Source organism: Saccharopolyspora galaxeae (assembly GCF_016526145.1).
Classification (GTDB): domain Bacteria; phylum Actinomycetota; class Actinomycetes; order Mycobacteriales; family Pseudonocardiaceae; genus Saccharopolyspora_C; species Saccharopolyspora_C galaxeae.
This window is the reverse complement of record NZ_JADDUE010000009.1, coordinates 286,967-343,426: the sequence shown is the minus strand read 5'-3', so window position 1 is coordinate 343,426 and position 56,460 is coordinate 286,967. Positions and strand designations below refer to the sequence as shown.

The 56,460-nt window shown below is 70.9% G+C and carries 54 protein-coding genes (2 of these 54 only partly in view); 18 read left to right on the top strand and 36 right to left on the bottom strand.

Annotated features, from left to right (window positions below; all coding sequences use genetic code 11):
• From tyrS to INP57_RS21655, 12 genes are all read right to left on the bottom strand, one after another.
• Positions 1-311, bottom strand: partial view of a tyrosine--tRNA ligase gene (gene tyrS / locus INP57_RS21710; protein ID WP_200072120.1) — the beginning only. Its footprint begins 964 nt before the window's first position; only the first 311 of its 1,275 coding nucleotides appear in the window; its start codon is at positions 309-311; its stop codon lies off the left edge, out of view.
• A 33-nt stretch (positions 312-344) separates the two neighbouring features.
• Positions 345-968, bottom strand: a complete 624-nt coding sequence (locus INP57_RS21705; protein ID WP_200072119.1) for a DNA-3-methyladenine glycosylase — start codon at positions 966-968, stop codon at positions 345-347.
• A gap of 10 nt (positions 969-978) precedes the next feature.
• Positions 979-2,424: an argininosuccinate lyase gene (argH, locus tag INP57_RS21700; RefSeq protein ID WP_200072118.1), complete on the bottom strand. Its 1,446-nt coding sequence runs from the start codon at positions 2,422-2,424 to the stop codon at positions 979-981.
• Positions 2,425-2,557: 133 nt separating this feature from the next.
• Complete coding sequence (locus INP57_RS21695) at positions 2,558-3,751, bottom strand: argininosuccinate synthase (RefSeq protein WP_200072117.1); 1,194 nt, start codon at positions 3,749-3,751, stop codon at positions 2,558-2,560.
• Positions 3,744-4,310 (bottom strand): arginine repressor, encoded by a 567-nt coding sequence (locus INP57_RS21690; RefSeq protein ID WP_233627982.1) that lies wholly within the window; start codon positions 4,308-4,310, stop codon positions 3,744-3,746. The genes INP57_RS21695 and INP57_RS21690 overlap by 8 nt, the downstream gene beginning before the upstream one ends.
• The gene (gene argF / locus INP57_RS21685; protein WP_200072116.1) at positions 4,307-5,230 is read right to left on the bottom strand and encodes an ornithine carbamoyltransferase; all 924 of its coding nucleotides are present in this window, start codon (positions 5,228-5,230) and stop codon (positions 4,307-4,309) included. Before argF ends, INP57_RS21690 begins: the two co-directional genes overlap by 4 nt.
• 42 nt (positions 5,231-5,272) lie before the next feature.
• Positions 5,273-6,448, bottom strand: a complete 1,176-nt coding sequence (locus INP57_RS21680; protein ID WP_200072115.1) for an acetylornithine transaminase — start codon at positions 6,446-6,448, stop codon at positions 5,273-5,275.
• Positions 6,445-7,368 carry an acetylglutamate kinase gene (gene argB / locus INP57_RS21675; RefSeq protein WP_200072114.1) on the bottom strand — a complete coding sequence of 308 codons (924 nt, stop codon included), beginning with the start codon at positions 7,366-7,368 and terminating at the stop codon, positions 6,445-6,447. The genes INP57_RS21680 and argB overlap by 4 nt, the downstream gene beginning before the upstream one ends.
• The gene (gene argJ / locus INP57_RS21670; protein WP_200072113.1) at positions 7,365-8,522 is read right to left on the bottom strand and encodes a bifunctional glutamate N-acetyltransferase/amino-acid acetyltransferase ArgJ; all 1,158 of its coding nucleotides are present in this window, start codon (positions 8,520-8,522) and stop codon (positions 7,365-7,367) included. The genes argB and argJ overlap by 4 nt, the downstream gene beginning before the upstream one ends.
• Entirely contained in the window at positions 8,519-8,896 is a 378-nt protein-coding gene (locus INP57_RS21665) for an ACT domain-containing protein (RefSeq protein WP_200072112.1), read from the bottom strand. The genes argJ and INP57_RS21665 overlap by 4 nt, the downstream gene beginning before the upstream one ends.
• Positions 8,893-9,921 (bottom strand): N-acetyl-gamma-glutamyl-phosphate reductase, encoded by a 1,029-nt coding sequence (gene argC, locus INP57_RS21660; RefSeq protein WP_200072111.1) that lies wholly within the window; start codon positions 9,919-9,921, stop codon positions 8,893-8,895. Before argC ends, INP57_RS21665 begins: the two co-directional genes overlap by 4 nt.
• A gap of 52 nt (positions 9,922-9,973) precedes the next feature.
• Complete coding sequence (locus INP57_RS21655) at positions 9,974-10,249, bottom strand: hypothetical protein (protein WP_200072110.1); 276 nt, start codon at positions 10,247-10,249, stop codon at positions 9,974-9,976.
• A gap of 116 nt (positions 10,250-10,365) precedes the next feature.
• Here INP57_RS21655 and INP57_RS21650 point away from each other — a divergent pair, with 116 nt between their 5' ends.
• The 5 genes from INP57_RS21650 (at position 10,366) to INP57_RS21630 (ending at position 14,217) form a co-directional block, all read left to right on the top strand.
• A complete protein-coding gene (locus tag INP57_RS21650; RefSeq protein ID WP_200072109.1) occupies positions 10,366-11,226 on the top strand; it encodes a helix-turn-helix domain-containing protein in 861 nt (286 codons plus the stop codon).
• 19 nt (positions 11,227-11,245) lie between these two features.
• Complete coding sequence (locus INP57_RS21645; RefSeq protein ID WP_200072108.1) at positions 11,246-11,527, top strand: DUF397 domain-containing protein; 282 nt, start codon at positions 11,246-11,248, stop codon at positions 11,525-11,527.
• Between the two features lie 122 nt (positions 11,528-11,649).
• Complete coding sequence (locus INP57_RS21640; RefSeq protein WP_200072107.1) at positions 11,650-11,949, top strand: type VII secretion target; 300 nt, start codon at positions 11,650-11,652, stop codon at positions 11,947-11,949.
• Between the two features lie 188 nt (positions 11,950-12,137).
• Positions 12,138-13,640 (top strand): alpha/beta hydrolase, encoded by a 1,503-nt coding sequence (locus INP57_RS21635; RefSeq protein ID WP_200072106.1) that lies wholly within the window; start codon positions 12,138-12,140, stop codon positions 13,638-13,640.
• A gap of 28 nt (positions 13,641-13,668) precedes the next feature.
• On the top strand, positions 13,669-14,217 hold the full coding sequence (locus INP57_RS21630; RefSeq protein ID WP_233627981.1) for an LppA family lipoprotein: 549 nt from the start codon (positions 13,669-13,671) through the stop codon (positions 14,215-14,217).
• Between the two features lies 1 nt (position 14,218).
• Here INP57_RS21630 and INP57_RS21625 read toward each other — a convergent pair whose 3' ends face one another.
• Complete coding sequence (locus tag INP57_RS21625) at positions 14,219-14,917, bottom strand: TetR/AcrR family transcriptional regulator (protein ID WP_200072105.1); 699 nt, start codon at positions 14,915-14,917, stop codon at positions 14,219-14,221.
• 97 nt (positions 14,918-15,014) lie between these two features.
• Between INP57_RS21625 and INP57_RS21620 the strand changes: the two genes are divergently transcribed.
• Complete coding sequence (locus INP57_RS21620) at positions 15,015-15,926, top strand: SDR family oxidoreductase (RefSeq protein ID WP_200072104.1); 912 nt, start codon at positions 15,015-15,017, stop codon at positions 15,924-15,926.
• 102 nt (positions 15,927-16,028) lie between these two features.
• On the opposite strand, the gene INP57_RS21615 is transcribed toward INP57_RS21620, so the two are convergent.
• The gene (locus INP57_RS21615; protein WP_200072158.1) at positions 16,029-16,826 is read right to left on the bottom strand and encodes an ArsR/SmtB family transcription factor; all 798 of its coding nucleotides are present in this window, start codon (positions 16,824-16,826) and stop codon (positions 16,029-16,031) included.
• A 177-nt stretch (positions 16,827-17,003) separates the two neighbouring features.
• On the opposite strand from INP57_RS21615, the gene INP57_RS21610 reads away from it, so the two are divergent.
• Positions 17,004-17,948, top strand: coding sequence for a carbon-nitrogen hydrolase family protein (locus INP57_RS21610; protein WP_200072103.1), 945 nt, complete (start codon positions 17,004-17,006; stop codon positions 17,946-17,948).
• 221 nt (positions 17,949-18,169) lie between these two features.
• Here INP57_RS21610 and INP57_RS21605 read toward each other — a convergent pair whose 3' ends face one another.
• From INP57_RS21605 to infC, 11 genes are all read right to left on the bottom strand, one after another.
• Positions 18,170-19,414, bottom strand: coding sequence for an NAD(P)/FAD-dependent oxidoreductase (locus INP57_RS21605; RefSeq protein ID WP_200072102.1), 1,245 nt, complete (start codon positions 19,412-19,414; stop codon positions 18,170-18,172).
• A 117-nt stretch (positions 19,415-19,531) separates the two neighbouring features.
• Positions 19,532-20,983, bottom strand: coding sequence for a PucR family transcriptional regulator (locus INP57_RS21600; RefSeq protein ID WP_200072101.1), 1,452 nt, complete (start codon positions 20,981-20,983; stop codon positions 19,532-19,534).
• A gap of 2 nt (positions 20,984-20,985) precedes the next feature.
• Entirely contained in the window at positions 20,986-21,624 is a 639-nt protein-coding gene (locus INP57_RS21595; protein WP_307850204.1) for an HAD-IA family hydrolase, read from the bottom strand.
• Between the two features lie 129 nt (positions 21,625-21,753).
• A complete protein-coding gene (locus tag INP57_RS21590; protein ID WP_200072100.1) occupies positions 21,754-23,178 on the bottom strand; it encodes a protein kinase domain-containing protein in 1,425 nt (474 codons plus the stop codon).
• Positions 23,179-23,326: 148 nt separating this feature from the next.
• On the bottom strand, positions 23,327-23,941 hold the full coding sequence (locus tag INP57_RS21585; protein ID WP_200072099.1) for a DUF6518 family protein: 615 nt from the start codon (positions 23,939-23,941) through the stop codon (positions 23,327-23,329).
• A gap of 115 nt (positions 23,942-24,056) precedes the next feature.
• Positions 24,057-26,549: a phenylalanine--tRNA ligase subunit beta gene (pheT, locus tag INP57_RS21580; protein WP_200072098.1), complete on the bottom strand. Its 2,493-nt coding sequence runs from the start codon at positions 26,547-26,549 to the stop codon at positions 24,057-24,059.
• Positions 26,550-26,583: 34 nt separating this feature from the next.
• The gene (gene pheS / locus INP57_RS21575; protein WP_200072097.1) at positions 26,584-27,651 is read right to left on the bottom strand and encodes a phenylalanine--tRNA ligase subunit alpha; all 1,068 of its coding nucleotides are present in this window, start codon (positions 27,649-27,651) and stop codon (positions 26,584-26,586) included.
• 252 nt (positions 27,652-27,903) lie between these two features.
• A complete protein-coding gene (locus tag INP57_RS21570) occupies positions 27,904-28,698 on the bottom strand; it encodes a TrmH family RNA methyltransferase (protein WP_200072156.1) in 795 nt (264 codons plus the stop codon).
• 74 nt (positions 28,699-28,772) lie between these two features.
• A complete protein-coding gene (gene rplT / locus INP57_RS21565) occupies positions 28,773-29,141 on the bottom strand; it encodes a 50S ribosomal protein L20 (RefSeq protein WP_200072096.1) in 369 nt (122 codons plus the stop codon).
• Between the two features lie 116 nt (positions 29,142-29,257).
• Positions 29,258-29,452: a 50S ribosomal protein L35 gene (gene rpmI / locus INP57_RS21560; protein ID WP_200072095.1), complete on the bottom strand. Its 195-nt coding sequence runs from the start codon at positions 29,450-29,452 to the stop codon at positions 29,258-29,260.
• Positions 29,453-29,646: 194 nt separating this feature from the next.
• Positions 29,647-30,273, bottom strand: coding sequence for a translation initiation factor IF-3 (gene infC, locus INP57_RS21555; protein ID WP_233627980.1), 627 nt, complete (start codon positions 30,271-30,273; stop codon positions 29,647-29,649).
• 464 nt (positions 30,274-30,737) lie between these two features.
• On the opposite strand from infC, the gene INP57_RS21550 reads away from it, so the two are divergent.
• Complete coding sequence (locus tag INP57_RS21550; RefSeq protein WP_200072154.1) at positions 30,738-31,064, top strand: DUF1844 domain-containing protein; 327 nt, start codon at positions 30,738-30,740, stop codon at positions 31,062-31,064.
• Between the two features lie 4 nt (positions 31,065-31,068).
• Here INP57_RS21550 and INP57_RS21545 read toward each other — a convergent pair whose 3' ends face one another.
• Positions 31,069-31,593, bottom strand: a complete 525-nt coding sequence (locus tag INP57_RS21545) for a formaldehyde-activating enzyme (protein ID WP_200072094.1) — start codon at positions 31,591-31,593, stop codon at positions 31,069-31,071.
• A gap of 262 nt (positions 31,594-31,855) precedes the next feature.
• Positions 31,856-32,242, bottom strand: a complete 387-nt coding sequence (locus INP57_RS21540; protein WP_200072093.1) for a RidA family protein — start codon at positions 32,240-32,242, stop codon at positions 31,856-31,858.
• A gap of 143 nt (positions 32,243-32,385) precedes the next feature.
• On the opposite strand from INP57_RS21540, the gene INP57_RS21535 reads away from it, so the two are divergent.
• The 3 genes from INP57_RS21535 to INP57_RS21525 are packed head-to-tail and all read left to right on the top strand — an operon-like array spanning position 32,386 to position 36,757.
• Positions 32,386-33,699, top strand: coding sequence for an amino acid deaminase (locus INP57_RS21535; RefSeq protein WP_233627979.1), 1,314 nt, complete (start codon positions 32,386-32,388; stop codon positions 33,697-33,699).
• Between the two features lie 54 nt (positions 33,700-33,753).
• Positions 33,754-35,358, top strand: a complete 1,605-nt coding sequence (locus tag INP57_RS21530) for an N-acyl-D-amino-acid deacylase family protein (RefSeq protein ID WP_200072091.1) — start codon at positions 33,754-33,756, stop codon at positions 35,356-35,358.
• A gap of 16 nt (positions 35,359-35,374) precedes the next feature.
• Positions 35,375-36,757, top strand: coding sequence for a GntP family permease (locus INP57_RS21525; protein WP_200072090.1), 1,383 nt, complete (start codon positions 35,375-35,377; stop codon positions 36,755-36,757).
• Between the two features lie 132 nt (positions 36,758-36,889).
• Here the strand turns inward: INP57_RS21525 and INP57_RS21520 are convergent, their stop codons facing one another.
• From INP57_RS21520 to uvrA, 3 genes are all read right to left on the bottom strand, one after another.
• Positions 36,890-38,044 (bottom strand): MFS transporter, encoded by a 1,155-nt coding sequence (locus INP57_RS21520; RefSeq protein ID WP_200072089.1) that lies wholly within the window; start codon positions 38,042-38,044, stop codon positions 36,890-36,892.
• Between the two features lie 473 nt (positions 38,045-38,517).
• Positions 38,518-39,531 carry a radical SAM protein gene (locus INP57_RS21515; protein WP_200072088.1) on the bottom strand — a complete coding sequence of 338 codons (1,014 nt, stop codon included), beginning with the start codon at positions 39,529-39,531 and terminating at the stop codon, positions 38,518-38,520.
• Positions 39,532-39,822: 291 nt separating this feature from the next.
• Entirely contained in the window at positions 39,823-42,684 is a 2,862-nt protein-coding gene (uvrA, locus tag INP57_RS21510; RefSeq protein WP_200072087.1) for an excinuclease ABC subunit UvrA, read from the bottom strand.
• A 550-nt stretch (positions 42,685-43,234) separates the two neighbouring features.
• Between uvrA and INP57_RS21505 the strand changes: the two genes are divergently transcribed.
• Both INP57_RS21505 and INP57_RS21500 read left to right on the top strand, forming a co-directional pair.
• Positions 43,235-44,008 (top strand): maleylpyruvate isomerase family mycothiol-dependent enzyme, encoded by a 774-nt coding sequence (locus tag INP57_RS21505; protein WP_200072086.1) that lies wholly within the window; start codon positions 43,235-43,237, stop codon positions 44,006-44,008.
• Between the two features lie 35 nt (positions 44,009-44,043).
• Positions 44,044-44,709 carry an MBL fold metallo-hydrolase gene (locus tag INP57_RS21500; RefSeq protein WP_295141118.1) on the top strand — a complete coding sequence of 222 codons (666 nt, stop codon included), beginning with the start codon at positions 44,044-44,046 and terminating at the stop codon, positions 44,707-44,709.
• 284 nt (positions 44,710-44,993) lie between these two features.
• On the opposite strand, the gene INP57_RS21495 is transcribed toward INP57_RS21500, so the two are convergent.
• Entirely contained in the window at positions 44,994-45,917 is a 924-nt protein-coding gene (locus INP57_RS21495; RefSeq protein ID WP_200072085.1) for a metallophosphoesterase, read from the bottom strand.
• Between the two features lie 135 nt (positions 45,918-46,052).
• Positions 46,053-47,288, bottom strand: coding sequence for a four-carbon acid sugar kinase family protein (locus INP57_RS21490; protein WP_200072084.1), 1,236 nt, complete (start codon positions 47,286-47,288; stop codon positions 46,053-46,055).
• Between the two features lie 181 nt (positions 47,289-47,469).
• On the opposite strand from INP57_RS21490, the gene INP57_RS21485 reads away from it, so the two are divergent.
• From INP57_RS21485 to INP57_RS21475, 3 genes are all read left to right on the top strand, one after another.
• Positions 47,470-48,090 carry an L-threonylcarbamoyladenylate synthase gene (locus tag INP57_RS21485; protein ID WP_200072083.1) on the top strand — a complete coding sequence of 207 codons (621 nt, stop codon included), beginning with the start codon at positions 47,470-47,472 and terminating at the stop codon, positions 48,088-48,090.
• Between the two features lie 573 nt (positions 48,091-48,663).
• Complete coding sequence (locus INP57_RS21480) at positions 48,664-49,350, top strand: response regulator transcription factor (protein WP_200072152.1); 687 nt, start codon at positions 48,664-48,666, stop codon at positions 49,348-49,350.
• Positions 49,343-50,782, top strand: coding sequence for an ATP-binding protein (locus tag INP57_RS21475; RefSeq protein ID WP_200072082.1), 1,440 nt, complete (start codon positions 49,343-49,345; stop codon positions 50,780-50,782). Before INP57_RS21480 ends, INP57_RS21475 begins: the two co-directional genes overlap by 8 nt.
• Here the strand turns inward: INP57_RS21475 and INP57_RS21470 are convergent.
• From INP57_RS21470 to INP57_RS21455, 4 genes are all read right to left on the bottom strand, one after another.
• Complete coding sequence (locus INP57_RS21470; RefSeq protein WP_200072081.1) at positions 50,745-51,548, bottom strand: intradiol ring-cleavage dioxygenase; 804 nt, start codon at positions 51,546-51,548, stop codon at positions 50,745-50,747. The two genes, INP57_RS21475 and INP57_RS21470, sit on opposite strands and share 38 nt — an antisense overlap.
• Before the next feature lie 65 nt (positions 51,549-51,613).
• A complete protein-coding gene (locus tag INP57_RS21465; RefSeq protein ID WP_200072080.1) occupies positions 51,614-52,537 on the bottom strand; it encodes a helix-turn-helix domain-containing protein in 924 nt (307 codons plus the stop codon).
• A 95-nt stretch (positions 52,538-52,632) separates the two neighbouring features.
• Positions 52,633-53,859: a cobalamin-independent methionine synthase II family protein gene (locus tag INP57_RS21460; RefSeq protein ID WP_200072079.1), complete on the bottom strand. Its 1,227-nt coding sequence runs from the start codon at positions 53,857-53,859 to the stop codon at positions 52,633-52,635.
• A 238-nt stretch (positions 53,860-54,097) separates the two neighbouring features.
• Complete coding sequence (locus INP57_RS21455) at positions 54,098-54,919, bottom strand: endonuclease I family protein (protein WP_374220961.1); 822 nt, start codon at positions 54,917-54,919, stop codon at positions 54,098-54,100.
• 224 nt (positions 54,920-55,143) lie between these two features.
• Between INP57_RS21455 and INP57_RS21450 the strand changes: the two genes are divergently transcribed.
• Both INP57_RS21450 and INP57_RS21445 read left to right on the top strand, forming a co-directional pair.
• Positions 55,144-56,271 (top strand): helix-turn-helix domain-containing protein, encoded by a 1,128-nt coding sequence (locus INP57_RS21450; RefSeq protein WP_200072078.1) that lies wholly within the window; start codon positions 55,144-55,146, stop codon positions 56,269-56,271.
• Positions 56,272-56,299: 28 nt separating this feature from the next.
• Positions 56,300-56,460, top strand: the start of a protein-coding gene (locus INP57_RS21445; RefSeq protein ID WP_200072077.1) for a PIN domain-containing protein. Its footprint extends 349 nt past the window's final position; 161 of the gene's 510 nt are visible here — the first part of the coding sequence; the start codon lies at positions 56,300-56,302; its stop codon lies off the right edge, out of view.

Genomic DNA, 56,460 nt, shown 5'->3' with positions numbered 1-56,460 from the left:
TCGCCGATCCTGGTGGTCCAGTCCCGCACGGTGGACACGTCGTGCAGATTCCGCTCGCCAACGTCGCGCGGATCGCCGATGAGACCGGTGGCGCCGCCGGAGAGGATCACCGGGCGGTGCCCGGCGAGCTGGAAGCGGCGCAGCGTGAGGATCGGGATCAGGTGCCCGGCGTGCAGGCTGGACGCGGTCGGGTCGAAGCCCGCGTAGAGGGTGAGCGGGCCCTCGCTCAGGTCCGCGCGCAGCGCGGTGAGGTCGGTGGACTGCGCGATCAGGCCGCGCCAGGACAGCTCGTCAAGGATGTGCTCGCTCACGAGCACCAGTTTCGCGCACCTGCGCCAGCGGTTTTACGTCCGGTCCCGGATTCTGCGGCGCCCGCCGAGCCGGTAGGTGCTGACCGACGGCGAGCCGTCGATCCAGGACCGCCACGGCAGATCGACCGCGGTGGCGACGCCGACGCGGGGTCCGGTGCGGACGTCGTCCTCGTCGACCGTGTCACCGTTGTAGAGCCTGATCGGAGAATCCGGGGAGGTCAGGTCGATGCCGTTGTGCTCGCGGGTGATCCCGAGGACACCTGCGAGTCTGGCGGGCCCGCTGGCGACCGCGCTCTGCTTGCGCACGGCGGGACGGCGCTGCTTGGCGAGTTCGCCGCCCGCCACGACCTCCCCGGCGCGCAGCAGCACCGCGCCGGGGACGCCGTCGGTCAGGCACACCACGTTGATGCAGAAGTGCATTCCGTAGACGAAGTAGACGTACAGGTGCCCGGCCGGACCGAACATCACGGCGTTGCGCTCGGTTCGACCGCGGTAGCAGTGCGAGGCCGGGTCGTCGCCCCCGCGGTACGCCTCGACCTCGACCAGCCGCACCCGCACTTCGCCTTCGGGGCCGGTCGAGTGCAGCTCGCAGCCGAGCAGCCGCCGAGCCACCCGAAGCGGGTCGTGCGCGAGTTCGTCGCTAGTCACCTGATGCACGGCCCGGACACTACCGGCCGTGTTCGCGGCGTTCTCCGGCCGACGACCACGCCCGGTGCGCGCGGACCGCTTCGACGACGCGCGTGAGCTGCTCGGAGACCCGCGCAGGGGCGGTTCCGCCGTGCGCGTCGCGGGAGGCGACCGAGCCGGGCACGGTGAGCACCTCGCGGACGGCGGGGGTGAGCGCGGCGTGCGCTCCGGACAGCTCGTCGTCGGTCAGTTCGTCCAGGTCGACGCCGCGGGCTTCGGCCAGCCGCACGCACTCCCCCGAGGCTTCGTGCGCCACGCGGAACGGGACGCCCTGCCGCACCAGCCACTCGGCGATGTCGGTGGCCAGCGTGAAACCGGCCGGCGCGAGTTCGGCCATCCGGTCGGTGTGGAAGGTGAGGGTGCCGAGCATCCCGGCCATCGCGGGCAGCAGCAGGTCCAGGTGCTCGACGGAGTCGAAGACCGGTTCCTTGTCCTCCTGCAGGTCGCGGTTGTAGGCAAGCGGCTGGGCCTTGAGCGTGGTCAGCAGGCTCGTCAGGTTGCCGAGCAGCCTGCCGGACTTGCCGCGGGCGAGTTCGGCGACGTCCGGGTTCTTCTTCTGCGGCATGATCGAGCTGCCGGTGGCCCAGGCGTCGTCGAGGGTGACGTAGCCGAATTCGGCGGTGTTCCAGATGATCACTTCTTCGGCCACGCGGGACAGGTTCACCCCAAGCATGGCCAGGCAGAACGCCGATTCGGCCGCGAAGTCGCGGGAGGCGGTGCCGTCGATGGAGTTGTCCACGGCGCCGTCGAAGCCGAGCTCCTCGGCCACCGCCTGCGGGTCCAGGCCGAGCGAGGAACCGGCCAGCGCGCCCGATCCGTACGGGGAGAACGCGGTGCGCTCGTCCCAGTCCCGCATCCGTTGCACATCGCGCAGCAGCGCTTGGCAATGTGCGAGCAGGTGGTGCGCGAGCAGCACGGGCTGGGCGTGCTGCAGGTGGGTCCGGCCCGGCAGCACCGCATCCGGGTGCGCTTGCGCCTGGCTGACCAGGGCGTCGACCACGTCCAGGACGCCGGAGGCGACGCGGCGGGTGGCGTCCCGCAGCCACATCCGGAACAGGGTGGCGACCTGGTCGTTGCGGGAGCGGCCGGCGCGCAGCTTGCCGCCGAGGTCGTTGCCGACCCGTTCGAGCAGGCCGCGTTCGAGCGCGGTGTGCACGTCCTCGTCCGCGACGACCGGCTGGAACGCGCCGGATTCGACGTCGGCGGCGAGTTCGTCGAGGCCGCGCAGCATCCCGTCGAGCTCGTCGCCGGTGAGCAGGCCCGCGCGGTGCAGCACCCGGGCGTGCGCGCGGGAACCGGCGATGTCGTAGGGCGCCAGGCGCCAGTCGAAGTGCGTGGACAGGCTCAGCGCCGCCATCGCCTCGGCCGGGCCGGAGGCGAAGCGGCCGCCCCAGAGCTTGGTGGGCTCGCTGCCTTGCTGGGTCACGGTTTTCCTCGGGTGGGGAGTCGGGTTTGCGGGAAGTCCGGGGCGGAGCACCGTCCGCTCGGGAAGGCGTGGCGACACGACTGCGGCGCGGCGGCGGAGGAGTTCCCCGCCACCGCGCCCGATGCCTGCGCGCTCAGCCCTGGTCGCGCTTCGCGGCGATCTTGCTGGGCAGGCCCCACAACTGCACGAAGCCCTTGGCCAGGCCCTGGTCGAAGGTGTCGCCCTCGTCGTAGGTGGCCAGGTTGAAGTCGTACAGCGACTGCTCGCTGCGCCTGCCGTTGACCACCGCGCGGCCGCCGTGCAGCGACATCCGGATGTCGCCGCTGACGTGCTGCTGCGAGTCGGCGATGAAGGCGTCCAGCGAGTCCTTCAGCGGCGAGAACCACAGGCCGTCGTAGACCAGCTCGCCCCAGCGCTGCGCCACGGTCCGCTTGAACCGGGCCAGGTCGCGCTCCAGCGTGACGTCCTCGAGCTCCTGGTGGGCGGTGATCAGCGCCAGCGCGCCCGGCGCCTCGTAGATCTCGCGGCTCTTGATGCCCACCAGCCGGTCCTCGACCATGTCGAGGCGCCCGATGCCCTGCGCGCCCGCGCGCTGGTTGAGCTGCTGGATCGCCTGCAGGACGCTGACCTTCTGGCCGTCGATGGCGACCGGCACGCCGCGGTCGAAGGTGATCACGACCTCGTCGGCCTCGCGCGGGGTGGCCGGGTTCTCGGTGTAGGAGTAGACGTCCTCGACCGGCGCGTTCCAGATGTCCTCCAGGAACCCGGTCTCCACGGCCCGGCCCCAGACGTTCTGGTCGATCGAGTACGGCGACTTCTTGCTCACGTCGATCGGCAGGTCGCGGTCCTCGGCCCAGGCGATGGCCTTCTCGCGGGTCCAGGCGAAGTCCCGGACCGGGGCGATGACCTTCAGGTCCGGGGCCAGCGCGCCGATGCCGACCTCGAAGCGCACCTGGTCGTTGCCCTTGCCGGTGCAGCCGTGCGAGACGGTGGTGGCGCCGTGCGCCTTGGCCGCGTCGGTGAGGTGCTTGACGATCAGCGGCCGGGACACCGCCGAAACCAGCGGGTACCGGTCCATGTACAGCGCATTGGCCTGCAGCGCGGGCAGGCAGTACTGGTCGGCGAACTCGTCGCGGGCGTCCGCGACGACCGCTTCGACCGCGCCGCACTCCAGCGCCCGCTTGCGCACCGTCTCCAGGTCTTCGCCGCCCTGGCCGACGTCGACCGCGACGGCGACGACCTCGGTACCGGTCTCCTCGGCGATCCAGCCGATGGCCACGGAGGTGTCCAGGCCACCGGAGTAGGCCAGCACTACCCGCTCACTCATGATCGTTGCTCCTGTTCGGGTCTGGTTGTGGTTGCCGCGGGGGCTCGCCCGCGTCGTGTTCGCCCGCCTCGTCGGCACCGCGTTCGCCGGAGGCCATGTTGCTGAACCGCTCGGCCAGGTCCAGGCCGGTCAGCGGCTCGCGGGCCACCACCATCACGGTGTCGTCACCGGCGATGGAGCCGACGACCTCCAGCAGCGCCGCCCGGTCGATGGCGCTGGCCAGGAACTGGGCGGCGCCGGGCGGGGTGCGCAGCACGGTGAGGTTGCCGGAGCCGTCGGCGGAGACCAGCAGCTCGGCGAGCAACCTGCTCAGCCGCGAGGTGCCGCCCTGCACCCCGCGCACCGGGCTGCCGTCCTCCGGGATGACGTAGACGGCGGCGCCGCCGTCCGGTCCGCGCAGCTTCACCGCGCCGAGCTCGTCGAGGTCCCGGGACAGCGTGGCCTGGGTGACCTCGATGCCGTCCCCGGCCAGCAGCCGGGCCAGTTCGGTCTGGCTGCGTATCCCCATCGACGATACGAGTTCGACGATGCGGGCCTGCCGGGCCGCCCTGGTGCTCATGGCCGCCGCACCAGCCAGCTCAGCAGGGCCTTCTGCGCGTGCAGCCGGTTCTCCGCCTCGTCGAAGACCGCGCTTGCCGGGCCGTCGAGGACTTCGTCGGTGATCTCCCAGCCGCGGTGCGCGGGCAGGCAGTGCAGCACGGTGGTCTCGACGCCGGTTGCGCCGAGCAGGTCGGTGTTGACCTGGAACGGGCGGAACGGGCTCACCCGGTCCTTGCCGTCGTTCTCCTGGCCCATGGAGGTCCACGAGTCGGTGACGAGCACGTCGGCTCCGTCCACCGATGTACGCGGGTCGGTGTGCAGCGCCACCGATCCGCCGGTTTCGGCGGCCCGCTTGTTGGCCGCGTCGAGCACCCACTGCGCGGGGGCGAAGCCCTCGGGGGCGCCGATGCGGACGTGCATTCCCGCGGTGGCTCCGCCGATGAGCAGCGAGTGGGCCATGTTGTTCGCGCCGTCCCCGAGGTAGGTCAGGGTGCGCCCGGCCAGCGTGCCGTGGCGTTCGCGGACGGTCTGCAGGTCGGCGAGGACCTGGCAGGGGTGGAACTCGTCGGTGAGCGCGTTGACGACCGGCACGGTCGAGGCCGCGGACATCGACTGCATCCGCGCCTGCGCGAAGGTGCGCCACACGACGATGTCGGCGTAGCGGGACAGCACGCGGGAGGTGTCTTCGATGGTCTCCTCGCGCCCGAGCTGCATCATCCGGCCGTCGACCACGATCGGCTGGCCGCCGAGCTGATGGATGCCGACTTCGAAGGACAGCCGGGTGCGGGTGGAGTTCTTCTCGAAGATCACCGCCACGGACTTGTTGCGCAGCACGTCGTCGCTGTGCGGGTCGGTCTTGTAGTGGGCGGCGAGGTCGAGCACTTCGGCCTGTTCGTCGGGGCCGAGGTCGTCATCGCGCAGAAAGTGCCGGGGTGCCACGGCGTCACCTCCGCGGATCGTGGTGGGACTCGGGCTCGCAAGTCATTCGGCGAGCCGGAGAAGTTCGGGGAGCCGGTCGAGCAGTTGCCGCACCTGGTCGTGCTGCACGACCAGCGGCGGGCTGAGCCGCAGCACGTCCGGCTGCACGGCGTTGATCAGGAAGCCGGCTTCCTGGGCGGCCGCGGACACCTTGGCCGCGACGGGTTCGGTCAGGCGCACGCCGAGCAGCAGCCCGTGCCCGCGGACTTCGGCGATCAGCGGGTGGTCGATGGCGCGCACTCCCGCGGCGAGTTCTTCGCCGACGGACTTCACATGTTCGAGCAGCCCGTCCTCGCGGATGGTGCGCAGCACGGCCAGCGCCGCCGCGCAGGCGACCGGGTTGCCGCCGAAGGTGGTGCCGTGCTGGCCGGGTTGCAGCAGCTCACCGGTTTCACCGAGGCCGATGCAGGCGCCGAGCGAAAGTCCGCCGCCGAGCCCCTTGGCCAGCGTGATCACGTCCGGTTCGACGCCGTCGCGCTGGAAGGCGAACCATTCGCCGGTGCGGCCGATGCCGGTCTGCACCTCGTCCAGGACGAGCAGCGCGCCGTGCCGTGCGGTGATCTCGCGCGCGGCGCGCAGATAGCCCTCGGGCGGGACGACCACGCCGTTCTCGCCCTGCACGGGTTCGAGGAACAGCGCGGCGGTCGTGTCGTCCACCGCGGACTCGAGCGCGGCCACGTCGCCGTAGGGCACGTGCTCGACTCCGCCGGGCAGCGGCTCGAACGGCAGCTGCTTCGCGGGCTGGCCGGTCAGGGCGAGCGCGCCCATGGTGCGGCCGTGGAAGCCGCCTTCGGTGGCGACGACCTTGCTGCGGCCGGTGAGCCTGCTGATCTTGAACGCGGCTTCGTTGGCCTCGGCGCCGGAATTGCAGAACAGCACCCGGCCGCTCGCCCCGGCCAGCTCCAGCAGTTGCTCGGCCAGCTGCAAGCCGTTCTCGTGCGCGTAGAAGTTCGAGACGTGCCCGAGGCTGCCGATCTGCTCGGTCACCGCTTCGACCACCGCGGGGTGGGCGTGGCCGAGCGCGTTGACCGCGATGCCGCTGACGAAGTCCAGGTAGTCGCGGCCGTCGGCGTCGGTGACGGTGCAGCCCGAGCCGCGCACCAGGGTCAGCTTCGGGGTGCCGTAGTTGTCCATCATGGACGTCTGCCACCGCTGGGCGGCGGTGACGTTGCTGGTCATGAGTTTTCGACCTCGCTTTTCGTGCTGGGCAGCACCATCGTTCCAACGCCGGCGCTGGTGAAGACCTCCAGCAGCACCGAGTGCGCGAGCCTGCCGTCGATGACGTGCGCGCGGGGTACGCCGCCGCGCACCGCGCGCAGGCACGCCTCCATCTTCGGCACCATGCCGGAGTCCAGGCCCGGCAGCAGCCGCTCCAGCTCGTCCGCGTCCAATCTGGACACCAGCGACGAGCGGTCCGGCCAGTCGGTGTAGAGACCTTCGACGTCGGTGAGCACGACGAGCTTTTCCGCGCCCAGCTCCTTCGCCAGCGCACCGGCCGCGGTGTCGGCATTGACGTTGTGCACCACGCCGTCCGCGTCCGGGGCCACTGTGGACACCACCGGGATGCGTCCGGCGTCGATCAGGTCGTGCACCGCGTCGGAGTTGACCGAGACCACGTCGCCGACCAGGCCCACGTCGACCGCTTCGCCGTCGACCAGGGCGGTGCGGCGCGCGGCGGTGAACAGCTGGGCGTCCTCACCGGACATCCCCACCGCGTGCGGGCCGTGCTGGTTGATCAGGCCGACGAGTTCGCGCCCGACCTGGCCGACCAGCACCATCCGCACGACGTCCATGGTTTCCGGCGTGGTGACCCGCAGGCCGCCGCGGAACTCCCCCGCCATGCCGAGCCGGTCGAGCATCGAGGTGATCTGCGGGCCGCCGCCGTGCACGATCACCGGCCGCAGCCCGGCCAGCCGCAGGAACACCATGTCCTGCGCGAAGGCGGCCTTGAGCTCGTCGTCGACCATGGCGTTGCCGCCGTACTTGACCACGACGGTCGCGCCGTGGAAGCGCTCCAGCCACGGCAGGGCTTCGACCAGCACGCCTGCCTTCTCCCCAGCGCGGGCGAGGCGGTCGGTGCTTTGCGGGTACGTGGTCATGACGAGTACGCGCTGTTCTCTTCGACGTAGCCGTGCGAGAGGTCGGTGGACAGGATCGTCGCCTCGTGCTCGCCGAGGTGCAGGTCCACCGCGATCTCGATGTCGCGGCCGGTGAGGTCGGCTTCGCTGCGGTCCCGGTCGGGCAGGCCGCCCGCGAACAGCCGCACGCCGTTGACGGAGATCTCGGCCTTGCCGACGTCGATGCCGACGCCCGCGCGGCCCAGCGCCATCGCGATCCGGCCCCAGTTCGGGTCGGAGCCGAACAGCGCGGTTCCGACCAGGTTGTCCTCGGCGATGATCCGTCCGATGCGGACGGCGTCGTCCTCGGTCCGCGCGCCGCGCACGGTGATGTCGACGGCCTTGGTGGCGCCCTCGGCGTCGTGCTGCAGGCCGCGGACCAGGTCGGTGCAGACGTTCTTGAGCTGCTCGGCGAAGTCCTCAGTGGACGGTTCGATGCCGGAGGCGCCGGAGGCGAGCACGAGCACCGTGTCGTTGGTGGAGGTGCCGCCGTCGACGTCGAGCCGGTCGAAGGTGACGCGGGTGGCCGCGCGCAGCGCCTCGTCGAGGGATGCCTTGGAGATCACGGCGTCGGTGGTGAGCACGCTGAGCATGGTCGCGAGGTTCGGGGCGAGCATTCCGGCGCCCTTGGCGAAACCGCCGACGGACCAGCCCGCTCCGGCGGCGTGCGCCTGCTTGGGCACGCTGTCGGTGGTCAGGATCGCGGTCGCCGCGTCGGTCGCGGCTTGCTCGGTGCCCGCCAGCGACTTCGCCGCACCGTCCACTCCGGACAGAACGGCGTCCATCGGGAGGCGTTCGCCGATGAGGCCGGTGGAGCACACCGCTACGTCGATCGCGCCCATTTCCAGGGATTCCGCGACCTTCTCGGCCGTGGCGTGGGTGTCCTGGAAGCCTTCCGGGCCGGTGCAGGCGTTGGCGCCGCCGGAGTTGAGCACCACGGCGCGCAGGCTCTGCTCCTGCAGCACCTGCTGCGACCACAGCACCGGCGCGGCTTTGACCTGGTTCGTGGTGAACACGCCCGCGGCGGTGGACTGCGGGCCGTCGTTGACCACGAGCGCCAGGTCTCGGGCGCCGCCGGCTTTGATCCCGGCGGCGACGCCTGCCGCGCGGAAACCGGCGGGGGCGGTGACGCTCATGCGAACTCCTCGGGGTGCACGGTGTGGCCTTCGGCGGTCAGCGCCGCCCGGGCGGACTCGGCGGCGGCGGCCGGGACGAGGATCCAGTCGGTGTCGAAAGTGGACAGCGTGAAGACGCTGATCTCGGCCCGCGCCAACGGGTTCAGCAGCTCGGCGAGCACGCCGGTGAGCGAGAACTCCAGCGGCCCGCGTACTTCCAGTGCGCGGAACGGTCCTTCTACGGTCTCCAGGCCCGCGGCTGCTTCGTACGGGAGCACGAGGGTGCGACCCTTCGCGGTGACCAGCTCGGCCCGGATCGGACCGGTCTCCGGCAGCGGCTCGTCGGTGGCGACGACCGCGAGCGGTTCGTCGTGCAGGTGCAGCGTCCAGTTCACGGGGCGACTCCCGCGAACGGCAACCCGGTCGTCTCGGGCAGGCCCAGCGCCAGGTTCATGCACTGCACCGCGCCGCCCGCGGTGCCCTTGGTGAGGTTGTCCTCGGCACCGACCGCGACCAGCCGACCGGCGTCGGCGTCCACGGTGACCTGCACGTGAACGGTGTTGGCGCCGATCGTCGCCGAGGTCTGCGGCCAGTTCCCCGCGGGCAGCACCTGCACGAACGGCTCGTCGCCGTAGGCGTCGAGGTAGACCTTGCGGGCCGCGTCGGCGTCGACGTCACCGCGCAGCGGAGCGGTGCAGGTGGCGAGGATTCCGCGCGGCATCGGTGCGAGCACCGGCGTGAACGAGACCTTGACGGGCTCGCCGGCGACGGCGGAGAGGTTCTGGATCATTTCCGGGGTGTGCCGGTGCGCACCGCCGACGCCGTAGACGCTGGCCGAGCCCATGACTTCGGCCGAGAGCAGGTGCGGCTTGAGCGAACGCCCCGCGCCGGAAGTTCCGGTGACCGCGACGACCGTGGCGTCCGGCTCGACCAGCCCGGCCGCCAGCGCGGGCACCAGCGTCAGCGACGAGACCGTGGGGAAGCAGCCGGGGACCGCGACCCGCTTGGTGCTGCGCAGCTTCTCGCGCCCGCCGGGGAGTTCGGGGATGCCGTAGGGCCAGGTGCCGGGGTGCTCACCGCCGTACCAGCGCTGCCAGTCGGCGGGGTCGTTGAGCCGGTGGTCGGCGCCGCAGTCGATGACCACCGCGGCATCGCCGAGTTCGGCGGCGATCGCGGCGGAGTGCCCGTGCGGCAGCGCGAGGAACACGACGTCGTGCCCGGCGAGCTCGGCGGCGGAGGTCTCGGTGAGTTCGCGCTCGGCCAGCGGCACCAGGTTCGGGTGGTGCGCGCCCAGCTTGCTGCCCGCGTTGCCGCCCGCGCTCAACGTGCCGATCTCGACTTCCGGATGCGCCAGCAGCAGGCGGAGCAGTTCCCCGCCCGCGTAGCCGCTCGCACCCGCGACTGCCACCCGAACCGTCATGCGGATGATTATGCATTCTTATGCAACATCAATCAAGGATGGGTGGTGCGGGCTACAGCCAGACCAACCGGACGTCGCGGATCAGCGAGAACATCTCCAGCGTGGACTCGCCCGAGTCGGCGTTGCCCATCATCCCGCCCGGGCCGACGAAAACCGCGCCCGGACCGCGGCCGTCCGGGCTGCGTTGCGCGCTGACGTCCAGGCCCCAGACGCAGACCTCGGCGTCGACCACCTCGCCGCGTTCCCGCACGAGCTCGTAGAGCGCGAACGGCCGCGGGCGCACACCCTCGGAGAGTTCGCGGAGCAGTTGAGCCTCACCGTCGGACATCGCCGACTCCCTTCACCGGGGATCCTGTACCGATGAAGCTATTAGGAATCATTCCGGACGTCATTTACACGGTCGGGTGATCCACAACGGCGGCTCCGGCTGTGAGCATGATCGGTATGCCGACCAGTCCCGACCCGCGCATGTTGCGCATCCAGCTCGGTATCGAGCTGCGGCGCCTGCGCGAGGAAGCCGACCGCAGCACGTTCGAGGCCGCCGACGTGCTGGGCTGCAAGCAGCCGAAGATGAGCAAGATCGAAGGCGGCAGCCAGAGCGTGCAGCCGGACGACGTGCGCAAGCTGCTCGAGTTCTACGGCGCTCCCGCCAAACAGCGGAAATACCTGGCCGGCGTCGCCGAGCAGGCGGCGAAGCGGAACCGGCCGAAGAAGTACCACCGGGACGCGGTTCCCGACTGGTTTCAGCGGTTCCTGGCGTTGGAGAGCGCGGCGACCGACGTCCGGCTTTACGAGATGGAGACGATCACTGGTCTGTTGCAGACCGAGGACTACGCGCGGTCGACGATCCAGGCTTGGGAACCGGCAGCGGACCCGCGTCTGGTCGAGCAGCAGGTGCAGACGCGGATGCAACGGCAAGCAGTGCTGCGGAGCAAGAGTGCCTTGCGGTCGCTGGACGTTGTGCTCAGTGAAGCAGCGATCCGGCGGGTGCAAGGCGACAGCGAGATCATGCAAGCGCAGCTCGCGCACCTGCTCGAACTGTCCGAGCGGACGGACGTGGAGATCCGGATCTTGCCGTTCGACGCGCCGAACCGGATCACCGTCCTGTCGTCGTTCTTCCTGCTTCACCTTGCCACGCAGAAACTTTCGGCCGTCTATCTCGAAGACGTGCTGGGAGCGACCTATCTTTGGGAGCCGGACGAGTACACCCGCTACAGCATGACGCTAGACCGCTTGCAGGCAGCTGCGCTTCCAGCCAAGGAATCGAGAACGCTGATCGCTAAGGTGAAGGCTGCACACGTCTGAGCGACCAGAAGTAGGTGCCATGCTCACTGCGGACTTCTCCACTGCAATCTGGCGCAAGTCCAGCCGCAGCGGCTCCAACGGCGGGGCGTGCGTGGAAGTTGCGTTCGTCCGTGCCCATTCCGACTGGCGCAAGTCCAGCCGCAGCGGCTCCAACGGCGGCCAGTGCGTCGAGGTCGCGGTGGAGCCGTCGGTGGTCGGCATCCGCGACTCGAAGTCCCCCGATGGTCCGGTGCTCGCCTTCGACCGCGCCACCTTCACCACGTTCCTCGACTCGCTCAAATCCCGAGTTCTCCAGGAGTGAACGGACTGTTGGTCCCACTAGATTGGTCAAACGGTCCGTTCACTCGGGGAGAAATGGGCGAAACGGGGATCTTGCGGACGGTGCGCTGCTAAGGTCCGCCTCCGGCACGAGGAGGGGCGCCCATGGGGTACGAGGTCGTGACCGGGGAGTTGGAACAGGCGGCGGAGGCGGCGGAATCCGCTGCTGAGCAGGCTGAGCAAGCGCGGCTGGAAGTGGCGGCCGGGAAGATCGGGCGGGCGTTGCCGGGGTCGGCGTCGGCTCCGGCGGCGAAGGCGACCGGCGGGAGCTGGCGCGGCACGATCGACGCCTGGTGCCGGGACACCGACGACTACGCGAACTCGCTGCGGACCAGCGCCGAGAACTACCGCGCGGGTGAACGCAACGCCTCGGAAGGGCTGAAGCAGACCGGCGGTGGCGCCTGATGGTCACCATCGGAGACATCCGCCGCTGGAATCCGGACCAGCTCGACGAGTCGGTGGACGACCTCAAGCGCGAGCAGGACCGCCTGGTGCGGCTCGACGACGAACTCGCCCACTCCGGCAGACCCCGCGAATGGCACGGCCGAGCCGCCGACTCCGCCGCGGGCAAGCACCGCGAACTCGGCGAGCGGATGCGGGAACTCGTCGCCGAAGTCTCCACGGTCCGCTCGACGGTGATCGCGACGGCCGTAGAGGTGCGGGCCATCGGCCGCGACCTGGGCGAAGCCGAGATCATCGCGCACGCACACCACTTCCTGATCAACGACGACGGCAGCGTCGAAGACCTCGGCACACCGCCCGACACACCCGCCGACCAGGCGGAAAGCGTGGACGAGGACCGGCAGCGAAGAATCCGGCCCGACCTGGTCGAGCGGGTGAAGCGAATACTCGAGCGCGCCGACGACGCCGACGGCGAACTCGCGAAAGTCCTCCGCGACGCGGACAAGGACCTGATCGACACCCGTGGAGCGCACAACCTCGCCGATGCCGCCAAGCTCGGCGACGCCCGCGGCCTCGGCGAGACGATCGAACCGCCCGCCGGTGGAACTCCGGCGCAGCACGCGGACTGGTGGAAATCACTGCCCGCCGAGACGAGGTCCGCGCTGGCGACCGCTCCCCCGCCCTGGCTCGGCAACATGGACGGCATCCCGGCGGCCGTGCGCCACACCGCCAACGTCAACCGCATCGACGACGAGCGCGCCTCGCTGCAAGCCCAAGCGACGCAGCTGCAACGCGCGGTCGACAAGCCGCGCGGCGGCCCTGGCGCCGATCTCGTCCGCAGCAGGTACGAGCGTCAACTTGAGCAGGTGCAAGGGAAGTTGACCTCCTTAGACAACGTGGAAAAGGTGATGGGCCAGGGCAATCGGCAACTGCTCGTGCTCGACACGTCGGGTGAACGCACCAAAGCTGCGGTCGGGATCGGCGATGTGGATACCGCGAAACACGTAAGCGTGTTCACGCCTGGCATGGACAGCTCGGTCGAGCACGGAAGTCTTCGCGACTACGACCGGAGCATGACGCAGCTACAGCACGAGGCTGAACGCCAATCGCTGCGGTATGGCGACGGCGGCGAAGTGTCGACCGTGACGTGGCTCGGGTACGAAGCGCCTCAGCTTTCCGAAACCATGGAACCGAGCGATTCGGTGGCACGTTCCTCCGCGGCGGAACGTGGCTCCGAGGATCTCGCCGACTTCTACCGGGGTATCAACGAGTCCCGGCCCGACGATCCGCACCTGGTTGCGATGGGGCATTCCTACGGTTCGACCACTACTGGCTACGCTTTGCAAGAGGAAGGAACAGGGGTGGACGCAGCTGTGACCATGGGATCACCCGGCCTAGGAACGGGTCCCTTGGAACAGCTCAACGTTCCCGACGACCGGACTTACAACCTCGAGTCCGACTGGGACCCTGTCGCAGAGCTGGGTCGTTTCGGCGGTGATCCAGGGATGCAACCGGGGGTCGACAACCTGTCGACGTCAGAGTCGACCGCGCCGGACGGCCGTGAACTCAAGGCATCCACTGGACACAACACAGGTGGCCCGACCGGATACCTCAACCCCGGAACAACAAGCCAGTACAACGCCGGTGTAATCGCGGCCGGTCTTCCGGACCGCGCCGTCGACGCATGGTTCTGAGCGGACCGACGAGTACAGAGGACGGACCATGAAACGTTTCGCGCTTGTCGCAGCGCTCATGTTGAGCATCACCGGCTGCGGCAACGAACTGGTGTCCAAGAACGGGGGAAGCATGGAAGAGCAACGTGCCGAGCTACTGCGCCGCCCCAGCATCGAGGAGGCCAGTGCGCGATACCTGGAGATGAACTCCCGCATCCAGGAAGAACTCAACAAATCGTTCCCCGGGATGCGCTGGGAGAAGAAGCAAGACACCGTCCGCGCCGGATGCGCCGATTTCGATGCGTTCGCGGAAACCGCTGAAGGCTGGAGCCTCGAAATCTGGATGGCGAAGGGCAACTTGCCGGATCCGGACTGGCCGCGAGCGGAGAAGATCTTCGCCGATGTCGCCGCTGACTACGGGTTCGGGCCTCCGAAACCGATCGTCAATCGTCCCGCCGACCACGAGGTGACGGTCTTCGACCCGTACGGCGCCACGTACAGCTTCGGCACTGCCGCGAACACGCTCCTCAGCGGCAATACCGGCTGCCACCTCCCCCAAGCCGAAAAGGACAAGCAAGCGCCGCCGCCAGCGCGGTGAATCAACTCGGGTCGATCGGGCCCGTTCCCAGCGGAGCGTTCTCGGCTCGGGCCAGCAGCCCGGAGATCGTCACCGCCAAGGATTGGCGCAGCATGTCGGTGAAGTTCATCCGCAGGTCGGCCAGCGCCGGGTCGGCCGTGTAGGCGGCCAGCATCGCCTCGGACGGCCGGCAAAGCGGCCATGCCGATGCGGCCAGCAGCGCGATCATCGCGACGAGGCGGGTCGCGTCGTGCGCGCCGAGTTCCGGGAGGTATCGCCGGATCAGCCGAGCCTGCTCCTCGAGGGCGCGCTTGGTCTCGCGCTTGTGCCGAAGGGCGACATCGGTGGAGACGTTGTGCTCCAAGACCGCGGCGTGCGCGCTGTTTAGGTCGCACAGCACCGGCCGCCGGGCCAGCGACTCGGTCAGGACCGCGGCCAGCCGGTCCTCGCGTTGCCGCTGCGCACCTTCGGCGGGTTCGAGCGACCGCTCCAACTCGGCGATCCAGTCCTGCATTTCGGCGTCCAGCAGTTCGAGCAGGACGTCCTCGCGCGACTCGAAGTAGCGCAGCACGTTGGACTTGGCCAGCCCGACGCGCCGGCTCAACTCGTTGAGGCTGATCTTCGCGACCGGCATCTCGGTGAGCATCGCGGCGGCGGTGGCCAGGATCTGGCGCCGCCGTTCGTTCCGCTGCTGCTCGCTGCGGGCGCGCTGGAAGCACATGCGAGGAACCCTAACGAACCGCCGGTCCGTTGTTAACAGACTGGCGGTCTGTTAGGTTCGCCGCTGTAACAGCCCAGCGGTCTCTTAGGGGTTCGACATGTACCAGGTGCACGACCAGAGCGGGAAACTCGCCGTTGTGACCGGCGCGAACAGCGGGACCGGCAAGGAAACCGCCCGGCGGCTGGCAGGTGCGGGCGCGCACGTGGTGCTCGCGGTGCGCACGCCGGACAAGGGCGAGCAGGCGCGCGCCGACATCCTCGCCGAGCATCCGCGCGCCGAGGTGGAGGTCCGCCGCGTCGACCTGGCCGAGCTCGCCTCGGTGCAGGAGTTCGCCGATGGCCTGCTCAGCGACGGGCGGCCGCTGGACCTGCTGGTGAACAACGCCGGCGTGATGATGCCGCCGCACCGGATCGAAACGGCCGACGGCTTCGAGCTGCAGATGGGCAGCAACTACCTCGGCCCGTTCGCGCTGACCGTGCGGCTGCTGCCGCTGCTGCTGGACGCGACCGCGCCGCGGGTGGCCACGATGAGCAGTGCCGTGGCCAACAGCGGCCGGATCAACTTCGACGACCTGCAATTCGAACGCGGCTACGGTCCGATCGCGGCCTACGCGCAGTCCAAGCTCGCCGACCTGCTGCTGACCAAGGAGCTCGCGCGGATCTCGGCCGCGCGCGGCTGGCCGCTGCTGTCCACCGGTGCGCATCCCGGCTACACCCGGACGAACCTGCAGACCTCGGGGCCGAGCCTCGGTGGCGAGCCGAGCGCGCTGATGCGGACCGTAACGAAGCTGACGCCGTCGCAAGGCGTGGTGCAAGGCTCCGAACCGCTGCTGCACGCGGCGACCAGCCCGGACGTGGTGGCCGGCGGCTACTACGGCCCGCGGTGGTCGGTGGTCGGCCCGACCCGGGTCGCTCGCCCGCCGCGCAAGGCACTGGACAAGGCGGTCGCCGAACGGCTGTGGGCCGAATCCGAACGGCTCACCGGAGTCGCCCTGCCCGCCCGCACCTGATGACCCGGGGCACGACGATCACACCCACCTCGCGGGCGGAGGGGACACCTGTTCCGCGCCCGACTGCGGAAGGAGGCCGAGTGCCGAGCACGCTCAGCGCTTTCACTCCGCGGCTTCGAAGAGCGGTTTTCCCGTCTCCAGCAGGGATTTGAGGCTGGCGAGGATTTCCGGCCAGCCGTGGCCGACCATCTCGCGGACGGTGCTGCCGGGCTCGAAGCCGTCGTGCACCACGGTCAGCTTGACCATGTCGCCGAGCGGTTCGATCTCGAAGGTCACCTTGGAGCGCCGCTCCTCGCGCAGTTTCGCCGCGACCTCCTCGCCGACGCCCACGGCCTGCGCCCATTCCGGTGTGAAGGTGTGCCAGGTGTAGGAGAGCTTGCGGCCCGGTTCGGCTTCGAGGACGACCTGCTGCGGGTCGGTGGTCCGCTGCCCGTTCTCCGTCCAGGTCATCGCCGAGCCGGGAGTCCAGTCGGTGTCGAAGGTCAAGCCCCAGTAGCGGATGGTGAAGGCCGGATCGGTCAGCGCCTGCCAGAGCTGCTCCGGCGTGGTGCGGATGTAAGTGGTGTAGACGAAAGCGTCGCTGCTGCTCATCGGCGGCTGCTCCAATGCGGTCTTCAAGTCGGCGAGGGCGTGCGCGCGCTCGCGGTCGTACTGGTTGATCCAGCGCTCGGCGATGGCGTTGATCGGCTCGGCGTTGAGGTAGTGCAGCTTCTCCCTGCCGCGCCGCAACGTGGTGACGAGGTTGGCCGCCTCCAGCACCGCCAGGTGCTTGCTCACCGCCTGCCGGGTCATCTCCAGGCCCGCGCACAGTTCGCGCAGGCGTTGCCCGTTGCGGGCGTTCAAACCGTCGAGCAACCTGCGCCGGTTCGGGTCGGCGAGCGCCCGGAAGACCTCGTCCATGTGCACCACGGCCAAACATGCAACCAAATGGCTGCGTCAGTCAGACAAGCAGCCATCCGGTTGCGTGTCAACACCGCCGAGGAGGCGGGTGGCGATGTGTCGACCGGCCGCCGCCGGCGTGGGTAAGTTCTCAGCCCGGCCCAGCGGGCGGCAGCACCGAGCAGGCAGGAGAGCGGAATGAGCAGCGACGAACCGCAGATCGTGCGAGCCGCGGTGGTGCAGGCCGCGCCCGTCGCGTTCGACCGGGACGCCACCCTGGACAAGGCGGCCGAACTCGTCCGGCAAGCCGCCGCCGGAGGCGCCGAGCTCGTGGTGCTGCCCGAAGCGTTCGTGTCCGCATACCCGCGCGGCATCACGTTCGGCGCAACCGTCGGAAGCCGCTCCCCCGAAGGCCGCCGCTGGTACCGGCGCTACTGGGAGTCCAGTGTGGACGTTCCGGGGCCGGCGACCGAGCGGCTCGGCGGAATCGCCCGCAAGCACGGGGTCCACCTGGTGATCGGAGTGATCGAGCGCGGCCGGGGCACGCTGTACTGCACCGCGCTGATGTTCTCCGCGGACGGCGAGCTGCTGGGCAAGCACCGCAAACTCATGCCGACCGGCGCGGAACGGCTGGTCTGGGGATTCGGCGACGGTTCGACGATGCCCGTGGTCGACACCTCGCTGGGACGGCTCGGCGCGGTGATCTGCTGGGAGAACTACATGCCGCTGATGCGGATGCACATGTACTCGCAAGGCGTCCAGCTCTACTGCGCGCCCACGGCGGATCCGCGCGAAAGCTGGGTCGCGAGCATGCGGCACGTGGCCGCCGAAGGACGCTGCTTCGTGCTCTCGGCCAACCAGTTCACCCGCCGCAGCGACTATCCGGACGACTACCCGCTCGACGTGCCCGCGGACGAGGTGCTCTCACCCGGGAACTCGCTGATCGCCTCGCCGCTGGGAGAGCTCATCGCGGGGCCGTCGACCGGCGCGGAAACCGTGCTGCACGCCGAACTCGACCTCGGCGCGATCCCGGAAGGCAAGTACGACTTCGACGTGGCCGGGCACTACGCCCGGCCCGACGTCTTCCGCCTCACCGTCGACACCCGGCCGCAGGATCCGGTGGAGCACACCGATCCGGACTGAGTCACGGTGACTTCTTGGTTCTTGTCTTGTCAGCGGCGAAGCCGCTGAGCAGCGAGCATGCAAGCAACCGGCACCGCCGCGGGTTCTCAGCGGCTTCCTCGCGAGGACAGCGATTTCGCCGCGTATGGGCATACGTCAGAAATCGATCCCACAGCGAGGAAGCCGCTGAGGTTCCGCTACCCGCACCGCTACGCAAATCCTTCCGAAGGACTCTTGCAACCTCAGCGCAGCGGGTTGAAGGGCTTGAGTGGATCCGGCTGCTTGCCGGTGACGATCTGGTCGGCGAGCAGTCGTCCGGTTTGCGGGCCGAGGGTCAGGCCCCACATGCCGTGGCCGCCCGCGACGAACACTCCCGGCGCGGCGGTCGCGCCGATCAGCGGCAGCCCGTCCGGGGTGACCGGCCGACCGCCGACCCAGTCGTCGCGGCGCTGATCCCAGTGCACCCCGGTCAGCAGCGGCTTCGACGAACGCACGATCGCCTCGATGCGCTCCGGGTACACGCGCGCGTCGGGTGAGCGGAACTCCATCGTGCCCGCCACGCGCAGCCCGCCCTGGTACGGCGTGCAGGCCACGCGCACCGAGGGCAGGTAGATCGGGCCCGGAACGGGCTCGTCGGTGGGCACGGTGAACGAGTAGCCGCGGCCTGCGCGGACGGGGGTGCGCACGCCGAGCGGTTTGGCCAGCGAACTCAGCCAGGCGCCGGTGGCGAGCACGACCGAGTCGGCCCGCAGGCGCTCGTCGCCGGAGATCAGTGCGACGCCGCCCTGTTCGCGGCGCACCTCGTCGACGTTGAAACCGGTGCGGATCTCGCCGCCGCGGGCCTCGACCGAACGGGCCAGCGCGCGCACGAACTCGCCCGGGTCGACGTAGCGCTGCCCCTCGATCCGCATCACCGCGCCGACCTGCTCGGACAGCTGCGGCACCGAAACGTCCGCAGTGGACGGTTCAGCGATCTGCACGTCCTGGCCGAAGGAGCGGACCAGCTCGAACTCGCGGCGCAGGTCGGCGACCTGCTCGGGGTTCTCGAACGCCGCGGTGATCGGCGCCGGGCGGGTCGGGGCGTCCACGCCGCCGTCGGTGAGGGCGTCGAACGCCTCCAGGCACTCGTTGTTCATCGGCACGAACGGGCGCATCGCGCGCTGCCAGGCGGGCATCGTGCAGTGCTTGGCGAACCGCGCGAGGAACGCCCACAAGCTCGGATCGACCCGCGCGGGCACGTACAGCGGGGCGTTGCGGTCCAGCAGCGAACGCAGCCCGTAGCGCAGCACGCTCGGCTCCGGCAGCGGGATGGAGAACGCCGGGGCCAGGTAGCCCGCGTTGCCCCAGGACGAACCGGCCGCCACGCCGTCGCGGTCGACGACGGTCACCTCCACGCCGTGCTCCTGCAAGAACCACGCCGTCGAGAGTCCGACGGCGCCGGCTCCGGCGACCACCACCCGGCGCGGTGCCTGATCGGTCCCGTTCATGCCTGCTCCCTTCGCTCGGTCCAGCTCCGAGCATGACCGGGAACACAGCGCTGATCGTTGTCATCTGCGCACAATCCGAGCGCGCCGCGTTGGCATCCGGGCACTACTCCGCGGCCGCTAGGCGACGCGCAGCGCGATCACCAGGGCGAGTCGTTCGTCCGGATCGTCCAGGTCGAGCGTGGTCACCTCGGTCATCTTGCGCAGCCGGTAGCGCACGGTGTTCGGGTGCACGCCCAGCCGCGCCGCGGCCGCGACCTGGTCGCCCTGGGCGTGCAGGACCGCACGCAGCGTCTCGGTGTAGCGAGTGCCGTTCGCCGCGTCGTGACGGCGCAGGTCGGCGACCGGCCCGCGCGGAGGGATGCGGCCGCCGGAAGCGGCGTTGCGCAGCCGCCGCAGCAGGATCTCGTGCCACGCGCGCTCGTAGGAAACGATCGGATCGGAGCATTCCAGCGCCAAGCTCTCGTCGGCTTCCTGCCTGCTCACCGGCAGTTCCAGCGGGCTCGCCGCGCCACCGATCCCGGCCCGCGCGGAGGCAGGCACCCCGCGCATCAACTTGCGCACCCACTCCGCGGCGGGCACCTCGCCGGGCAGCACCGTGTAGACCGTGTTCGAGAACAGCGCGCTGCGTCCCGGCCTGCCCCAGCCGAAACCGGCGGTGGCCCGCTCGAAGGCGACCAGCACCGCGGTGTCCTCCGCCTGCAACGCCACGACCTGGAAGTCCTCGCCGCGCAAACCGAGCCTGCTCAGCACCGCCGCAGCGTCGTCCTTGCCCTCCAACAGCTCGATGACCAGGTCCGATTCGATCCGCCGCTCGAGGTCGGCCGCGGCCCGCGCGCGCAGCATCTGCAGCGACGCGGTGCTGGCCCCGGTGCGCAGCGCGGACTCCCGCTCGCCGGTCAACGGCTCCGGGACCTCGACCCAGATCGAACCGAGCAGTTCCCGCCCGGCGCGAACCGCGATGACGACCCGGCCGTGGAAGTCGTGCGCCGGGATCGGCTCCACGAACAGCGGCGCGTCGGAGACGGCCAGGTGCGCGTGCACACCGCGGGCGGTGAGTTCGGCGCGGATCTCGTCCGGCACCCGCCTGCCCAGGATCGTCGCCATCCGCGCCTGGTCGGCGGTCTCCTGCCTGCTCGAATACGCCAGCACGCCGGAATGCTGGTCCTCGATCGTCACCGGGCCGCCGACCGAGCCCGCGAGCGCGTCCGCCAGCGCGAACAGATCCGTCGGGCCGCCTTCCCGCGCCTCCAGCACCAGCCCGTACACCACGCCCGCGAGCTGACCCCACGGCACCTCCGGATCGACGAGCACGACCGCGACGCCGCGTTCGCGTGCGATGTCGAGCACTGCTTCGTCGGCCCGGTGCACGACGACCGCAGCGGCCCGGGTGGCCGACAGCAGCTCGCCGAGCGCGGTATCCGGCACGCCGACGGTCAGCAGCACCTCGTCCGGACCGGCCGGTTCCTGCAGCGCGACGCTGCGGAGTTCGACGTCGCGGCCGCGCGGGGCGCAACGCAGCCGCGCGCCGTAGCCGCCGAGGACGTTGATCAACCGGTCCAGGGTGACCATGGTCAGACGAGTTCCAGCAGTTCCGGCAGCGACGGCAGCGACGGCAGCGACGGCAGCGACGGCAGCACGATGTGCGCATCCTCCAGCTCGGACTCCGAGTGGGTCGTGGTCACCGCGGCGACCATCGCGCCCGCCGCGCGGCCAGCGGCGATACCTGCCGGAGCGTCCTCCACGACGAAGCATCCCGCCGAGGCCGCGCCGAGCGCGTCCGCGGCCGCGCGGTAGCCCTCCGGATCGGGTTTGCCGCGGCGGACGTCTTCGGCGGCGATCAGCACGTCCGGCTGCGGCAGGCCCGCCGCGCGCAGCCGCTTCGCCATCAAGTCGCGGCCGCCCGAAGTCACCGCCGCCCAGCGGTCCAGGTTCGCGAGGAGGTGCGCGGCTCCGGGCACGGCGACCACGCCGTCGACGGCGTCGGACTCCAGCTCGGCGATCTTCGCGAGCACGTCGCCGCGGACCGGCTCGGGGAAGAACTCGGAGACCACGTCCACATCGCGTTTTCCGTGGCACACCGCCAGAATCGCGGCCGCGTCCGCGTCGAACCCGGCGGCCACCTCCGTCCAGACCCGCTGCACGATGGCGGTCGAATCGACCAGGGTTCCGTCGATGTCGCACAACACTGCGCGTTCCTGCTGCTCACGCACCAGAGCAGACTCTCACGCGCCGCCAGGTGAGACGAGACCGGGCGAAATCACCGCGCCGTGCCGCGAAACCGCGCGCGGGAGTGCCCGCCTGCGACTTCGTGAGGATTCGGCGTCGTCCCGCACCTGTCCTCAGCGGGTGCTGCTGCTGAGCACCGTCGTCGCGGCGATCTTCCACGTGTCGCCGTCGCGGGACAGCGTGTAGCGGGTGGGTTCTTCGACCACGCGGCCATCGTCGAAGTGGTAGGTGACCGTGGCCTGCGCGGTGTTCGGGCCCTCGGTCGACACGGCCGAGGTCTGCACGCTCTCGACCGGATCCCAGAACTCCTCGAAGGCGTCGTAACCGCCTGCGTGGTTGGTCTGGTAGTCCGGGGTGAGCCGTTGCCAGGCCGCGTCGATGTCCTCCGGCATGAGCGCGTAGTACTCGGACACGACCGACTCCGGCGTCTGCGGTGCAGCGGGCTGCGGCGGCGGGCTCGGCGCCGGAGCGGGTTCCGGGCGGGGCTGCTCGGTCGGGGCGAGCGGTCCGGCGATGTCCTCGGCGGTCAGCAACCCGGTCAGCACCGCGGCACCGAACCCCGCGCCGACGACGAGCAGCGAACCGGCCAGGATCAGGCCGTAGCGGCGGCGCTTCGACGGTTCCCCGGCGGGCTGTGCCGCGGGCTGCGCGGGTGGTGCGGGCGTCGGCGCCGGTTCCGGCTTCGGCGGTGCGGCAGGAACCGCCGTGAACGACTCCGGCAGCGGCCTGCCGTCCGCGACGGCGGCGAGCGCATCGGCGGTCTCGCGCATGGACGGGCGCTGCGCCGGTTCGGTCGCCAGCAGCCGCAGCAGCACCGGAGTCAGATCGCCGCCGTCGGCGGGCGGTTCGAAGTCACCGGCAGCCACCCGGTGCAGCAGCGCGATCGAGTTCTCCCCCAGCCCGAACGGCGGATGCCCCTGCAAAGCCGCGTACAACGTGGAGCCCAGCGAGAACACGTCGGTGCGGAAGTCCGCCTTGCCGCCCTGGGCGACCTCCGGTGCCAGGTACGCGGGAGTTCCTGCCAGCACGCCGGTGGTGCTCGCGTCCCCCATGGCGCGGGAAATGCCGAAGTCGGTGATCTTGGTGATGTCCTCGGCGACGAGGATGTTGCCGGGTTTGATATCGCGGTGCACGATCTCCGCGTCGTGCGCGGCGGCCAGCGCGCCGGCGACGTCCGCGCCGAGCTTGGCCACCTCCGCGACCGGCAGCGTGCCGCGCTCGGCCAGCACCGCGTCCAAGCTCCGCGAAGCCAAGTGCTCCATGATCAGGCAGGGGCGGCCGTCGTCTTCGACCACGTCGTAGACGGCGATCGCGTGCCGGTGCATCAACCGCGCGGTGATCCGGCCCTCGCGCATCGCGCGGCGCTTCATCGCCTGCACGTCCGCGTCGCTGGCCGACTTCCGCAGGTGCAGTTCCTTCACCGCCACGGTGCGGTTCAGGCGCTCGTCCCACGCCTTCCACACCACGCCCATCGCGCCGCTGCCCAGCCTCGACTCGACCCGGTAGCGATCCGCGACCAGCCGATCCTGCGCGCTCATGAGCCGACTCCTGCACACCACTGCGTAGCGATCACGTCACGATCGACTTTGCCAGGTCCCGCGGGGTGCCGCCGCACCGGGTGCGGCGACCGACCGGCGTTGCGGTGAACGGTCGCCGCGACAACGCCATCCGGCGCAACCGGCTCGGCTACAGGCTCGTGTAGGTCGCGTAGAACGCCACCGCGACGAGCGCAGTGCCACCGGCGCCGAGCAGCACATCGCGCGCAGCGACGCTGCGCTTGACGAGGGTGACGACCAGCAACGCGATTCCCAGCACCGCGATCGCCGTCCAGTAGAACCATCCCGTGCTGCGGGAGACCACGATCAGCCCGTACAGCCCTTCGCCCACGGCTATGCCGGACAGCAGCGCAGCACCCGCCGCGGCGCGCGGACCGCGACAGCGCAACCAGGCGACGGCGACACCCACGAACGGACCGACGACCAACCCGATCACGCCGAACATCAGCGGGTTGTAGGTCAACCCGCGAAGCGCGGCGGCCACCGTGTAGCCCAGCACCAGCGACACGAAGCTCACCGGGCCGAACACCGCGGACGGCAACGTCGGCTCCCGGGCGAACCAGATGATCAACGCGGTCAGCAGCGTCCAGCCGCTGGAGGAGTTCGCCAGCGGATCCAGCGGGCCGAGCGAACTCTGCGCGAAGGACGTCAGCCCGCCCAGCAGCAGGCTCGCGAGGACGACGGCCGCCGACTTCACCCCCAGGCGGGCAGCGGAACCCGCAGCGGCGGTCGATTCAACACTCATGATCAGAGGCTAGTTGCGCCCCGCGGACCGTGGGGCGCGGAACGTGAAACGGCCCGGTGCGCTCGCAAGCACACCGGGCCGTCGCAAGCTCAGCCGCGCAATGCGGCTCGAAAGCTCAGCCCCGCAGCGCGGCGCCGAAGCGGGATTCAGCGGCGCGGACCGCGGAATCGCGGGCCTCGGTCGCCTCCTCCTGCTTGAGCGTGCGATCGGCCGCGCGGAAACGCAGCGCCAGCGCCAGCGACTTCTTGCCCTCGGCCAGCTGCTCGCCCGCGTAGACGTCGAACAGCCGCACATCCTCCAGCAGATCGCCGCCACCGGAGCGCACCACCTCGACCAGCTCCGCCGACTGCACCGCCTGGTCCACCACCAGCGCGACGTCCAGCAGCACCGGCGGGTACGCCGAGATCGACGGGGCCGGGCGCGGATCGGTCAGCGGCAGCGCATCCAGGTCGAGCTCCATCGCGCAGGTCCGCTTGGGCAGGCCCAGCGCCTCCAACGCCTTCGGGTGCAGTTCACCGGCGTGGCCAACGACAGTGCCGTCGACCTTCAAATCGGCGCAGCGACCCGGGTGCCACGGCGCGAGCGAACCGGTGGTGACCTCCAGCTCGACGTTCGCGGCACGGGCCACGGTGCGCGCGGCCTCGACCGCGTCCGCCCAGCCCGCGGCACGGCCCGAGCCCCACCAGCCGGCACGTTCGCGCTGGCCGGACAGCACCACCGCCGCGTGCGTGGGCTGCTCCGGCAAGGCCGCGTCGAGCTCGGCGAGCAGTTCCTCGGACGGGCGCTGCTCGACGCCGACCTCCGGCACCGCGGGCTGCTGCTCGCCCGGCAGCACGACCTGTCCGATGTGGAACAGCGCCAGGTCCCGCTGGCCGCGGGAAACGTTGCGCTGCAACGCATCCAGCAGCCCGGGCAGCAACGTCGTGGCCAGCTCGGAATGGTCCGACTCCAGCGCGTTGAGCAGCGCGAGGGTGCGGCGGCGCGGATCGTCCTCCGGCACGCCCAGCTTCTCCAGCGTCGCCGACGAGGTGAACGGGAACGGCAGCACCTCGACGTAGCCGTCCGAGGCGAGCCGCCGCGAGATCGCGCGGCGCCGCCGCTGCAACGCGGTCAAGCCGCGGCCCGCGGGCGCGGGCGGCAGCACCGACGGGATGGTGTGGTAGCCCTCCAACCGCAGCACCTCTTCGACCAGGTCCGCGGGCCGGGTCAGGTCCGGGCGCCACGTTGGCGGGTACGCGGTGACCAGCCCGACGCCCTCGTCGGAGGTGCCGACCTCGATCCGGCAGCCGATCTGGTTGAGCCGCCGCGCGGTCACGCCGCGCTCGTAGTTCACCCCGGCGATCTTGTCCGGCAGCGCCAGCGGCATCGTCACCGGATCCGGCGCCAGCGGCTCCCCCACGTCCGTGCGGCCCTGCGCGACGCGCCCCTCGCCGTAGCGAACCAGCAGCTGCGCGGCCATCTCGGTGGCCACCGGCGCCACCGCCGGATCCACCCCGCGCTCGAAGCGCTTGCCCGCCTCGCTGGGCAGCTTGTGCCTGCGGATCGCGCGGGCGATGCTCGCCGGATCCCAGTTCGCCGCCTCCAGCAGCACGTCGTGGGTCTCCGCGCCGATCTCGGTCCGCGCGCCGCCCATCACTCCGGCCAGGCTCACCGGGCCGGTCTCGTCGCAGATCACGACGTCGTCCGGGTCCAGCTCGTGCGACACGTCGTCGAGCGTGGTCAGCTGCTCGCCCTCCGCCGCGCGGCGCACCACCACGTCGCCGGTGAGCTTGGAAGCGTCGAAGGCGTGCAGCGGCTGCCCCAGCTCCAGCATCACGTAGTTCGTGACGTCCACCGACAGCGAGATCGAACGCACCCCGGCCAGCGCCAGCCGCCGCCGCATCCACCACGGCGTCGGCGCGGTCGGGTCCACACCGGTCACGCGGCGGAACACGAACCGCGAGCACGCGCCCGGGTCGTCGATGCGCACCGAACGCGACGGGCGCTCGTCCTCCGGCACGTTCCGCGCCGCCGGGTCGCCGAACGGCACGTCCAGCGCGTTGGACAGCTCCCGGGCGAGACCGCGCACCGAGAAGCAATAGCCGCGGTCCGGGGTGATGGACAGCTCGATCACCGAGTCGTCCAGCCCCACCAGCTCGGTCGCGTCCGCGCCCGGATCTGCGACGCCCGCGGGCAGCACCAGGATGCCGCTGTGGTCCTCGCCGATGCCCAGCTCCTTGGCCGAGCAGATCATGCCTTCGCTGACGCGGCCGTAGGTCTTGCGCGAGGAGATCTCGAAGCCGCCCGGCAGCACCGTGCCCGGCAGCGCCACGACCACCAGCTCGCCCTCGTCGAAGTTCGTGGCCCCGCACACGATGCCCTGGGTGCGCTGCTCGCCCGCGTCGTCCGCGCCGATCTCCACGCGGCAGAACCGGATCGGCTTCTTGAAGCCGCTCAGCTCCTCGACCTCGGCGACGCGGCCCACCACCAGCGGGCCGCTCACCTGCGCCAGGTGGATGACGTCCTCGACCTCCAGCCCGATCCGGACGAAGGCGTCGGCCAGGGTCTCGGCCGTGGCGTCCGCGGGCAGCTCCAGGTGCTCGGCCAGCCAGGAAACCGGAATCCGCACTTGCTCAGGTCCTTCTCTCTCGCGGCGGGACGGGTCAGGATTCGACGCCGAACGGCGCGGTGAACCGGACGTCGCCCTCGATCATGTCCCGCATGTCCGGGATGCCGTTGCGGAACTGCAGGGTGCGCTCCAGGCCCATGCCGAACGCGAACCCGGTGTATCGGCCGGGGTCCACGCCGCAGGCGCGCAGCACGTGCGGGTCGACCATGCCGCAGCCGCCCCACTCGACCCAGCCCGCGCCGCCCTTCTTCTGCGGGAACCACACGTCCAGCTCCGCGGACGGCTCGGTGAACGGGAAGAAGCTCGGGCGCAGCCGGGTCGCCGACTCCGGCCCGAACATCGCGCGGGCGAACGCGTCCAGCGTGCCCTTCAGGTGCGCCATCGTCAGGCCCTCGTCCACCGCCAGGCCCTCGACCTGGTGGAACACCGGGGTGTGCGTGGCGTCGAGCTCGTCGGTGCGGAAGGTCCGGCCCGGGCAGACCAGGTAGACCGGCAGGTCCCGGCTCAGCAGCGAGCGCACCTGCACCGGCGAGGTGTGCGTGCGCAGCACCAGGCCGGAGTCCTCCGGGGCGACGTGGAAGGTGTCCTGCATGGTGCGGGCCGGGTGGTCCTTGCCGAAGTTCAGCGAGTCGAAGTTGAACCACTCCGCCTCCAGCTCGGGCCCTTCGGCGACCTCCCAGCCCATCGCCACGAAGCTGTCCGCGACCTGCTCGATGAGCTGCGTGATCGGGTGCCGGGCGCCCGCCGGAACCCGGCTCGACGGGAGCGTGACGTCCACCGACTCCTCGCGCAGCACCCGCTCGTCCCGCTCGGCCTGCAACGCCGCGCGGCGCTCGTCGAAAGCGCCCTGGATGGCGTCGCGCGCTTCGTTGACCCGCTTGCCCGCGTCGGAACGCGCCTTCGGCGGCAGCGCGCCGATCTCGCGGCGGGCGGTCAGCAGCGGGGAACGCTCCCCCAGGTGCGCGGGCTTCACGGCGGCCAGCTCGTCGAGGCCGGCCGCTTCGTCGAACGCCTTGCGGGCCTCGACCACGGCGCGGTCGAGCGTCTCCGGCGCGAGCGCGGCGACCTCTTTGGGGTCGTACGAGTCGTTGGCTGCAGACATCGTTAGTGCATGACTCCCGTCGTTCGTCCGGCGTCACCGGTGCTGCGCAGTTCGGAATTCCGGGCACCCCGGAAGCCCGGCCGCTGGCGCGGTGTGGGTCCGCCGGCGCCGACCGGCGAGTTCCGCACTGCGAGCGCTCACTGGGTGAGTGACACGGGCGCGCCGCATCCACCTGAGTCTATGCGACCAGGTCGAGCACATTTCGCGCAGCCGGGTCACCGGCGTGTTCGTCCCGCGGGCGCGATCGCCGCTTCACCGTCCGTGGCGCCTGGCGCGTGCGGAGCCGTAGAGGCAGACCGCCGCGGCGGTGGCCAGGTTCAAGCTCTCCGCATCCCCGTAGATCGGCACCCGCAGCGAGGTGTCCAGCTCCGCGGAAACCTCCGGCGGCAGCCCGTGGGCCTCGCTGCCGAACACCCACGCGGTCGGAGTGCTCAGCTCGCCCTGCACCGCGGCGGTGTCCACGTCGTCCCGCGCGTGCCCGTCCGCACCGACCAAGCGCAGCCCGGCGTCCCGGCAGGCGCGGAGCACTCCGATCGCGTCCCGGTCCCGGGCGACGGGCAGGTGGAACAGGCTCCCGGTGGAAGCCCGCACCGCCTTGCCGTTGTACGGGTCCACGGTGTCCCCGGCGAACAGCACCGCGCCGGCACCGGCCGCGTCGGCGACCCGCACGACGGTGCCCGCATTGCCCGGATCGGACACTCCCAGCAGCACCGCGACCAGCGCCGGGCGCTGCGCCAGCGCATCCGCCGCGGTGACCGCGGGAAGCTCGCAAACGGCGACGAGACCTTGCGGAGTCACGGTCTCCGACAGCGACGCGGCGGCCTTGTCCATCACCGTCCGCACCGGCACCCCGGCGGGGGTCTGCAGCCGTCCGGCCCGCTCGGCGGTGGCGAACACCTCGCGCACCCGGAACCGGCCCGCGGAGTGCGCGGCCAACGCCTCGCCCACCGCACGCGCGCCCTCCGCCAGGAACGCACCCGCGCGATCCCGGCCGACGCGGCGAGTGAGCTTGCGCGCGACAACGACCCGGGACGAACGCTCCGTCAGCGGTGTCGATGCGCTCGGCGCATCGACCGCTGGAGCCGTCCCGGGCCGCTGATCAGCGTGCGCGCCCTCGGCGATCAGGCCACACCTTCCGGCAGGTGCTGCTTGGCAACGTCCACCAGCGCGGCGAACGCCTGCGGGTCGCGCACCGCCATGTCGGCGAGCACCTTGCGGTCCACCTCGACCTCGGCGGCCTTCAGGCCCTGCACGAAGCGGTTGTAGCTCAGACCGTTCTGCCGGGTCGCCGCGTTGATGCGGGTGATCCACAGCTTCCGGAAGTCACCCTTGCGGGCGCGCCGGTCGCGGTAGGCGTAGACGTTCGAGTGGAGCGTCTGCTCCTTGGCCTTGCGGTACAGCCGGGAGCGCTGGCCGCGGTAGCCGCTGGCCTGCTCGAGAATGCTGCGGCGCTTCTTCTGGGCGTTCACTGCCCGCTTGACGCGTGCCACGGTTCCGTCCTGTCGATCTCATCGGGGGCGGCGGGACCGCCCGGGGGGCTGGAAGCACTGGGAAGCCGGTGCACCGGCGGAAGGTCCGCTCGGGGCGCGGCGTCCGCGCTGCGGTCTCAGCGGCCCAGGAGCCGGTTGACCTTCTTGACGTCGTTCTTGGCGACCGTTTCGGTGCCCTCCAGGCGACGGGTCACCCGGCTGGACTTCTTCTCCAGGATGTGGCGACGGCCCGCCTGCTCGCGGCGCAGCTTGCCACTGCCGGTGACCCGGAAACGCTTCTTCGTCCCGCTGTGGGTCTTGTTCTTCGGCATCTCTCATCCTTCTCATACGGGGTCCACCGCGCTTCTGGCGAGGCGCAGCGGACCTGATCGGGCCGATGGCCGACCGGTCGGTGCGCTACCGGCCGGCTGCGACGCCGACCGGTGCTACCGGCCGTCCCATCGTCGGGCTCCCGGTGCCGCGCGGGCGTCACCGGGTCGTCCGGCGGGAGGCGGGAGGCGAAGCGTCAGGACGCGGTCGCCTTCTGCTTGGTCTTGTTGGTCCGGTGCGGAGCCAGGACCATGATCATGTTGCGGCCGTCCTGCTTCGGCTTCGCCTCGATGAACCCGAGGTCGGAAACGTCGTCGGCCAGCCGCTCCAACAGCCGGAAGCCGAGCTCGGGACGCGACTGCTCGCGACCGCGGAACATGATCGTCACCTTGACCTTGTGACCCTGGCCGAGGAAGCGGGACACGTGGCCCTTCTTCGTCTCGTAGTCGTGCGGGTCGATCTTCGGCCGGAGCTTCTGCTCCTTGATGACGGTCTGCTGCTGGTTGCGGCGCGATTCGCGAGCTTTCTGCGCACTCTCGTACTTGAACTTGCCGTAGTCCATGAGCTTGCAGACCGGCGGGCGCGCCTGCGGGGCGACCTCGACAAGGTCCAGATCCGCTTCCTGCGCCAGCCGGAGCGCGTCCTCGATGCGGACGATTCCGACCTGTTCGCCGTTGGGTCCGACCAAGCGGACTTCGGGCACGCGGATGCGGTCGTTGATGCGCGTCTCCGTGCTGATGGGGCCTCCTCGGTTCGATGGTCGTCGCTGCTGCAGCCTCGGCGCGTGAAGCTCGCCCCTGGACGTGCAGCGATCCCGGCGCATTCCGGATTACCCGGAACAGCGCCGACCCTGCTCCTGCCGATCGAACCGGTACCGCGATACCGCTCGCACCACCCGTGCGCCGCACCGGTGGGACCGGGACCCGGCGACCTTCAGAAGGCGGTCACTCGGGTGGGAGCGGGGCTCCACTTGGCGCCCCGAACTACAACGGGGCTCGACTTTCGTCTCTTACTGTTGTGCCGGACCTGGTTTTCGGCCAGGCGCCCGGCCAGCCCCCGATTGCACGGGAGCTGTTCGTTCATGCCAGGGTAGCAGCCGTGAACGAACCGCAGTCGACCCCGTCCCCCGGCGAAAATCCGGAGCTCCCGGGCGATTCCGGTGAGCCCGCGGATTTCGCGGGTTCCTCGGAAGCCGAATCCGCGGCGATGTCCTCGAGCACTGGGCTGCCCAGCGGTGGACTCCCGAGCGGGGTGCCTTCGAGCAGCGCCTCGGCTGAAGCCGACCCCATGGACAACGTCCGCGAACTCGTGGATGTTCCCAGCGTCGAGGTGATCAGCCGGGCCGCGGTGATGCTCATGTCGTCGGCCGCGGAGAAGCTCGGCCTCGGCGACGACGAACCGGACAGCGCGCCCGGCCGGGACCTCGACGAGGCGCGGCGGCTGATCACCGCGCTGGCCGGGCTGGTCACCGCCTCCGCGGAATACCTCGGGTTGCACGCCGCGCCGATCCGCGACGGGCTGCAGAGCCTGCAACGGGCGTTCCGGGAAGCCAGCGCGGTGCCGGACCCGCCGGGACAAGGCCCCGGGGAGAAGTACACCGGGCCGGTGCGCTGAGGGGTCATTCCCCGCCGTAGTGCGGGTGCGTGAGGTTGTCGCGCTGCTCGACCAGGCGGCGCGCCGTGTCCTTCGGCAGCCCGTGCACCGCCTCGCGCACCGCCAGACCCACCGCTTCGCGCGCCGACCAGCGCACCGCCGTCTCGTCCTCGGCGTCGTGGTCGAGCCACAGCGAGACGAACACCAAGGTCTCCTGGTCGGGTTCGAGCAGTCCGTCCGCGACCGAGTCCAGCACGCCCTGGGCCACCCCGACCTGGCAGGCGCCGCCGATCAGCGTGGCGCTGCGCGCGGTGTTGGCGACCTCGTGGCCGACCAGCAGCGTCGGCGGCTGCACCGTCTCGCAGGAGGGGTGGTCCGGGCCCGCCGAGACCAGGATCGGCGCGAGCCGGTCCGCGGGCCGGGTCAGCGTGGTCACCAGACCGGCGACCGCGGTGCCGCTGCGGCGGGCCAGCACGACGATCGCCCGGCAGGCGTTGGGTTTGCGACCGCCCCAGCCTTGCGCGATCCGGCCGTCCGAGCTGCGGGTCATGCGCCCTCCCAGGAGTCACCGGCCGGGGCGCTGCCCGGCGGGCCGGGTAATGGTCTTGACCTTCCGAGCACCGCACGGGGATGTCAAGGTCGGCGCGACGAGCGGTCACCGGGCCACGACGAGCACCCGCGAGGCCCCCGCGACTTCAGCCCGGCTCCTCCGCTGCCCCGCCATCGTCGAGCGAACGGACCGTTCGACCAATCTAGTGGGACGAACGGTCCGTTCACTCATCGCCGAGGCGGGCGCGGGGCGGTGCGGCCGGTCAGTCGCCGAGCACGGCGAGGGCGTCGATCTCGACGTCGAACCCGGGCAGGCCGACGTAGACGGTGGTGCGGGCGGGGAACGGCTCACCGACCACGCGGGCGTAGGTCTCGTTCATCTCGGCGAACTGCGACACGTCGGTGAGGTAGACCCGCAGCATCAGCACGTCCTCGAGCCCGGCGCCGCCGGCGTTGAGCACGGCGATCACGTTGCGCAGCGACTGCTCGGTCTGCTCGGCGACGCCTCCGGGCACCAGCTTGCCGGTGGCCGGGTCGACCGGGGTCTGCCCGGAGACCTGCAGGATGTTGCCCTTGCGCACGCCCTGCGACAGCGGGGTGCCCGCGGGCGGGGTCGGCGCGTCGCCGGTGGTGATCACGGTGCGGGCCATCTGTGCTCCTTCGTGGTGCGTGCTGCGTTCGGCGGCCGACCCGCGGGTCGCGGTGCGGCGGCCGGAAGATTCCATCAGATTCGTCTGGACCAATGCACTGCGGTGGTGCTTATCATCTCGGCGGCCCGATCTCTGGAGGTTCGTTGTCCGCGACGCCCGAAAGTCCCGGTATCGATGCGTCCGCTGTGGACGCGCTGCGCGAGGAACGGCTCGACTGGCGGTTCAAGGGCGTTCCGGCGGAGGCGTTCGGCCGCACCGCGGGGGAATTCCTGAGCGGCCGCCCGCGGCTCTTCGACGCCGGGTTCGTCGGCCCGCTGCTGGTGCTGGACGATTCCGCGCTCACGCACAACCTCGCGACGATGGCGCGCTGGTGCGAGCGGCACGGCGTGCTGCTGGCCCCGCACGGCAAGACGACGATGGCGCCGCAGCTGTTCCGCCGCCAGCTCGACCACGGGGCGTGGGGCGTCACGGCGGCGAACATCAGTCAGCTGCGGGTGTACCGAGCGTTCGGGGTGCGGCGGGTGCTGCTGGCGAACCAGCTGCTCGACCCGGCGGGGCTGGCGTGGCTGGCCGGCGAGCTCGACCGCGACCCGGAGTTCGAGGTGAGCTGCTGGGTGGATTCGGTCGACGGGGTGCGGCTGATGACCGAGGCGCTGGCCGGGCGCGGTTCCCGGCCGTTGGACGTGCTCGTGGAGCTCGGCTGGGAAGGTGCGCGGACCGGTGTGCGGTCCGTCGCGGAGGCGGTGGAGGTGGCGCGAGCGGTCGCGGAGTCGCCGGCGCTGCGGCTCGCGGGCGTCGGCGGTTACGAGGGTGCCGCGGCGCACGGCACCGCAGCCGCCGCGCTGTCCACTGTGGACGACTACATGGCGCGGATGCGGGAGGTCGTCGGCGAACTCGCGCGGGCGGAGCTGTTCGGCGAGGTGCAGCGGATCATCGTCACCGGCGGCGGCAGCGCCTACTTCGACCAGGTCGCCGAAGCCTTCGCCGCCGCGTGGCCGACGGCGAAGCCGGTCGATCCGGTGCTGCGCAGCGGCGCCTACGTGACCCACGACGACGGGCTGTACCGGCGGAACTCGCCGTTCGGCAGGCCGCACCGGCTGGCGGGCGAGGAGTCGCCGTTCCGCCCGGCGATGCGGATCTGGGCGCAGGTGACCTCGCGTCCCGAGCCGGGGCTGGCGCTGGTGACGATGGGCCGCCGGGACGTCTCCTTCGACCAGGACCTGCCGGAACCGCAGGTGCATCGCGGCAGCGACGGCGTGGTGCGCGAACTGCCCGGCTGCAAGGTCACCTCGCTGGCCGACCAGCACGCCTTCCTCGCGGTGGACGAGCCCGGGCCACGGATCGGCGAATGGGTCGGGTTCGGGTTGTCGCACCCCTGCACGGTTTTCGACAAGTGGCCGCTGATTCCCGTGGTGGACGGCGAAGAAGTCGTCGACCTCGTCCGCACGTTCTTCTGAGTCCGTCGCCGGGCCAGGCCCGGCCGCAGCCACGCGCCCGATCGGAGGCCAGCCATGGCACCGGAATCCCACCCCGGCACAGTTTTCCGCGCGGCGACGGTGGTCGACGGCACCGGAGGGCCCGCGTACCGCGGTGACGTCGTCGTTTCCGGAGACCGCATCACCGCGATCGGCGAGCCCGGGACGCTCGGCGCGCGGCACGTGGTGGACGCGGACGGGCTGGTGCTCGCGCCCGGGTTCATCGACATGCACTCGCACTCGGACCTGCAGATCCTCGCCGAACCGGACCACCTGGCGAAGGTTTCGCAGGGCGTGACGCTGGAAGTGCTCGGCCAGGACGGGCTCTCCTACGCGCCGGTGGACGACGCCACGCTTGCCGCGCTGCGCACGCAGATCGCGGGTTGGAACGACGATCCGCCCGGGTTCGACTGGAATTGGCGCAGCGTGCGGGAATACCTGGACCGGCTGGACCGCGGGATCGCGGTCAACGCCGCCTACCTGGTGCCGCAGGGCACGTTGCGGATGCTGTGCGTCGGGTTCGACGATCGGGAGGCCACCGGCGACGAGCTCGCGGCGATGCGGCGGGTGCTGGCGGAATCGCTGCGCGAGGGTGCGTTCGGCATGTCGTCGGGGCTGACCTACACGCCCGGCATGTACGCACCGACCTCCGAGCTCGCGGAGCTTTGCCGGGTGGTGGCCGAGCACGGCGGGTTCTACAGCCCGCACCACCGCAGCTACGGCGCGGGCGCGCTGGCGGCCTACGAGGAGATGATCGAGGTCAGCCGCTGGTCCGGCTGCGCGCTGCACTTGGCGCACGCCACGATGAACTTCGAGGTGAACCGGGACCGCGCCGCCGACCTGCTGTCCATGGTGGACGGTGCGCTGGCGGACGGGGTGGACATCACGCTGGACACCTATCCGTACCTGCCGGGCGCGACCTCGCTGCACGCGCTGCTGCCGAGCTGGGCGGCCGAAGGCGGCGTCGAGTCCACTTTGGAGCGACTGCGGGATTCCGCGGCGCGGGAGCGGATCCGGCACGTGATGGAGGTGGACGGTTCGGACGGCAACCACGGCGTGCCGATCGACTGGGACAGCATCGAGATCAACGGCGTGCGCGATGCGGGCAACACCGGGCTGGTCGGGCGCAGCATCGCCGAATCCGCCCGCACGGCGGGGAAAGCTCCGGCCGAGCTGTACATGGACGTGCTCGTGGACGAACGCCTCGGCACGTCCTGCCTGATGCACGTCGGACACGAGGACAACGTGCGCACGATCATGCACCACCGCGCGCACACCGGCGGCAGCGACGGCCTGCTCGTGGGCTCGCGGCCGCATCCGCGCGCGTGGGGCACGTTCCCGCGCTACCTGGGGCACTACGTGCGGGAACTCGGCGTGCTGAGCCTGGAGGAATGCGTCGCGCACCTGACCGCGCGCGCCGCCGACCGGCTCGGCCTGCCCGACCGCGGCCGGATCCGGGAAGGCGCGGCCGCCGACCTCGTGCTGTTCGACCCCGACACCATCGCCGACACCGCGACGTTCGACGACCCGCGCCGGACCGCCGACGGCGTGCACCGCGTGCTGGTCAACGGAATCCCGGTGCTGGAACACGGAAACCGCACCGAGGCGCTTCCCGGGCGCGCCCTGCGCCGCAACCCCTGAATCCGAGGAGTCCACTGTGTACAGCGTTGTGCACTGGCTGCAGCACGACACCGCCGGGCTGCTGACGTTATCCGCGGCCGCGATCGCTGCGCTGCTGACGATGATCATGCGGTTCCGGGTGGAGCCGTTCATCGCGCTGATCATCACCGGGTTGCTGCTGGCGCTGGCCGCCGGATTGCCGGTGCGCGACATCGTGGGCTCCGCGCAGAAGAGCAGCGAATCCCTGCTGGAGAACGGATTCGGCAGCATCCTCGGGCACATCACCGCGATCGTCGGGCTCGGCGCGATCCTCGGCGCGGTGCTGGAGAACTCCGGCGGCGCACAGTTGCTCACCCGCAGGCTGCTGGCGGCGTTCGGGCAGCGGCGCGCGCCGCTGGCGATGGGGCTGGCCGGGCTGGTGTTCGGCGTTCCGGTGTTCTTCGACATCGGGATCTTCGTGCTCGCGCCGCTGGTCTACGTCGCGGCCCGGCAGGGCGGGCGGTCGATCCTGCTGTACTGCCTGCCGCTGGTGGCGGGACTTTCGATGACGCACGCCTTCCTGCCGCCGCACCCCGGGCCGGTGGTTGCCGCCGGGCTGCTCGGGGTGGACATGGGCTGGCTCATCATCATGGGGCTGGCCTGCGGACTCCCCGCGTTCGTCGTGGCGGGCGTGCTGTACTCGTCGTGGATCGGCAACCGCATCCACCTGCCGGTGCCGGAAACGGCGGGCGAACCGCCCGAGGACGCCGGCGAACCGCCGCTCGGCGTGGTGGCGCTGGTGATCGGCTTGCCGGTGCTGCTGATCCTCGGCGGCACCTTCGCAGGCATCACGCTGCCGCCCGGTGCCGCGCTGGACGCGTTGACGTTCCTGGGAAATCCGGTCGTCGCGCTGACCATCGCGGTGTTGATCGCGTTCTGGCTGCTGGGCACGCGGCGCGGCCTGGGCGGGGCGGACATCGCGGAGCTGACCGCGCGGGCGCTGCGGCCGCTGGGCATGATCCTGCTGGTCGTCGGTGCGGGCGGATTCTTCGGCGAAGTGCTCTCGGAAACCGGGGTGGGCGATGCGCTGGCCGGATCGTTGCAGGCCACCGGACTGCCGGTGATCGCATCGGCGTACTTGATCAGCTCCGGGATGCGGATCGCGCAGGGCTCGGCGACGGTCGCGATCGTGACCACCGGCGGCATCGTCGCGCCGCTGCTGGCCGGATCCGCCTACTCGCAGCCGCAGCTGGCGCTGGTCGCGGTCGCCATCGGCGCCGGGTCGATCATCGCCTCGCACGTCAACGACGGCGGGTTCTGGATCATCTCGCGGTACTTCGGCATCCCCGTCGCCGAGATGCTCAAGACCTGGACGGTGCTGGAGACGATCCTGTCGCTGAGCGCGTTCGCGGTGGCGGCCGGGCTGAGCGTGCTGATCTGAGCGCGATAGTCGCCGATCCGCGTCGCCGCCGGACTCCACGCCGGACCGTGGTTCCCTCTCCTGTCCCGCCGACTGACGCGCACCGTCCAGGACAGCTGCGCTCATCTCGGTGGCCGTACCGCGTGCGAGCCTTCACGACTGCCGCTGAACCTGCGGCGCACCCGCGCGCGCCCGCAGCATGAGCGCGAGCACCGAGGCCGCCCCGGCCGCGAGCGCCGCGGTCAGCAGTGCCGCGCGGTGCGAACCGCCCGACCAGCCGACCAGTTGACCGGCCACGGCGGTTCCGATGCCGTTGCCGCCCCACATGCAGGTGGTCAGCCACGCGAACGCCTCGGTGCGGTGCTCTGCCGCGGCCGCGCTGCCCAGGACCAGCTGGTGCAGCGTGTCCCGCATCCCGCTGACCAGCCCGAGCAGCAGCAGGACCACGCCCGCGAGCACCGGTCCGGACGTCGCCGCCACGATCGCCAGCAGCAACGCCGAAACGGCGTGCAACGCCACCAGGCGCGGGCGGGCGGCGGTGTCGCGTTCCCGCATGCCGTAGCACAACGCGCTGAACACGGCTCCGGCCGAGAAGACGCTCAGCAGCACGCCGGAGGCTTCCGGCGCGGCGGCCGAGGTCGCCAGCGCGGACACCCCCACCAGCAGGCAGCCGAAGGCCACCATGTCCGCCGCGGCCATGCCGAGCAGCACCCGCACCCGCCCTTGCGCGAGCGGGCCGAGGAAGCCGCGAACGCCACGGGTGCGGACACGCTCGGCGGGCGCACGCAGGCCCGGCACTGCGATCAGCACGCCGAGCGCGGTGCAGACGCCGGCGACCCCGACCGCCGCGACCGGCGCTGCCAGCGCGAGCAGGCCGGAGACCACGAGCAACCCGCCCACGACCATCGTCTCGTTCAGCACCGCGTCAAGCGCGTAGGCGGTGCGAAGCTGCTCGGCGGGCAGGATCCCGGGCCAGCTCGCCCGGATCACCGGCGCGGCAGGCGGGGCGCTGCCTCCTACCCCGATCGCTGCCGCGATCAACAGCGCCGGACCGGCCTGCGCGGCCAGCGCCAGCACCGTTGCCGCGCAGGCCAGGACGTGCACGACCAGCAGGGCGAGCAGCACCGCGCGCGGCCGGAAGCGGTCCACCAGCCTGCCGGAAACCGGCACGCACACCGCCAGGGCGACCGAGAACCCGGTCAGCACCAGGCCGCCGATCGCGTAGCCGTGGGCGGCCGCGGCCGCCAGCAGCAGGCTCAGGTTGAGGATCGGCGGGGCGATCCGGGTCAGCGCGACCGCGGCGAACAAGCGGGGAACTCCCCGGTGTCCGAACAACGCTCGATAGGCCCGCATACGCCCCCAGATCTCTGCGCCGGCCTTCTCCGGTGGCCTGGTCCCCAGTGCTTCGTTGCCGGCCTTGTCTCGTTCCCCGGCAGTGCCTTGATCCCCGGCGATGCCCGGTTCCGGGAGGCACTTCGTTGCCGGCTGAGACCTGTTCCCGGCTGCCCTGTGCCTGCTGCCCCCGTCCCGGTCCCGCAACGACCGGTTCCCCAGTTTCCGGTCGGCGTCCGCGGTTGTCCCATCGACAGGCCGGAGTCGTTCAAGATCACCCGCACGGGTCCGAGCGGCGCCCGCGGCAGAGCAACCGGGGCGCCGCTCGGCACGGCCCGCCTCAGCGAATGCCTTCCGGCCAGGACGGCCACGCCATGACGATCACCTCCTCCCCCGCTCGCGGGGACACCGAACGCGCCGGTGCGGCGCGTTCACGCCGGAATCCGCCGCTACGGCGCGAAGGCCGGGCGGCGGTCGATGCGGGCGCGGACCTGCTCGGAACCGAAGTGCCGATCGAGCGTGCGGGCGGCCTCGGCCCACTGCTGGACGGTGCGCACACCGGAGAGGACTTCGACGACGAAGGGGTCGCGGCGGCGCTGAAGCGCACGCTGCCAGAGCACGTCGCCCGGTTCCGACAGCAGCGTGCCGACGGTGCCCTCGTAAACGGGCATCGCCCGCACCGCACCGTCGGGTTCGACCTGGACCACGGGCAGCTCATCCGGTGCGTCCGGTCCCATCCGCAGCTCGAGGTTGTCGGTGCAGCCGACCTGCACCGAATCGGGCGCCAGCGACTGCAGGCGGCGCGGCAGTTCGGCACCGCCGAGCGCGGACATCTGCTCTTCGCTCAGCAATTCGTGCTCGCCGAATCCGGTGCGACTGGCCAGCCCGGCGGGGACCACCGCGCCGAATTCGAGCGCGCTCAACCGCGGGAATCGCGGCGCGATTTCCGTGCAATACCGCTCCAGCTGGTCGAAATTGCTCCGCAGCACGACGCCGTCGACGCCCATTTCGGCGCGCGCGCCCGATTCGATGGCGCTATCGAGCATGGAAAGCGCGGACATCGCCGCGGCGAACGAGCCCGGTCTGCCCCGGATGCGGTCGTGCACCTCCGCAGTCGCTCCGTCGAGGCTGACCACCACGGTGTCGCAGACGCGCAGGAGTTCGCCGACCATCTCGGCCCGCAACGACCACCCGCCGGTGAACAACGCGACCTGCACACCCGCGGAGCGCAACCGCGCTGCCACCTCGAAAATGCCGTTGACCAGCAACGGTTCGCCGCCGGCCAGCGCGACGGACTCCGGACCGAGTTCGATGATCGCGTCGGTGACGCGCAGCAGCCCCTCCCGGCCGAGCCGCCGCGACGGCCTCCTGCCCGACTCCGAGTAGCAGTGCACGCACCGCAGCGGGCAAGCGTAGGTGACGTCCCAAATCACTTTCTGCGGACCGGCCGCCGAGCCGCTCATCATTCCCTCCGAACCATTCCGCAACGCGCCGAATCAGCGCGCAAGCCGAACCGGCGGAAAACCGTGCAGACCTGTCAGACACAGAGAATACGAGCGGGAAAACCGCGCAACAATACGCTGAACGAATGAGGAGAACGGCGACGAAATACAGCGCAATGCAAATGCAACAATAATCCTGAATCATGCACAGCAGGATGCATCACTGCAGGCCGGGTGAACGCCGCATTCCGGTGCGGTCGGGCAAGAACCCGCGCCCCGGCCCGCGGTGTCCCCGCGAGCCGGGACCGCGGCTCAGCTCTCCGCGAGCATCGGCGCCAGGAAGCGGCCCGTGTAGCTGCCGTCCACCTCGGCGACCTGCTCCGGGGTGCCCTCGGCGACCAGCTCGCCGCCACCGGAACCGCCCTCCGGGCCGAGGTCGAGCAGCCAGTCGGAAGTCTTGATGACGTCCAGGTTGTGCTCGATCACGATCACCGTGTTGCCCTTGTCGACCAGCCCGTTGATCACGCCGAGCAGTTTGCGGATGTCCTCGAAGTGCAGTCCCGTGGTGGGCTCGTCGAGGACGTAGACGGTCTGGCCGGTGGAACGCTTCTGCAGCTCGCTGGCCAGCTTCACCCGCTGCGCCTCACCGCCGGACAGCGTCGGCGCCGGCTGGCCCAGCCGCACGTAGCCCAGCCCGACGTCCACCAGGGTCTTGAGGTGCCGGTGGATCGCCTTGATCGGCTCGAAGAACTCCGCGGCCTCCTCGATGGGCATGTCCAGCACCTCGGCGATGGTCTTGCCCTTGTAGTGCACTTCGAGGGTCTCGCGGTTGTACCGCGCACCGCCGCACACCTCGCACGGCACGTACACGTCCGGCAGGAAGTTCATCTCGATGCGCAGCGTGCCGTCGCCCGCGCACGCCTCGCACCTGCCGCCCTTGATGTTGAACGAGAACCGGCCCGGCTGGTAGCCGCGGACCTTCGCCTCCGTGGTGGCCGCGAACAGCTTGCGGATGTGGTCGAACACGCCGGTGTAGGTCGCCGGGTTCGACCGCGGGGTGCGCCCGATCGGCGACTGGTCCACCTGCACCAGCTTGTCCACGTGCTCCAAGCCCTTGATCCGGGAGTGCCTGCCCGGGACCTGGCGCGCGCCGTTGAGCTTGTTCGCCAGGCTCGACGCCAGGATGTCGTTGACCAAGGTGGACTTGCCCGAGCCGGACACGCCGGTCACCGAGATCATGCAGCCCAGGGGAAACGACACATCGATCTTGCCGAGGTTGTGCTCGCGGGCACCGACCACGGTCAACTGCCGCTTCGGGTTGCGCTCCCGGCGGCTCTGCGGCAACGGGATCCGCTTGCGGCGGGCGAGGTAATCGCCGGTCAGCGACTCCTCGTTGTCCAGCAGCTGCTTGTACGGGCCGGAGTGCACGACGTGGCCGCCGTGCTCACCGGCGCCCGGCCCGATGTCGACCACCCAGTCCGCGCTGCGCACGGTGTCCTCGTCGTGCTCGACGACGATGAGGGTGTTGCCCAGGTCGCGCAGCCGGCTCAGCGTCTCCAGCAGCCGGTGGTTGTCCCGCTGGTGCAGCCCGATCGACGGTTCGTCCAGCACGTAGAGGACGCCGACCAGGCCGGACCCGATCTGCGTGGCCAGCCGGATGCGCTGCGCCTCACCGCCGGACAGCGTCCCGGCCGCGCGGTCCAGCGACAGGTAGTCCAGGCCCACGTCCAGCAGGAACCCCAGCCGGGCCTGCACCTCCTTGAGCACCCGGCCGGCGATCATCTCCTCCCGGTGGCCCAGCACCAGGCCGTTCAGGAAATCCGCGCAGTCCTGCACGCTCAGCGCGCTGACCTGCGCGATCGAGAGCTCGCCGCGATCGGCGCCCTGCATGGTCACCGCGAGGATCTCGGGCTTGAGCCGGGTTCCCTCGCAGGCCGGGCAGGGCACGTCCCGCATGTAGCCCTCGTACTTCTCGCGGGCGTAATCGGACTCGGTCTGCTCCAGCCGCCGCTCCAGGAACGGGATCACGCCCTCGTAGGAGGCGTAGTAGGAGCGCTGCCGCCCGTAGCGGTTCCGGTAGCGCACGTGCACCTGATCGCTGGTGCCGTGCAGGACCGCCTTCTTCACCTTCGTCGGCAACCGCTTCCACGGGGTGTCCATGCGGAAACCGACCGACTCGGACAGCGAGGTCAGCAGCCGGGTGAAGTACTCGGCGGTGTGCCCACCGGCCCACGGCGCGATGGCGCCATCGCCCAGCGGCAGGTCCTCGTCCGGCACGACGAGCTCGGGATCGACCTCCTTGCGGATGCCGAGCCCGGCGCATTCCGCGCAGGCGCCGTAGGGCGAGTTGAACGAGAACGAGCGCGGTTCCAGCTCGTCCACGCCCAGCGCGTGCCCGTTCGGGCAGGCCAGGTGCTCGGAGAAGCGGCGCTCGCGGTTCGGGTCGCCCTCTTCGACGTCGACGAACTCCAGCACCACCAGCCCGTCGGCCAGCCGCAGCGCGGTCTCGATCGAATCGGTGAGCCGCTGCTTGGCGTTCGCCTTCACCGTCAGCCGGTCCACGACCACGGCGATGTCGTGCTTCTCCTGCTTCTTCAGCTTCGGCGGCGACTCCAGCTGGTGCACCTCGCCGTCCACCCGGGCGCGCGCGTAGCCCTGCGACTGCAGCTGCTCGAACAGGTCGACGTACTCGCCCTTGCGGCCGCGGATCACCGGGGCGAGCACCTGGAAGCGGGTGCGCTCCGGCATCTCCAGCACCTGGTCGACGATCTGCTGCGGGGTCTGCTTGCTGATCGGCTCACCGCAGGTCGGGCAGTGCGGGTTGCCCGCGCGGGCGTAGAGCAGCCGCAGGTAGTCGTGCACCTCGGTGATGGTGCCCACCGTGGAGCGCGGATTGCGGCTGGTCGACTTCTGGTCGATCGACACCGCGGGCGAGAGGCCTTCGATGAAGTCCACGTCGGGCTTGTCCATCTGCCCCAGGAACTGCCGCGCGTACGCCGAGAGCGACTCCACGTAGCGCCGCTGGCCCTCCGCGAAGATGGTGTCGAATGCGAGGCTGGACTTGCCGGAGCCGGACAGCCCGGTGAACACGATGAGGCTGTCGCGCGGCAGGTCGAGGTCGATCCCGCGCAGGTTGTGCTCACGGGCGCCGCGGACGACGAGGCGGTCGGCCACTGTGATCCCTTCGGAGGTTCTCGCCGGTTCGGTGCAGGCACGCCCGGACACCGCGCCTGCGGGCGGTACCGGTCACCGGTGGGACTCGGAGTGCTTCCCCAGCCGAATGGTCCCACCGGGGGCCGTGCCGGTTCCGCGACCCCGCCGGTGCCCGGAGGCCGCGCTCGCGGACCGCCGGTACCGGCCCGGTGTCCCGGGTTGACGGCAGCTGGGCCGAACCCGGACATCTCGGGCCGGACATCCGGTTTCGGAACATCCCGGCCGGGCCGGTCGCGGTGCGTCCCGGTGACGCTCGGACGTCGCCGCGCCATGCTAAGCCGAGGCACCGACAATTCCTGGAATCCCGGACTCGTCCCTCGTCACACGGCTCTCGCACGCACAACGCGGGCGGCCGCGGCGGGCATTCCCGGCCCGGCGGCGCCTGCCCCGCCCGCCGCGACGATACGCAAATTCCCCCGGAATGGGCACTGTCGGCCCGGCCACGTCTGCCCCTACCCTCGGACACCCCTCGTGGGTCCGGAAATTCGCTGCACAAGTCAAGGAATTGCCGATGGCTGACACCGTCCTCGGCGCCGGCGGCGCGCACGCGCCCACCGGAGCCCCGCAGCCGACCGAACAGGTCACCGCCGCACTGTCCGCGATCGAACGCAGCACGCAGCACCTGCTGGCGACGGCCGAGGCACTCGACGACGCGAGCGTTCGCGCGCCGAGCCTGCTGCCCGGCTGGCGGCGCTCGCACGTGCTGACCCACCTCGCCCGCAACGCCGACGGCCTGGTGAACCTGCTGACCTGGGCGAAGACCGGCGCGGAGCACCCGATGTACCCGAGCGCCGCGGACCGGGCCGCGGACATCGAGGAAGGCTCGGTGCGCCCGCACCGGCTGCTGGTGGAGGACCTGGCCGCCGCGCACGGCCGGTTCGCGCACGCGGTTCGCACGCTGCCCGCGTCGGCATGGGAAGCGGAGATCGATGCCGGCGGCGAGCCGATGCCCGCGCGTCACGTGCTGCGCAAGCGCCTGCTGGAGCTGTGGGTGCACTCGGTCGACCTGGACTGCGGCCTCGGGTTCGACGAGATCCCCGGCGCGGACGCCGAACAGCTGCTGGAAGACGTGGTGCAGCGGTTCGGCGGCCGCTCGGACGTGCCCGCGGTGACGGTCGTGGCGGACTTCGCCGACGGGCGCACCCGCTCCTGGGAACTGCGCGGCACGACCTCGGTGCCCGCCCAGGTGCGCGGCACTCCCGGCGCGCTGCTGGGCTGGCTGCTCGGCCGGGAACGCGGCGAGCAGCTGGAAGGCGAAGTGCCCGACCTGCCGACGTGGCTGTGAGCCGCACCTCGCGCAATACCGATAGGGTTCGCGGCGTGGAGTACACCGGACACGTGGAACCCGGCGGAGCGCCCGCCAAGCGGGTGCTGGACGCGCTGACCGTCACGAAGCTGTCGGTCGGCCCGATGGACAACAACGCCTACCTGCTGACCTGCCGCCGCACCGGCGACGCGCTGCTGATCGACGCGGCGAACGACTCGGAGCGGCTCGCGGACCTGCTCGGCCACGACGACGACCGGCCGCGGCTGCGCACCATCGTCACGACCCACCAGCACCCCGATCACTGGCAGGCGCTGGGACCGGTCGCGGGCCAGACCGGCTGCTACACCGTGGCGCACCCGAAGGACGCGGCGGAGCTGCCGGTGCCGCCGGACCGGCTGGTCGAGCACGGCGAGACGGTGCAGGTCGGCGAGTCCGCGCTGGAGGTCATCCACCTGCGCGGGCACACCCCCGGCTCGATCGCGCTGCTCTACCGCGACCCGGCCGGGCATCCGCACCTGTTCACCGGGGACTCGCTGTTCCCCGGCGGGGTGGGCAAGACGAACTCGCCGGAGGACTTCCGGTCGTTGCTGGACGACGTCGAGAACCGGGTGTTCGCGGAGCTGCCGGACGACACGTGGTTCTACCCCGGGCACGGCGACGACTCGACGCTCGGCGAGCAGCGGCCGCAGCTCGCGCAGTGGCGCGAACGGGGCTGGTGAGCCGAACACTTCCGCAACGGGGTCGTCCGCATCGGCGGGCGGCCCCGTTTTCGTCGTGCGAGCCCGTCTCGCACGTCAGCAGCGGCCGCGCAGCGCGTGCGACGAGGCATGTGACTGAGCAGACCGCGCAGCGGCACTGACACCCGAACTGAAGTTAGCCTACCCTTACTTTCATGAAGATCTGGTGAGAACACCCGCGAACAGCAACGACGACGCCCTGCCGAGACCAGCCCGGGGTGCGCGAACGGCGCACCCCAGGCTGAGGCGGGCTCACCGGTGCGGGTTCACAGCGACAGGTCGACGGTGAAGTCGTCGCCCTGGTCGAAGTAGTTCGAGTCGTCCAGCGACGGCGAGTAGGTGTCGACGATCATCTTGTTCGCGTCCACGTCGAACTGCAGCAACCGCAGGTAGCCCAGGCCGCCCTCGTCGGCGCTCTGGTAGTCGGCCAAGATCTCGGAGACCTTGCGGCCGCCGCCGAGGTCCTTCTCGTTGTGCGCGACGCCGTGGTTGTGCCCGCACAGCACGGCCTTGACGTTGTCGTGCGGCTTGACGATCCGGTCGAAGATCTCCTGGCCCTGCTGGTCGTAGGAGCCGTCGGTGTTCAGGTAGGCGTGCACGTTGACGATCGCGGGCACGTCCGGGTGCTCGGCGAGCACGCGCTGCGCCCAGGCGAAGTCCTCCTCCTGCATGTCCCAGGTCAGGTACAGCATCATGACCTGCTTGCCGCCGACGTCGACCAGGTCGAAGTGCTGGCGGTTGTCCTCGCGCTGCTCGCCGTAGACCGGGGAGTCCGCGAAGCGCTCCTGCCCGAAGTAGTTCTCGTAGTTCTCGCCACCGCGGTCGTGGTTGCCCTCCACGACGCCGTACGGCAGCCCGGCCTCGTCCAGCTTCTGCATGCTGGCGTCGGCGTTCTTCCACTGGTTCTCGAGCAGGGCGCTGTCGACGATGTCGCCGGTGTGCGCGGCGTAGCCGATCTTGCGGGCCTCGGCGTTCTCGGCGAGCCAACGGGTTTGGTTGTCGAAGTGCTCGGGGTGGCTCGCGGAGTAGTACTGCGTGTCCGGCAGCCAGGCGATCGCGGAGTCATAGGTGCTCGGGTCGGGCAGTTCGTTGGCCTTGGTCCCCGCGAAGGCGGTGGGCGCCGCCAGCGCGGCCACGGCGCCGAGCGTGGTCGCGGTGAGGGCGATGGGCAGACGGCGGTGCGGTTTCACGGCGGCTCCTGGATCTCGGCATCGGGCGGCCTCATCGTTGCGCCGGTACGTGTAGATCGTCCGAAACACGGACTTCGGAGCAGTGAACCACGGTTAAACACGAAATACATTCGCATTTTTCCCGGAGCCGACGCCTCAGAGCGCGCGAACCGCCTCCAGGACCTCGACCAGAGTCGTCGGGGAACCGACGTTGCCGGGGACGACGGCGTAGGGCAGCCCGTCCGGGGCGAGGTCGTAGATCGAAACACCCGGCAGAACCTGGCCGCGCACGACCGCCGAATCGGCACCGAGACCGCTGGTGGCGACCTCGGCGGAGGTGATGCCGCCCTTGGCGACCACCACCGAGACCGCACCGGCCAGCCGCCGCACGGCCGTGGTCAGGCCGCTCATGACCTGCCTGCCGTGATCCAGCGTGCCGTGGCCCGCCGCGCGCACCCGCTCACTGCTCAGCACCGCGACACCGCCTCCGAGCTGCTGCCGCAGCGGGCCGACCACCTCGTCGGCCGCCCGTTCCGGATCGTCGATCGCGGTTTCGGTGCTGAGCACGACAGGTTCGCCGGTCCGCCCGGCGAGCTCGGCGAGCTGGGCCGTGGCCGCCTCGGTGTGCGAGCCGCACACCACCAGCACCGGCCCGGCCGGGCGCTGGATCGGGGTGGTGAGCAGACCTGGACTGACCGCGTCGGCGCAGCGCGCCGCCAGCGGTGCTCCGCAGCGCACGACCACCGCGCGTCCGGCCTGCTCGGCTTCGCGCAGCCCGGTGTGGATGAGGTCGACGTCCTGCTCGGTCACCGCGTCCGGAACGACGACCGAACCCGCCGGAGCTTCCAGCAGCGCGCGGGCCACTCCCCCGGACTCGCGCACCTGCTCCAGGTCCACGGGCACGCCGACGCGGTCGCCCTTCTCCGCGACGTAGTCGGCCAGCGCGGAGCTGCGGTATCCGAACACCGGGTCGCGGGCGAACTCCGTCTCCCCTGCCGGAAGTTCACGGTCGCCGAGGCGCACGTAGTGGACTCCCCCGCGCGTCGTGCGCCCGCCCGCGGGGAACGCGGGCACGAACAGCAGCACGCCGTCCGGTGTGGCGAACACGTCGCTTTCCGCGAAAACGTGCCCGCGCAGCGTGGAATCGCCGCGGAGCACGAAACGCACCGGAGCGCCTGCGGTCTCCTGCACGGTGCGGCGGATGTGCTCGACCAGCTCGACGGCCTCCGGCTCGGGAAGCGCGCGGCTGTTCGTCTGCACGTAGACCGAACGGTTGCCGCGGACGGCTTCTGCGATGTGGCTGCGGTCGGTGCGCAGCAACACCGCGACGCCGGAGGCCGATTGGGTGCCGGTGGGGTCGTCGTCCAGGACGACGGTCTTGAGCTCGCTCATCGCATTCCTCTCCGGCCGGACTCCGGCCACTTCACTTGCGCCGCGGCGCGCTCGCCCGCCGGATCCCACGTGATCGCATACCGCCACTGAACCGGACGTCAAGACCGGACCCCCGGGGGGCAGCAGCGACGTCCTTGTGGGCAGCAGCGGAGGTGCTTCCGCGCGGGATTAGGGTCGGCGGGTGGCCAGGTACTACGACGTGCACCCGGACAACCCGCAACCCCGCTCGATCGGCAAGGTCGCCGACGTCGTGCGCGGCGACGGGGTGATCGCCTACCCCACCGACTCGTGCTTCGCGCTCGGCTGCGGGCTGGACAACAAGAGCGGGGTGGATCGCATCCGGTCCATCCGGAAGCTCGACGAGCGGCACCACTTCACGCTGGTGTGCCGGAACTTCGCGCAGCTCGGCCAGTTCGTGATCGTGGACAACGCGGTGTTCCGCGCGATCAAGGCGTGCACGCCGGGCGGTTACACGTTCATCCTGCCCGCCACCAAAGAAGTGCCGCGCAGGCTGATGCATCCGAAGCGCAAGACCGTCGGGATCCGCATCCCGGACCACGTCACGGCGCAGGCGCTGCTGGCCGAGCTCGGCGGGCCGCTGCTGTCGAGCACGCTGCTGCTGCCGGACGAGGAAGAACCGCTCACCCAGGGCTGGGAGATCAAGGACCGGCTGGACCACGTCGTGGACGCGGTGGTCGACTCCGGCGATTGCGGCACCGAGCCGACCACCGTCATCGATTTCTCCAGCGGTGAACCGGAAATCGTGCGGCGCGGCTCGGGGGACACCGCGCGGTTCGAGTGAGCCGCGCGCGGGCGCCGGGAGGCCGCCGACCTCCCGGCGTCCGCCGTGCAGTGCCGAAGCGCCTCAGCGAACGGGCGGGGCCGGGCTCGGCGGCACACCCGGCCCGGGGTCAGGAGCCGGAGCCGGCGCCGGCGGCACACCCGGTCCGGGATCAGGAGCCGGGGCCGGTGGCACGCCAGTTCCAGGAGCAGGAACCGGAGCCGGCTGTGCGGGCACGGCCACGACGGAGCCCGGGTCAGGAGCCGGGCCCGGCTTCGCGGGCACGACCACGAAGGACCCCGCAGCAGGGACCGGTTCCGTCACGGGTGACGGAGCAGCGGCCTCCGGGGCATTCGGGATCGGCCGCGGCGCCGCCTGTTCGGCCGAAGCGATGCCGAGACCGCCGATGCCGAAGGCGGCACCCGCCGTCACCAGCACCGCAGCGCGGGTCACTCGCTTGCTGGGCATGATCGAACTCCTTGTCGTCGGTTGTCGCGGCCGTTCCGCGACACCGAAGACGTTGCCCGGCGGGCGCTGAAGCGGACCTGGACGAACCTGAAGACCGCTTCAGGAACCGGTGTCATGCTGATCCACATGCGGGTGCTCGTGGTGGAGGACGAACAACGGGTCGCGGAGGCGCTGCGGACCGGGCTGAACGCCGAAGGTTGGGCGGTCGACGTGCTCGGCGACGGGCACGAGGCGCTGTGGCAGGCCGAGCACACCGATTACGCGGCGATCCTGCTGGACATCATGCTGCCCGGGCTCAACGGATATCGGGTGTGCGCGCGATTGCGGGCGGCGCAGAACTGGACGCCGATCATCATGCTGACCGCCAAGGACGGCGAGTACGACGAGGCCGACGCGCTCGACGCGGGCGCCGACGACTACGTCACGAAACCGTTCTCGTACGTGGTCCTGCTCGCGCGGCTGCGCACCGCCGTGCGGCGCCGCGCGGTCGCGCGACCGCCGCTGCTGCACGCGGGCGATCTGGTGCTCGACCCGGCGCAGCGGACCTGCTCCCGCGCGGGCCAGGACATCACGCTCACCGGCAAGGAATTCGCCGTGCTGGAGCTGCTGGCCCGCAGCAAGGGTCAGGTGGTGTCCAAGCAGCAGCTGCTCGACGGCGGCTGGGACTTCGCAGCCGAACCCGACGCCAACCTCGTCGAGGTGCACGTCAGCTCGCTGCGCCGCAAGATCGACGCGCCGTTCGGCCGCCGCAGCATCCGAACCGTGCGCGGCTACGGCTACCAGCTCGTCCCGGAAGGCACCGCGGATGAGTGAGCGGCCGCGGCGGTTGTCCGTGCGCACCCGCACGACGCTGACGGCCACCGCCATCGTCGCGCTGGCCACGGTCGGCATCGGGCTGCTGCTGGTCGGGTACCTGCAGTCCCGGCTCACCAGCGATCTAGAAGCCACGGTGCACGAACAGCTCTCCGAAGCGACCGAGGCGGTCCGGCGCGGCGCTGCGCTGCCGGACGGCGGGAACGAGATCTCGGTCCGGCTGATGCGGCCGGAGGACCGCTCGGCCGCTGTGCCACCGGCGGGACCGAGCCCGTCGGAGCGACCTCCGCTCGCCGAGTCCAACGTGGCGCCGCAACCCGCTGCACCCAACGAGACGAGTGCTGCGCCGCAACCCGCTCCGTCCGCCGAACCGGTCGCGGCACCGGCGAGGCAGGTCGCGGCCACGACGACCGTCGTCGGCCCTGGCGGCACCGCGACCCTGGTCGCCAGCGCCTCCACCCGTTCCGTGCAGCAAGCAACGGCGGCAGCGACCGCGGCGCTGCTGCTCGCCTCGCCGGTACTGCTGGCCATCGTCGCCGCGCTCACCTGGTTCAGCACCGGCCGGGCATTGCGGCCCGTGGAGGAGATCCGGGACGAGTTCGCCCGGCTGTCCGCGCACGACCTGCGCGGGCGGATGCCCGTACCGGCCGGGCGGGACGAAGTGGCGCGCCTGGCGGGCACCCTCAACGAGACGCTGGACCGGCTGGACCACTCCGTGCGGCGGCAGCGGCAATTCGTCGCCGACGCCTCGCACGAACTGCGCAGCCCGCTCGCCGCGCTGCGCACACCGCTGGAGGTGGCCTGCGCGCACCCGGACCGGGTGGAGTGGCCGGACATCGCCGCGGGCACGCTCGAAGACCTCGGGAGGCTGGAGCAGCTCACCGGCGATCTGCTGGCGCTCGCGCGCCTGGACGGGACGCCGGCGACCGGCGGAACCGCGATCGACCTCGGCGAACTGGTGCGGGACGTGCTGCAACGCCGGGCACCGGGTGACATCGAGTGGGACACCGCCCTCGAAAGCGGAGTCGTCATCGACGGCCACCGCAGCCACCTGGTGCGGCTGATCACCAACCTCGCCGACAACGCCGAGCGGCACGCGGCGCGAAGCGCGCGGATCAGCGTGCGCGCCGAAGACGGGCACGCTCGCCTGAACGTCGCCGACGACGGACCCGGTGTCCCTGCCGAGTCGCGCGAGTACGTCTTCGAGCGCTTCGCGCGGCTGGACAGCGCACGCGGCCGCGGCGAAGGCGGCGCGGGGCTCGGCCTCGCGCTCGCCCGGGAGATCGCCGCACTGCACCAAGGAACTCTGGGCATCACCGATTCCGGCCGAGGCGCGAACTTCGCGGCGCGGTTCCCGCTCGCCGAGGATCGCGCTGACGCGACTGATCCCGCGCTCAGCGCGGCGGCGAGAAGGTCGCCGGTGGCGGAGTGACCGCAGGGTTCACGCCGAGGGTGATCGAGGCCGTGTGGCCCGCGCCGACGTCCTGGCCCGCCGGTTCGACCGCGAGCGTGCTCTGCGGTCCGCCTTCCTGCTGGAACAGGAAGTCGGTCTCGTTGGTGACGCGCTGCAGCGGACGATCGGCGTATCCGGGTGTCCGCTCGATGCGGGTGTTGAGGTCTTCCGGGAAGTAGAGCTGGCCGGTGTGCACCCGTTTGCCGCCCGCGTGGACCATCACGTGGATGTGGATCGCGCGGCCGAAGTACCAGCCCGGGTGGATGGTGCGGAACTGCACGTTCCCGTCCCGGTCGCTGATCTGGGTGCCGCGCAGGAACGTCGACGGGTCGGTCGGGTCGACGTGCGGGTCCGGCATCGGCGCCGCGTTCGGGTCCAGGTCCAGGTGGCCCGAGTAGTAGCCGCGCGCGTCGCAGTGCCAGATGTCCACGGCGGCGCCCTGCAACGCGGTGCACGCCGCCGCGTCGACGATGCGCAGGCGAAGCGTGACCGGGATCCCGCCGCGATCCTCCACGATCTCGGAGCGGACCAGGTCGCGGTCGATGTAGTACGGGCCTTCGATCGCCTCCGGGGCCAGTACGCAGGCAGGCGCGGGCAGGTCCGCGGCGGCGCCCGCGGGCTGATCCTGGTTCGGCGCGCACGCGGCGCCGAGACCGCCCGCTGCGCCGAGACCGAGGGCGGTCAGCACGAAGCGGCGGGTGGGGTGGGCCGGTCGTTGCTCCGGAGTCGTTCGGTGCTCGTCCATGAACGCCGAACCTAGGTCGGGCCGAGCGCGTCGATCCGCGCCTGGACCAGAAGTTCCGGCCGCTTTCACGGGTGGAACCAGGTCAGCTCCATGGACCGCTGGGCACTGCACTTGCGCACCGCGCGGGCCAGCACCGACAACGGCGTGTCCCCCGGAGCGCGGCAGCCCGGCGGCAGCGCGGTGAAGTGGCGCTCCACCAGTTGCAGCCAGAACTCCTTCGTCGGCGGGAAGTGGACGTGCAACGAAGCGTGCCGCTCCTGCCAGCGGCGGATCGCCTCCAGGCGGCGCGTCGGGCTCCCGTGGCAGATCAGGTGCACCTCGTGGTCGCCGAACAACCGCGGTTCCAGGTTCCGCAGGAACCCGCGGAGATCGCCCAGCGCGGTGCAGCGCTGCGACAAGGTGGCGGCGAGCTGTTTGCGCAGCACCGCGTCGTAGTTGCGCGCGGCCGGGGAGCCGGTCCCGCGCGCGTCCTCCGGGCCGTCCGCGCCGCGCACCGCCAGCACCATGATCGACTCGGGTGGTGCCACGTACAGCGCCGACCACGGCGTGGCTCGATCCGGATCACCGCCGCTTTCGCCGGGCAAGATGCGCAGGCGCCGCCAGATGCGCGTCACCGACGAGGCCGAGATGCCGGTGCGGGCGGCCATGTCCCGCTTGGTCCAGCGCCGCCCGTTCGGCGGCGGCTCGGTGAACGTGGCCTGCTGCACCAGCCGCACCTGCTGCTCGGTGATCGACCGGGGCGCACCCGACCGCGGCCGGTCCCGCAGCGCGGGCAGCCGCCCCTCCAGGAAGCGGCCGCGCCACCGGCCGACGACCCGCGCGGACACGCCGAGCTCGCGGGCCACCACCGCGTTCGCCGGCCCCTGCGCGCAAGCCAGCACGATGCGGCAGCGCAGCGCGATGGCCGGTGACGTGGACGGCAGCTGCAGCCAGCGCAGCAGCGCGGCCCGTTCCGGCTTGCTCAGCACCAGCGGAGGCGGCGAACTCATCGGATCAAGACTATGCGTCCGGCCCGGGAAGTCGATGCGCCAGCGGGCGGTCGAGAGCACGACCGCCCGCCGCACGGTTCACCGCCCGCCGAGGATCACGGCCACAGCCGCCGCGTCGCCAGCTCGGCACCGGCCGCCAGCGACTCCAGCTTCGCCCACGCGATCTGCGGGTGCACCCGCCCGCCGAGGCCGCAGTCGGTGGAGGCGAGCACGTTCTCCCTGCCGACGCACTCGGCGAACCGCACGATCCGGTCGGCGACCAGCTCGGGATGCTCGACGACGTTGGTGGCGTGGCTGACCACGCCGGGCAGGATCAGCTTGCCCTCGGGCAGCGGGACGTCGCGCCACACCTTCCACTCGTGCTCGTGGCGCACGTTGCCCGCCTCGAACGAGTAAGCGCGCACGTCGATGGCCAGCAGCACCTCGATCAGCTCGGCCAGCGGCAGGTCGGTGGTGTGCGGGCCGTGCCAGCTGCCCCAGCACAGGTGGAAGCGGATGCGGTCCTTCGGCAGATCGCGCAGCGCGTAGTTGAGCGCTTCCACGCGCTGCATGGTGAACGCGCGGTAGTCCGCCACCGGCGGCTCCGGGTTGATCTGGTCCCAGTTCTCCGCGATCGCCGGGTCGTCGATCTGCAGGATCAGGCCCGCGTCCAGGATCGCCTTGTACTCCTCGCGCATCGCGTCCGCGCAGGCGTAGAGCCATTCCTCGTCGTCGCGGTAGTACTCGTTGCCGATGCGCGAACAGCTGCCCGGGCCGATCGAGGTCATGAAGCCTTCGTCGACGCCGGCCGCGCCGAGCGCGCGCTTGAACCCGGCGATGTCCGAGTTGATCGCGTCATGGCCGGTGTAGTGCAACGGTCCGGTGCACACCGGGAAGGTGAGGGGTTTGCGCCCGGTGTCGACGCCGGATTCCGGGTCGCCGTAGGCCTCGGCGAAGCGCTCCCGGTCGCGGCGGTTGCCGAAGCTGGTCAGCCGGATGCCGGCCGCGCCGGAGCGGTTGGTGTCGATGTCGGACAGCGACGCCTTGCCGAGCTCGAGCCCGCCGAGGCGCTGGAACGAGTACGACCACCAGGCGCCGTAGTCCACCTGCTGGCTGGTGGCCTTGCCGAACTCGCCGTCGCCGACGAGTCCGATCCCGATGTCGCGCTGCCTGGCGACCAGCGACGTCAGTTCGTCGTCGAGTTTCGCCCGGTAATGCGCCGTCCGCTCACCGCCTGCGGCCGGGGCCGCGTCGGCGCCCGCGGCGTTGAGCGCGATCAACTCGTCCGGGCGCGGCAGGCTGCCCGCCTGCGTGGCCACGATGCCTTCGCTGCTGGATCGCATGACACGGTCCTCCCTCGTCGAAACGGCCGGTACGCAGTTTTTTCAGCAGCGACGCCGAACGGCAAACACCCAGCCCACGACGTGCGCGCGGGATGACGAGGGAAGTCGTCGCGGGGGCGGTACGCCGCCGGACTTCGGGGCCGGACCACAAATCCCGTGCAGCCGGAGCCCGGCGGCCGCATCCGGCACGGCGACGAGCAGCGCACCACCGGGCGAACCCGGTGGTGCGTGCCGGTGATCAGCGCCAGATCTCGCCCGCCCACTCGGGGTGGTCGACGAACGGGTTCCGGTTGTGCTGGAACTGGTCGAAGATGACCTGGTTGCGGTTGCGCTCGAAATCGTCCGGCGGGTCCTGCGCGTTCCACTGCAGCAGCACCGACTGCCTGCCCATCAGCGGCGCTTCGCCGTTGTCGACGTTGTCGTTGAGCTCCAGGTCCGGTGCGCCGTCCTCGCCTTCGTAGCGCACCGCCATGTACATGATCATGCGGGCGACGTCGCCCTTGACCGCGTCCCGCGGCTCGTAGGAGTCGTCGTCGGTGAAGTTGCCGGGCGCCTCGCCGACCTCGCTGCCGCCCATGTCGAAGTCCTTGTTGCCGCGCTCGGAGTTCACCGACACGTCGGTGGGCCGCAAGTGGTGCACATCCGTACCCGGGCCGACGTCGGTGCCGAAGTCACCGTGCGACTTGGCCCAGGTGTGCTCGCGGTTCCACTGGTCGGCGTCGCCGCCGTTGGTGTCCTTGCCCTGGGAGCGGCCGGTGTAGAGCAGGACGACGTTGTCCGGGTTCGCCGGGTCCTGGTCGGTGACCTTCAGCGCGTCCCACACCTGGTCGTAGGTGAGCTGGTCGTTGGTGCTGATGATGTCGTTGAGCGCGACCTTGAGCTCTTCGCCGGTCTTGCCCAGCGCCGGCTGGTAGTAGGAGTCGTCGTAGGCGGTCACCGGACCCGGCTGCGCTGCCGGAGCCGGTTGCGCTGCCGGAGCCGCCGCGGCGGGCAGGGGCAGCGCGAGCGCGAGCGGCAGCGCCCCGGCCAGCGCGGCGCGTTTCCAACGGGTGTTCAGCACGGTGCGTTCCTCTCCCCAGAACGGCCGCACCGACCGGGATCGCCGGCCGTGCGGCACGGTGGACTCAGGACAAGGCGAAAGTTTTTCAGGAGAAGGCGAACCGGCGCGTGAATCGGGCGGACCAATCAGATGTACGCGTGACGGCGTAGCGGTTACCGGCTTTCCCGATAAACACACCGATCGACCATTTTGCGAAAATCGCAAAATCAGCTATCTTGGCGGTCATGGATATCTCGGAGCGAGTACGCGAGGTGATCGAGAAGACCGGTCTCAACCGGACCGCCTTCGCGGAGCAGGCCGGGCTCGACGCTTCGAAGCTGTCCAAGTCGCTCAGCGGAGCGCGCCGCTTCAGCTCGCTGGATCTGGCCAACATCGCCGAAATCGGCGGCGTCACCGTCGATTGGCTGCTCGGCACCGAACGCTCGAAACCCGCGGTGGCGGCACGTGCGGCAACGCCGGCCGGATCCGTCGCGGACAAGGCGATCGAAACCGCCGAGACCATCTCGGAAGTCCGGGCCGGACTGGCCGGACTCGGCTATCGCGCCCGATCGACTCCGGAGCTGCGGTTCGCACCCGCAGAACTCGGCATCCGGCAAGGTGCGGACCTGGCACAGCAAGCACTGGCACGGCTACCCGAGGGCCCGCCAGGTGTCGGTGCGGACCTTTTCGCCACGCTCGAACGATGCTTCGGAATCGAAGTGGCTGTGCAGCACCTCAACGGGCGGTTCGACGGCCTGGCCTGGATCGACGACGACGCCCGGGTGATCGTCGTGGGCACGACCGAAGTACCGACCCGGCAACGGTTCACGCTCGCGCACGAACTCGCGCACATCCTGGCCGGAGACGATCAGCTGCACGTCGACGAGGACGTCATGGAGTGGCGGCGCGCGGTCAGCGAACTGCGTGCCAACTCCTTCGCCGCCCACTTCCTCATGCCCGAAGCCGTGATCGCCGGGCGGCTGGCCACGGACGCACCGATCGACCGGAGGGCCTTCGCAGAACTGGTCATGCACCTGGCCGTTTCGCCGGACGCGCTCGCCTGGCGGTTGCACAGCCTGGCGCGAGTCAGCCCGGCACAACGCGATCAATTCCGACGCATGAGCACCGTGCAATGCGCGCATCTGACCGAACGCACGGACCAGTACGGCGAATGGCGCAACGCCAGCAAGCACTCGCGCTCCCCCGCGGCGCTGACCGGCGACGCCCTCGACGCCTATCTGGAAGGCAAGATCACCTTGCGCCCGGTCGCCCAGCTTTGCGGCCTACCGGTGGAAACCCTTCGCGACACGCTCGATTCCGGCGCGTGGTCCGGTCCGTACCCCGCCGACGAGGAGCCCGTCTTCAACCCATGAACCGGCCGTACCTGTTCCCCGACAAACGGTGCTGTGCAACTTTGCAGCCGTGGACCGGCTGCAAATCCTCCAAGACACGCTGGACGGGCGCGGACGCTGGGTGGAAGCGATCGCCTACGAGGCGCGCACTTCCAGCAGGCACCACCCGGCGTTGAGCCGGATCGAGTACGAAGGCTGGCTCGGCGTACC

Excerpts from the sequence above, each read along its gene's own strand:
- INP57_RS21695 (WP_200072117.1), bottom strand. The coding sequence starts at position 3,751 with ATGAGTGAGCGGGTAGTGCTGGCCTACTCCGGTGGCCTGGACACCTCC.
- INP57_RS21690 (WP_233627982.1), bottom strand. The coding sequence starts at position 4,310 with ATGAGCACCAGGGCGGCCCGGCAGGCCCGCATCGTCGAACTCGTATCG.
- INP57_RS21680 (WP_200072115.1), bottom strand. The coding sequence starts at position 6,448 with ATGACCAGCAACGTCACCGCCGCCCAGCGGTGGCAGACGTCCATGATG.
- argB (WP_200072114.1), bottom strand. The coding sequence starts at position 7,368 with ATGACCACGTACCCGCAAAGCACCGACCGCCTCGCCCGCGCTGGGGAG.
- argJ (WP_200072113.1), bottom strand. The coding sequence starts at position 8,522 with ATGAGCGTCACCGCCCCCGCCGGTTTCCGCGCGGCAGGCGTCGCCGCC.
- argC (WP_200072111.1), bottom strand. The coding sequence starts at position 9,921 with ATGACGGTTCGGGTGGCAGTCGCGGGTGCGAGCGGCTACGCGGGCGGG.
- INP57_RS21655 (WP_200072110.1), bottom strand. The coding sequence starts at position 10,249 with ATGTCCGACGGTGAGGCTCAACTGCTCCGCGAACTCTCCGAGGGTGTG.
- INP57_RS21650 (WP_200072109.1), top strand. The coding sequence starts at position 10,366 with ATGCCGACCAGTCCCGACCCGCGCATGTTGCGCATCCAGCTCGGTATC.
- INP57_RS21645 (WP_200072108.1), top strand. The coding sequence starts at position 11,246 with ATGCTCACTGCGGACTTCTCCACTGCAATCTGGCGCAAGTCCAGCCGC.
- INP57_RS21640 (WP_200072107.1), top strand. The coding sequence starts at position 11,650 with ATGGGGTACGAGGTCGTGACCGGGGAGTTGGAACAGGCGGCGGAGGCG.
- INP57_RS21635 (WP_200072106.1), top strand. The coding sequence starts at position 12,138 with ATGCGGGAACTCGTCGCCGAAGTCTCCACGGTCCGCTCGACGGTGATC.
- INP57_RS21630 (WP_233627981.1), top strand. The coding sequence starts at position 13,669 with ATGAAACGTTTCGCGCTTGTCGCAGCGCTCATGTTGAGCATCACCGGC.
- INP57_RS21625 (WP_200072105.1), bottom strand. The coding sequence starts at position 14,917 with ATGTGCTTCCAGCGCGCCCGCAGCGAGCAGCAGCGGAACGAACGGCGG.
- INP57_RS21620 (WP_200072104.1), top strand. The coding sequence starts at position 15,015 with ATGTACCAGGTGCACGACCAGAGCGGGAAACTCGCCGTTGTGACCGGC.
- INP57_RS21615 (WP_200072158.1), bottom strand. The coding sequence starts at position 16,826 with ATGGACGAGGTCTTCCGGGCGCTCGCCGACCCGAACCGGCGCAGGTTG.
- INP57_RS21610 (WP_200072103.1), top strand. The coding sequence starts at position 17,004 with ATGAGCAGCGACGAACCGCAGATCGTGCGAGCCGCGGTGGTGCAGGCC.
- INP57_RS21605 (WP_200072102.1), bottom strand. The coding sequence starts at position 19,414 with ATGAACGGGACCGATCAGGCACCGCGCCGGGTGGTGGTCGCCGGAGCC.
- INP57_RS21600 (WP_200072101.1), bottom strand. The coding sequence starts at position 20,983 with ATGGTCACCCTGGACCGGTTGATCAACGTCCTCGGCGGCTACGGCGCG.
- INP57_RS21590 (WP_200072100.1), bottom strand. The coding sequence starts at position 23,178 with ATGAGCGCGCAGGATCGGCTGGTCGCGGATCGCTACCGGGTCGAGTCG.
- INP57_RS21585 (WP_200072099.1), bottom strand. The coding sequence starts at position 23,941 with ATGAGTGTTGAATCGACCGCCGCTGCGGGTTCCGCTGCCCGCCTGGGG.
- pheS (WP_200072097.1), bottom strand. The coding sequence starts at position 27,651 with ATGTCTGCAGCCAACGACTCGTACGACCCCAAAGAGGTCGCCGCGCTC.
- rpmI (WP_200072095.1), bottom strand. The coding sequence starts at position 29,452 with ATGCCGAAGAACAAGACCCACAGCGGGACGAAGAAGCGTTTCCGGGTC.
- infC (WP_233627980.1), bottom strand. The coding sequence starts at position 30,273 with ATGCGCCGGGATCGCTGCACGTCCAGGGGCGAGCTTCACGCGCCGAGG.
- INP57_RS21550 (WP_200072154.1), top strand. The coding sequence starts at position 30,738 with ATGGACAACGTCCGCGAACTCGTGGATGTTCCCAGCGTCGAGGTGATC.
- INP57_RS21545 (WP_200072094.1), bottom strand. The coding sequence starts at position 31,593 with ATGACCCGCAGCTCGGACGGCCGGATCGCGCAAGGCTGGGGCGGTCGC.
- INP57_RS21540 (WP_200072093.1), bottom strand. The coding sequence starts at position 32,242 with ATGGCCCGCACCGTGATCACCACCGGCGACGCGCCGACCCCGCCCGCG.
- INP57_RS21530 (WP_200072091.1), top strand. The coding sequence starts at position 33,754 with ATGGCACCGGAATCCCACCCCGGCACAGTTTTCCGCGCGGCGACGGTG.
- INP57_RS21515 (WP_200072088.1), bottom strand. The coding sequence starts at position 39,531 with ATGAGCGGCTCGGCGGCCGGTCCGCAGAAAGTGATTTGGGACGTCACC.
- INP57_RS21505 (WP_200072086.1), top strand. The coding sequence starts at position 43,235 with ATGGCTGACACCGTCCTCGGCGCCGGCGGCGCGCACGCGCCCACCGGA.
- INP57_RS21490 (WP_200072084.1), bottom strand. The coding sequence starts at position 47,288 with ATGAGCGAGCTCAAGACCGTCGTCCTGGACGACGACCCCACCGGCACC.
- INP57_RS21480 (WP_200072152.1), top strand. The coding sequence starts at position 48,664 with ATGCGGGTGCTCGTGGTGGAGGACGAACAACGGGTCGCGGAGGCGCTG.
- INP57_RS21475 (WP_200072082.1), top strand. The coding sequence starts at position 49,343 with ATGAGTGAGCGGCCGCGGCGGTTGTCCGTGCGCACCCGCACGACGCTG.
- INP57_RS21470 (WP_200072081.1), bottom strand. The coding sequence starts at position 51,548 with ATGGACGAGCACCGAACGACTCCGGAGCAACGACCGGCCCACCCCACC.
- INP57_RS21465 (WP_200072080.1), bottom strand. The coding sequence starts at position 52,537 with ATGAGTTCGCCGCCTCCGCTGGTGCTGAGCAAGCCGGAACGGGCCGCG.
- INP57_RS21460 (WP_200072079.1), bottom strand. The coding sequence starts at position 53,859 with ATGCGATCCAGCAGCGAAGGCATCGTGGCCACGCAGGCGGGCAGCCTG.
- INP57_RS21450 (WP_200072078.1), top strand. The coding sequence starts at position 55,144 with ATGGATATCTCGGAGCGAGTACGCGAGGTGATCGAGAAGACCGGTCTC.